Annotated in this window: 56 protein-coding genes and 2 pseudogenes (1 of these 58 cut by a window edge); 34 read left to right on the forward strand and 24 right to left on the reverse strand. The window is 70.1% G+C overall.

The genetic code is table 11. The features are described from left to right. Positions 1-344 precede the first annotated feature (344 nt). The 3 genes from ACFYXH_RS34225 (at position 345) to ACFYXH_RS34235 (ending at position 3,573) form a co-directional block, all read left to right on the forward strand. Positions 345-1,358 carry a PP2C family protein-serine/threonine phosphatase gene (locus tag ACFYXH_RS34225; protein ID WP_389571488.1) on the forward strand — a complete coding sequence of 338 codons (1,014 nt, stop codon included), beginning with the start codon at positions 345-347 and terminating at the stop codon, positions 1,356-1,358. A 292-nt stretch (positions 1,359-1,650) separates the two neighbouring features. Then, a complete protein-coding gene (locus tag ACFYXH_RS34230) occupies positions 1,651-2,991 on the forward strand; it encodes a transcriptional regulator (protein WP_389571491.1) in 1,341 nt (446 codons plus the stop codon). A gap of 51 nt (positions 2,992-3,042) precedes the next feature. Then, a complete protein-coding gene (locus ACFYXH_RS34235) occupies positions 3,043-3,573 on the forward strand; it encodes an NUDIX domain-containing protein (RefSeq protein ID WP_326648690.1) in 531 nt (176 codons plus the stop codon). A 10-nt stretch (positions 3,574-3,583) separates the two neighbouring features. Here ACFYXH_RS34235 and ACFYXH_RS34240 read toward each other — a convergent pair whose 3' ends face one another. Continuing rightward, positions 3,584-3,841, reverse strand: coding sequence for a hypothetical protein (locus tag ACFYXH_RS34240; RefSeq protein WP_385306373.1), 258 nt, complete (start codon positions 3,839-3,841; stop codon positions 3,584-3,586). Positions 3,842-4,017: 176 nt separating this feature from the next. Then, a complete protein-coding gene (locus ACFYXH_RS34245) occupies positions 4,018-4,878 on the reverse strand; it encodes a 3-hydroxybutyryl-CoA dehydrogenase (RefSeq protein WP_327322381.1) in 861 nt (286 codons plus the stop codon). Positions 4,879-5,078: 200 nt separating this feature from the next. Here ACFYXH_RS34245 and ACFYXH_RS34250 point away from each other — a divergent pair, with 200 nt between their 5' ends. Continuing rightward, positions 5,079-6,332 (forward strand): glycoside hydrolase family 10 protein, encoded by a 1,254-nt coding sequence (locus ACFYXH_RS34250; protein ID WP_389571494.1) that lies wholly within the window; start codon positions 5,079-5,081, stop codon positions 6,330-6,332. Position 6,333: 1 nt separating this feature from the next. Here ACFYXH_RS34250 and ACFYXH_RS34255 read toward each other — a convergent pair whose 3' ends face one another. After that, on the reverse strand, positions 6,334-6,525 hold the full coding sequence (locus tag ACFYXH_RS34255; RefSeq protein WP_389571497.1) for a DUF1918 domain-containing protein: 192 nt from the start codon (positions 6,523-6,525) through the stop codon (positions 6,334-6,336). Between the two features lie 72 nt (positions 6,526-6,597). Further along, on the reverse strand, positions 6,598-7,494 hold the full coding sequence (locus ACFYXH_RS34260; protein WP_389571500.1) for a DMT family transporter: 897 nt from the start codon (positions 7,492-7,494) through the stop codon (positions 6,598-6,600). Between ACFYXH_RS34260 and ACFYXH_RS34265 the strand changes: the two genes are divergently transcribed. Continuing rightward, complete coding sequence (locus tag ACFYXH_RS34265) at positions 7,493-8,992, forward strand: PLP-dependent aminotransferase family protein (RefSeq protein ID WP_389571503.1); 1,500 nt, start codon at positions 7,493-7,495, stop codon at positions 8,990-8,992. The two genes, ACFYXH_RS34260 and ACFYXH_RS34265, sit on opposite strands and share 2 nt — an antisense overlap. 22 nt (positions 8,993-9,014) lie before the next feature. Here ACFYXH_RS34265 and ACFYXH_RS34270 read toward each other — a convergent pair. Further along, positions 9,015-9,359: pseudogene (locus ACFYXH_RS34270) on the reverse strand (DUF6461 domain-containing protein); the annotation flags it as partial. Between ACFYXH_RS34270 and ACFYXH_RS34275 the strand changes: the two are divergent. The 3 genes from ACFYXH_RS34275 to ACFYXH_RS34285 are packed head-to-tail and all read left to right on the forward strand — an operon-like array spanning position 9,292 to position 10,655. Next, positions 9,292-9,723 (forward strand): GNAT family N-acetyltransferase, encoded by a 432-nt coding sequence (locus tag ACFYXH_RS34275; RefSeq protein ID WP_389571506.1) that lies wholly within the window; start codon positions 9,292-9,294, stop codon positions 9,721-9,723. The pseudogene ACFYXH_RS34270 and the gene ACFYXH_RS34275 sit on opposite strands and share 68 nt — an antisense overlap. A gap of 39 nt (positions 9,724-9,762) precedes the next feature. Beyond that, a complete protein-coding gene (locus ACFYXH_RS34280) occupies positions 9,763-10,338 on the forward strand; it encodes a histidine phosphatase family protein (RefSeq protein WP_389571509.1) in 576 nt (191 codons plus the stop codon). Between the two features lie 50 nt (positions 10,339-10,388). Further along, positions 10,389-10,655, forward strand: a complete 267-nt coding sequence (locus ACFYXH_RS34285; protein ID WP_389571513.1) for a hypothetical protein — start codon at positions 10,389-10,391, stop codon at positions 10,653-10,655. Positions 10,656-10,684: 29 nt separating this feature from the next. Here ACFYXH_RS34285 and ACFYXH_RS34290 read toward each other — a convergent pair whose 3' ends face one another. The 4 genes and pseudogenes from ACFYXH_RS34290 to ACFYXH_RS34305 form a co-directional block, all read right to left on the reverse strand. Then, positions 10,685-11,908, reverse strand: a complete 1,224-nt coding sequence (locus ACFYXH_RS34290) for an RNA polymerase sigma factor (protein ID WP_389571516.1) — start codon at positions 11,906-11,908, stop codon at positions 10,685-10,687. An 8-nt stretch (positions 11,909-11,916) separates the two neighbouring features. Next, entirely contained in the window at positions 11,917-12,273 is a 357-nt protein-coding gene (locus ACFYXH_RS34295) for a YciI family protein (protein ID WP_362679179.1), read from the reverse strand. A gap of 99 nt (positions 12,274-12,372) precedes the next feature. Next, positions 12,373-12,510, reverse strand: a pseudogene (locus ACFYXH_RS34300) (ATP-binding protein); the annotation flags it as partial. A gap of 169 nt (positions 12,511-12,679) precedes the next feature. After that, positions 12,680-13,456: a LysR family substrate-binding domain-containing protein gene (locus ACFYXH_RS34305; RefSeq protein ID WP_389571520.1), complete on the reverse strand. Its 777-nt coding sequence runs from the start codon at positions 13,454-13,456 to the stop codon at positions 12,680-12,682. Between the two features lie 58 nt (positions 13,457-13,514). On the opposite strand from ACFYXH_RS34305, the gene ACFYXH_RS34310 reads away from it, so the two are divergent. Then, positions 13,515-13,919 carry a DUF5997 family protein gene (locus ACFYXH_RS34310; protein ID WP_389571523.1) on the forward strand — a complete coding sequence of 135 codons (405 nt, stop codon included), beginning with the start codon at positions 13,515-13,517 and terminating at the stop codon, positions 13,917-13,919. 40 nt (positions 13,920-13,959) lie between these two features. On the opposite strand, the gene ACFYXH_RS34315 is transcribed toward ACFYXH_RS34310, so the two are convergent. Continuing rightward, entirely contained in the window at positions 13,960-14,469 is a 510-nt protein-coding gene (locus tag ACFYXH_RS34315; RefSeq protein WP_389571525.1) for a DUF2000 family protein, read from the reverse strand. On the opposite strand from ACFYXH_RS34315, the gene ACFYXH_RS34320 reads away from it, so the two are divergent. Then, entirely contained in the window at positions 14,468-15,322 is an 855-nt protein-coding gene (locus ACFYXH_RS34320) for an AraC family transcriptional regulator (RefSeq protein WP_389571527.1), read from the forward strand. The genes ACFYXH_RS34315 and ACFYXH_RS34320 overlap by 2 nt on opposite strands. Positions 15,323-15,394: 72 nt before the next feature. On the opposite strand, the gene ACFYXH_RS34325 is transcribed toward ACFYXH_RS34320, so the two are convergent. The 3 genes from ACFYXH_RS34325 to ACFYXH_RS34335 form a co-directional block, all read right to left on the reverse strand. Further along, positions 15,395-16,213 carry an SGNH/GDSL hydrolase family protein gene (locus ACFYXH_RS34325; RefSeq protein WP_389571529.1) on the reverse strand — a complete coding sequence of 273 codons (819 nt, stop codon included), beginning with the start codon at positions 16,211-16,213 and terminating at the stop codon, positions 15,395-15,397. After that, the gene (locus ACFYXH_RS34330) at positions 16,200-16,769 is read right to left on the reverse strand and encodes a PadR family transcriptional regulator (RefSeq protein WP_389571531.1); all 570 of its coding nucleotides are present in this window, start codon (positions 16,767-16,769) and stop codon (positions 16,200-16,202) included. The genes ACFYXH_RS34325 and ACFYXH_RS34330 overlap by 14 nt, the downstream gene beginning before the upstream one ends. Before the next feature lie 203 nt (positions 16,770-16,972). After that, the gene (locus ACFYXH_RS34335) at positions 16,973-18,085 is read right to left on the reverse strand and encodes an FAD-dependent oxidoreductase (RefSeq protein ID WP_389571534.1); all 1,113 of its coding nucleotides are present in this window, start codon (positions 18,083-18,085) and stop codon (positions 16,973-16,975) included. A gap of 129 nt (positions 18,086-18,214) precedes the next feature. Between ACFYXH_RS34335 and ACFYXH_RS34340 the strand changes: the two genes are divergently transcribed. The 5 genes from ACFYXH_RS34340 to ACFYXH_RS34360 all read left to right on the forward strand — a co-directional run bounded on the left by ACFYXH_RS34340 (position 18,215) and on the right by ACFYXH_RS34360 (position 23,341). Next, positions 18,215-18,796, forward strand: coding sequence for a TetR/AcrR family transcriptional regulator (locus ACFYXH_RS34340; RefSeq protein WP_389571537.1), 582 nt, complete (start codon positions 18,215-18,217; stop codon positions 18,794-18,796). A gap of 304 nt (positions 18,797-19,100) precedes the next feature. Next, positions 19,101-19,433: a hypothetical protein gene (locus tag ACFYXH_RS34345; RefSeq protein WP_389571539.1), complete on the forward strand. Its 333-nt coding sequence runs from the start codon at positions 19,101-19,103 to the stop codon at positions 19,431-19,433. After that, positions 19,430-20,878 (forward strand): translation initiation factor 2, encoded by a 1,449-nt coding sequence (locus ACFYXH_RS34350; RefSeq protein ID WP_389571542.1) that lies wholly within the window; start codon positions 19,430-19,432, stop codon positions 20,876-20,878. The genes ACFYXH_RS34345 and ACFYXH_RS34350 overlap by 4 nt, the downstream gene beginning before the upstream one ends. Before the next feature lie 282 nt (positions 20,879-21,160). After that, the gene (locus ACFYXH_RS34355) at positions 21,161-22,486 is read left to right on the forward strand and encodes a hypothetical protein (protein WP_389571544.1); all 1,326 of its coding nucleotides are present in this window, start codon (positions 21,161-21,163) and stop codon (positions 22,484-22,486) included. A 426-nt stretch (positions 22,487-22,912) separates the two neighbouring features. After that, complete coding sequence (locus ACFYXH_RS34360) at positions 22,913-23,341, forward strand: hypothetical protein (protein ID WP_389571547.1); 429 nt, start codon at positions 22,913-22,915, stop codon at positions 23,339-23,341. Positions 23,342-23,458: 117 nt separating this feature from the next. Here ACFYXH_RS34360 and ACFYXH_RS34365 read toward each other — a convergent pair whose 3' ends face one another. Continuing rightward, the gene (locus tag ACFYXH_RS34365; RefSeq protein ID WP_389571550.1) at positions 23,459-23,914 is read right to left on the reverse strand and encodes a DUF6215 domain-containing protein; all 456 of its coding nucleotides are present in this window, start codon (positions 23,912-23,914) and stop codon (positions 23,459-23,461) included. Positions 23,915-24,142: 228 nt separating this feature from the next. Between ACFYXH_RS34365 and argC the strand changes: the two genes are divergently transcribed. The 5 genes from argC (at position 24,143) to ACFYXH_RS34390 (ending at position 29,071) form a co-directional block, all read left to right on the forward strand. Continuing rightward, the gene (argC, locus tag ACFYXH_RS34370; RefSeq protein ID WP_389571553.1) at positions 24,143-25,171 is read left to right on the forward strand and encodes an N-acetyl-gamma-glutamyl-phosphate reductase; all 1,029 of its coding nucleotides are present in this window, start codon (positions 24,143-24,145) and stop codon (positions 25,169-25,171) included. 88 nt (positions 25,172-25,259) lie between these two features. After that, positions 25,260-26,411, forward strand: a complete 1,152-nt coding sequence (gene argJ / locus ACFYXH_RS34375; RefSeq protein WP_389571556.1) for a bifunctional glutamate N-acetyltransferase/amino-acid acetyltransferase ArgJ — start codon at positions 25,260-25,262, stop codon at positions 26,409-26,411. Beyond that, positions 26,408-27,319 carry an acetylglutamate kinase gene (gene argB, locus ACFYXH_RS34380; RefSeq protein ID WP_389571559.1) on the forward strand — a complete coding sequence of 304 codons (912 nt, stop codon included), beginning with the start codon at positions 26,408-26,410 and terminating at the stop codon, positions 27,317-27,319. Before argJ ends, argB begins: the two co-directional genes overlap by 4 nt. Then, a complete protein-coding gene (locus ACFYXH_RS34385; protein WP_389571562.1) occupies positions 27,316-28,524 on the forward strand; it encodes an acetylornithine transaminase in 1,209 nt (402 codons plus the stop codon). Before argB ends, ACFYXH_RS34385 begins: the two co-directional genes overlap by 4 nt. A gap of 10 nt (positions 28,525-28,534) precedes the next feature. Further along, a complete protein-coding gene (locus tag ACFYXH_RS34390) occupies positions 28,535-29,071 on the forward strand; it encodes an arginine repressor (RefSeq protein WP_327322363.1) in 537 nt (178 codons plus the stop codon). Positions 29,072-29,111: 40 nt separating this feature from the next. On the opposite strand, the gene ACFYXH_RS34395 is transcribed toward ACFYXH_RS34390, so the two are convergent. From ACFYXH_RS34395 to ACFYXH_RS34420, 6 genes are all read right to left on the reverse strand, one after another. Then, entirely contained in the window at positions 29,112-29,885 is a 774-nt protein-coding gene (locus ACFYXH_RS34395; protein ID WP_389571565.1) for an FAD:protein FMN transferase, read from the reverse strand. After that, positions 29,885-30,763, reverse strand: a complete 879-nt coding sequence (locus ACFYXH_RS34400; protein WP_389571959.1) for an FMN-binding protein — start codon at positions 30,761-30,763, stop codon at positions 29,885-29,887. Before ACFYXH_RS34400 ends, ACFYXH_RS34395 begins: the two co-directional genes overlap by 1 nt. A 38-nt stretch (positions 30,764-30,801) precedes the next feature. Further along, on the reverse strand, positions 30,802-32,169 hold the full coding sequence (locus tag ACFYXH_RS34405; RefSeq protein ID WP_327328236.1) for a ferredoxin reductase family protein: 1,368 nt from the start codon (positions 32,167-32,169) through the stop codon (positions 30,802-30,804). Between the two features lie 111 nt (positions 32,170-32,280). Then, positions 32,281-32,988, reverse strand: a complete 708-nt coding sequence (locus ACFYXH_RS34410; protein WP_389571570.1) for a L,D-transpeptidase — start codon at positions 32,986-32,988, stop codon at positions 32,281-32,283. A 66-nt stretch (positions 32,989-33,054) separates the two neighbouring features. After that, positions 33,055-33,639 (reverse strand): pyridoxamine 5'-phosphate oxidase family protein, encoded by a 585-nt coding sequence (locus ACFYXH_RS34415; RefSeq protein WP_389571573.1) that lies wholly within the window; start codon positions 33,637-33,639, stop codon positions 33,055-33,057. A 43-nt stretch (positions 33,640-33,682) separates the two neighbouring features. Then, positions 33,683-35,122 carry a hypothetical protein gene (locus ACFYXH_RS34420; protein ID WP_389571576.1) on the reverse strand — a complete coding sequence of 480 codons (1,440 nt, stop codon included), beginning with the start codon at positions 35,120-35,122 and terminating at the stop codon, positions 33,683-33,685. Positions 35,123-35,322: 200 nt separating this feature from the next. Here ACFYXH_RS34420 and ACFYXH_RS34425 point away from each other — a divergent pair, with 200 nt between their 5' ends. Both ACFYXH_RS34425 and argH read left to right on the forward strand, forming a co-directional pair. Beyond that, positions 35,323-36,516, forward strand: a complete 1,194-nt coding sequence (locus ACFYXH_RS34425; RefSeq protein ID WP_326648662.1) for an argininosuccinate synthase — start codon at positions 35,323-35,325, stop codon at positions 36,514-36,516. A 115-nt stretch (positions 36,517-36,631) separates the two neighbouring features. Beyond that, positions 36,632-38,059: an argininosuccinate lyase gene (gene argH / locus ACFYXH_RS34430; protein WP_389571581.1), complete on the forward strand. Its 1,428-nt coding sequence runs from the start codon at positions 36,632-36,634 to the stop codon at positions 38,057-38,059. Between the two features lie 12 nt (positions 38,060-38,071). Here argH and ACFYXH_RS34435 read toward each other — a convergent pair whose 3' ends face one another. Next, the gene (locus tag ACFYXH_RS34435; protein ID WP_389571584.1) at positions 38,072-38,581 is read right to left on the reverse strand and encodes an HAD domain-containing protein; all 510 of its coding nucleotides are present in this window, start codon (positions 38,579-38,581) and stop codon (positions 38,072-38,074) included. Positions 38,582-38,665: 84 nt separating this feature from the next. On the opposite strand from ACFYXH_RS34435, the gene ACFYXH_RS34440 reads away from it, so the two are divergent. After that, positions 38,666-39,217, forward strand: a complete 552-nt coding sequence (locus ACFYXH_RS34440) for a TetR/AcrR family transcriptional regulator (protein WP_389571587.1) — start codon at positions 38,666-38,668, stop codon at positions 39,215-39,217. Next, positions 39,214-40,758, forward strand: a complete 1,545-nt coding sequence (locus ACFYXH_RS34445; RefSeq protein WP_389571589.1) for an MFS transporter — start codon at positions 39,214-39,216, stop codon at positions 40,756-40,758. Before ACFYXH_RS34440 ends, ACFYXH_RS34445 begins: the two co-directional genes overlap by 4 nt. A 163-nt stretch (positions 40,759-40,921) precedes the next feature. Here ACFYXH_RS34445 and ACFYXH_RS34450 read toward each other — a convergent pair whose 3' ends face one another. Further along, entirely contained in the window at positions 40,922-41,638 is a 717-nt protein-coding gene (locus ACFYXH_RS34450) for a lysophospholipid acyltransferase family protein (RefSeq protein ID WP_327328235.1), read from the reverse strand. Between the two features lie 193 nt (positions 41,639-41,831). On the opposite strand from ACFYXH_RS34450, the gene ACFYXH_RS34455 reads away from it, so the two are divergent. From ACFYXH_RS34455 to ACFYXH_RS34465, 3 genes are all read left to right on the forward strand, one after another. Beyond that, the gene (locus tag ACFYXH_RS34455) at positions 41,832-42,977 is read left to right on the forward strand and encodes a glycerophosphodiester phosphodiesterase (protein ID WP_389571592.1); all 1,146 of its coding nucleotides are present in this window, start codon (positions 41,832-41,834) and stop codon (positions 42,975-42,977) included. Positions 42,978-43,063: 86 nt separating this feature from the next. Next, complete coding sequence (locus ACFYXH_RS34460; protein WP_389571595.1) at positions 43,064-43,597, forward strand: sigma-70 family RNA polymerase sigma factor; 534 nt, start codon at positions 43,064-43,066, stop codon at positions 43,595-43,597. A 36-nt stretch (positions 43,598-43,633) separates the two neighbouring features. Further along, complete coding sequence (locus ACFYXH_RS34465; protein ID WP_327322351.1) at positions 43,634-44,137, forward strand: GNAT family N-acetyltransferase; 504 nt, start codon at positions 43,634-43,636, stop codon at positions 44,135-44,137. Here the strand turns inward: ACFYXH_RS34465 and ACFYXH_RS34470 are convergent. Together ACFYXH_RS34470 and ACFYXH_RS34475 are read right to left on the reverse strand one after the other, a co-directional pair. Further along, a complete protein-coding gene (locus ACFYXH_RS34470) occupies positions 44,134-44,598 on the reverse strand; it encodes a hypothetical protein (RefSeq protein WP_389571598.1) in 465 nt (154 codons plus the stop codon). The genes ACFYXH_RS34465 and ACFYXH_RS34470 overlap by 4 nt on opposite strands. Before the next feature lie 2 nt (positions 44,599-44,600). Then, complete coding sequence (locus tag ACFYXH_RS34475; protein WP_327322349.1) at positions 44,601-44,960, reverse strand: hypothetical protein; 360 nt, start codon at positions 44,958-44,960, stop codon at positions 44,601-44,603. A gap of 70 nt (positions 44,961-45,030) precedes the next feature. Here ACFYXH_RS34475 and ACFYXH_RS34480 point away from each other — a divergent pair, with 70 nt between their 5' ends. From ACFYXH_RS34480 to cobT, 7 genes are all read left to right on the forward strand, one after another. Then, complete coding sequence (locus ACFYXH_RS34480) at positions 45,031-45,678, forward strand: HAD family hydrolase (protein ID WP_389571601.1); 648 nt, start codon at positions 45,031-45,033, stop codon at positions 45,676-45,678. A 336-nt stretch (positions 45,679-46,014) separates the two neighbouring features. Continuing rightward, a complete protein-coding gene (locus tag ACFYXH_RS34485) occupies positions 46,015-47,133 on the forward strand; it encodes a methionine ABC transporter ATP-binding protein (RefSeq protein ID WP_385306418.1) in 1,119 nt (372 codons plus the stop codon). Then, a complete protein-coding gene (locus ACFYXH_RS34490; RefSeq protein ID WP_385306419.1) occupies positions 47,130-47,798 on the forward strand; it encodes a methionine ABC transporter permease in 669 nt (222 codons plus the stop codon). The genes ACFYXH_RS34485 and ACFYXH_RS34490 overlap by 4 nt, the downstream gene beginning before the upstream one ends. 80 nt (positions 47,799-47,878) lie before the next feature. Beyond that, complete coding sequence (locus ACFYXH_RS34495) at positions 47,879-48,739, forward strand: MetQ/NlpA family ABC transporter substrate-binding protein (RefSeq protein ID WP_389571606.1); 861 nt, start codon at positions 47,879-47,881, stop codon at positions 48,737-48,739. 147 nt (positions 48,740-48,886) lie between these two features. Next, a complete protein-coding gene (locus tag ACFYXH_RS34500; RefSeq protein ID WP_389571609.1) occupies positions 48,887-49,534 on the forward strand; it encodes a GNAT family N-acetyltransferase in 648 nt (215 codons plus the stop codon). A gap of 123 nt (positions 49,535-49,657) precedes the next feature. Next, entirely contained in the window at positions 49,658-50,878 is a 1,221-nt protein-coding gene (gene cbiE / locus ACFYXH_RS34505) for a precorrin-6y C5,15-methyltransferase (decarboxylating) subunit CbiE (protein ID WP_389571612.1), read from the forward strand. 335 nt (positions 50,879-51,213) lie between these two features. After that, positions 51,214-54,457, forward strand: the 5' portion of a protein-coding gene (cobT, locus tag ACFYXH_RS34510; protein ID WP_389571614.1) for a nicotinate-nucleotide--dimethylbenzimidazole phosphoribosyltransferase. It continues 107 nt past the right edge of the window; only the first 3,244 of its 3,351 coding nucleotides appear in the window; the start codon lies at positions 51,214-51,216; the stop codon falls past the right edge of the window.

Genomic DNA, 54,457 nt, shown 5'->3' on the forward strand with positions numbered 1-54,457 from the left:
GGGCGCCCCCCCCGGCCGGCGCGGGGGGGGGGCCCCCCCCCCCGGCGGGGGGGGGGGGGCGCCGCGGCGGCGCCCCCCCCCCCCCCCCCGGGGGGGGGGCGCCCCCCCCCCCCCGGCCCCGCCCCTCACTCATTTGGGTGAGAACGTGGGGCGTTGTCCCTTCCGGGCCCGGTCGATCGACAGAATCGTCCCGGCCGTGGGGGCCTGCCTGCGTGCCGGACAGGGCCTATGAGGGGACCATCCGCATGATCCGTATCAGGTCCGGTGGAGGCCCCTTGCCTGCCTCGTGGTGGGCGAGGTCCGCGCGCGCCGACAATTCGCGGGTACGGCGACTGTTTCCTCTGATGCTTCCCGCCGTATGGGGCGCCGCTGCGCTCACCTGGAAGATCGCCTGCCCGTCCACCCAGCCGGAGAGCCTCGGACAGCGGATCGTCACCGGCGTCGTCTTCTTCGCGGTCGGCACCGGTCTTGTCCTCGGTGTCCGACACGGGCTGAACCGCGAGCTCAAACGGGTCCGCGAAATCGCCTACGCCGCCCAGCGGGTGCTGCTGCGGCCGCTGCCACCCCGCCTCGCCGGACTCACCCTCGCCGCGGGCCAGCTCTCCGTCAGCCGCGGCGCCGCGGTCGGCGGTGATCTGTACGAGGCCGTGGCCACCCCGTACGGCGTGCGTATCGTCATTGGCGACGCCCGCGGGCACGGGCTGCCCGCGATCGGGGCGGTGGCCGCGGTTCTCGGCAGCTTCCGGGAGGCCGCCTACGACGAGCCCGAACTGGGCGGTGTACTACGACGGTTGGACCGGGCGATCCATCGGCATTTGCGGGAGCGGGCACGGGGCGAGCATCCGGCGGTCGGCGGGGGAGAGCCGGACTGCCCGGCGGCGGAGGATTTCGTCACCGTACTGCTGTTGGAGATCGGGCAGGACGGTGGCGTACTGGCCCTGAACTGCGGTCATCCATGGCCCTACCGGCTCTGCCGCCGGGCCGAACCGCTCGCCTGTGCGGACCCGCTGCCACCGCTCGGTCTGTTCCCGCTGCCGGCCGAGCTGCCGGTCCGCCGGTGTGCCCGGCTGCGGTCCGGCGAGGCGCTGTTCCTGCACACGGACGGGGCGGCGGACGCCCGTGACGCGGCGGGGAGGTTCTTCGGTCTGGAGGCCGTGCTCACCGATGCCGCGCTCGCCTCGCCGGTGTCGCCCGCCGCCGTGATCGCCACCGTTCACTCGGAGTTGCTGCGTCACACCGGCGGTCGTCTCGCCGACGATGTGGCACTCCTGGTGCTGCGTAACGACCGCGCGCGGGTACCGGCGCAGTCCGGAGATGCCGCCCTGCGCCGTACCCGGCCGGAACCCTCCAATCGCTAGTCATCTGCAGCCATGTGCAGCGATCGGCAACCAAGGGATTGCCATGCGGCCGGCGCCGCCCGCCCTGCCGCGGAGTGTCGGGCAGATCAGCAGGGCAGACGACGCAATCTGGGGCCGTCGCACTGTACGAGGGGGAGCCGACGGCCCGGCCGCCTCTATGAGAGGCACCCCAGTCAACCGGTGCGGGCGACGTGGCGGCAGAGCGCGCGGGGCACAGATGCGGGCACTTGGTTCACACCCCGTGCGAATCGCCCTCTACTAGGCTGAGCCCAACGAGCCACCGGAGGGGCACATGCAGCCCAATACCCTGCTCGACGCCCTGCTCGACGAGGCGGGCATCTCCAACGCGGGCCTTGCCGCCCGGGTCAACCAGGCCGGCCGGGCAAGAGGTCTGGCACTGCGGTACGAACACACGGCCGTAGCACGCTGGTTGAAGGGCCAGCGTCCGCGCGGCCAGGTGCCCGACCTGATCTGCGAGGTGCTCGCCGGCCGGCTGCACCGGGCGATCGTCCTCGGCGACATCGGCCTCGGAGTGCCGGGCGAGTCCGTCACGCAACCGGGCTCGCCGCTCTCCGGCTTTGTGGAGCGGGCCACCGCGATGTGGCGCTCCGACGAACAGCAGCGGCGGCACATCATCGAGGCGCCCGCGGTCACCGGCACCCCCGCCGTCATGCCCGTATGGGAGTGGGAGAACCCGCCGGAGGACTCGGACGTCTCACGCTCGGGGCAGACACGCGTCAGCATGGCCGACATAAAGATGCTGCGCGCCGCCCGTGCGCACTACGAGCTGATGTACCGGAAGGCGGGCGGCATAGCCACCCGCGCCCGCATTGTCGGCTTCCTCAACGCCGAGACCGCGCCGCTGCTCCGTGGTGGCTACAGTGACGCTCTCGGCCGCCAACTGCACCGCGCGACAGGCGGTCTGGTGTCCGTGGCCGGCATCTGCGCCTACGACTCCAACGCGCACGGCCTTGCCCAGCGCTACTTCCACCAGGCGCTGCGGCTGGCAAAGGCCAGCGGGGACCGGGGACTTGGCGCGTATGTGATCGCGCTGCTGGTCAACCAGTCGCTGTTCATGGCGGAGCACCGGCAGGCGGTGGCCTTCGCGGAGGCGGCGCTGCGAGCCGCAGGACAGCAGCTCACTCCGGCGCTGGCCGCCGATCTGTACGCGATGCAGGCGAAGGCGTACGCCCATCTAGGCGACGGCAGCAGCGCCTTGCGGTGCATCCGGCGAGCGGAGCTGGAGGCGGAGCGGATCCGTCCGGGGTACGAGCCGGACGAGACCGGCTATGTCCAGCCGGGCCTGGTGAATGTCCAGGTGGCGGAGGCCCTGCTCAGCCTCGGTGATCTGACGGCGGCACGGCAGCATGCCGCGGCGGCCGTCGACACCCCGGCGCACGACCGCGGCCGGGTGCACCGGCTCGCCATGCTCAGCCAGATCGAGCTGCGCCAGGGCGAGGTGGACCGGGCGGCGCAGACGGCGGCGGAGATGGTGGAGCGGGCCAAGGGGATGGAGTCGCAGCGGATCCGGGACCGGCTGCGGGCGGTACGCGAGCATCTCGTGGCGAGCGGTTGCACCAACGCCGACGAGGCTGCCGAACTCATCGACGGGGCACTGCGCGTTCCCCTCTGACCGAGCTCCTGCTGCGATATTGCCATCTACTTGTCGGAAGGTGGCAGAAACGTGCAGTGGACGAAATTAAGCGAACAAACTGTGTATGAAAACCGCTGGTTCAGGGTCAACCTGGCCGACGTCGAGCTCCCCGACGGCCGGCACCTGGACCACTTCCTCATCCGGCTCCGCCCGGTCGCCGTCGCGACCGCGGTCAATCGGGCCAACGAAGTGCTGATGCTCTGGCGGCACCGCTTCATCACCAACAGCTGGGGCTGGGAGCTAGCCGCCGGCGTCGTCGAGGACGGCGAGGACATCGCGGCCGCGGCCGCCAGAGAGATGGAGGAGGAGACCGGCTGGCGTCCGGGCCCCCTCCAGCACCTCCTGACCGTCGAGCCGTCCAACGGCCTCACCGACGCCCGGCACCACCTCTACTGGTCCGAGGACGCGACGTACATCGGGCATCCGGAGGACGACTTCGAGTCCTCGCGCCGCGAATGGATACCGCTGAAGCTGGTACCCGACATGATCGCCCGCGGTGAGGTCCCGGCCGCCAATATGGCGGCCGGGCTGCTGATGCTTCACCATCTGCGGCTGGGCTGACGCCCGGCGGCTATCGGCCGATCGCCTGCCACACCGTTACCGCCAGCGCTCCGAGCGCGGTCAGCGCGGCAACGGCGGGCAACGGCCACCTGGACTGCTCAAGTGCCCCGACGCGCGCGGCCAGATCGGTCAGCTCCCGGTCGATCTGGCCGTTGCGCTGCGCGAGCAGCGCCAGATGCCCGTCTATCCGGGCGAGGCCGACGTCGAGGCTGCGGCGTAACTCAGCGAACTCTTCGACGACCACTAAATGATCAGGGTCGTTGGTCACGGACTGGCTCCTCCTTCGGGAAAGTTGTGCAGCGGACCCTTGACTGAGCGGAACCGAGTCAACTCTCCCTGGTCGGAGGGCGGGAGCGTGTGCGCACGGCATATGCGGGCACGCCCCGCACACTCCGTGTGAATCAGGAGTACGACCCCATCACGGGTGTGGCGAGTCCGGTCCCGTCATGAGTACGGGTAGAAACCCGAACCCGTCTTGCGGCCGAGCCGCCCCGCGTCCACCATCCGCTGCAGCAGCGGGGGAGCGGCGTACAGCGGCTCCTTGAACTCGGCGTACATCGAGTCCGCGACCGAGGCGACGGTGTCCAGGCCGATCAGATCGGAGAGCTTCAGCGGGCCCATCGGGTGGGCACAGCCGAGCTCCATGCCGTTGTCGATGTCCTCGCGGCTCGCGATGCCCGACTCGAACATCCGGATCGCGGAGAGCAGATACGGGATGAGGAGGGCGTTCACCACGAAGCCCGAACGGTCCTGGGCGCGGATCGGGTGCTTGTCCAGCACGTTCTGGACCACGGCCTCGGAGCGCTTGATCGTCTCCTCGGAGGTGGTCAGCGCCGGGATCAGCTCGACGAGCTTCTGCACCGGGGCCGGGTTGAAGAAGTGGATGCCGATGACCTGGTCCGGCCGGGAGGTCGCGACGGCGAGCTTCACCAGCGGGATGGACGAGGTGTTGGAGGCGAGGATCGCGTCCTGGCGGGTCACCACCTGGTCGAGCACCTGGAAGATCTCGGTCTTGACCTGCTCGTTCTCCACGACGGCCTCGATGACGAGATCGCGGTCGGCGAACTCCCCGAGGTCGGTGGTGAAGCTCAGCCGCTCCAGCGTCGCGTCGCGCTCCTCCTCGGTGATCTTGCCGCGTTCGGCGGCCTTCGAGAGGGAGTTGTAGAGCCGGGTGCGACCGATCTCCAGAGCCTCGCCCGTGGTCTCGGCGACCTTCACCTCGAGGCCGCTGCGGGCGCACACCTCCGCGATGCCTGCGCCCATCTGGCCGCAGCCCACCACTCCGACGCGTGCAATGTCGGCCATTGAGTCCGTCACCTCGTGCCTTTCGCTGATCCTGTGTCCGGGGTCTCCCCGGCCGGAGGCCGGGGGACGGGCCCCCCGTGTGATTCCCGGCGCCCGCCTCGACCCCACGACGTTACTCCGGATGCATGTGTGCACGACCGTCAGGGGCGGGCATGCTGTGCGGATACGGCGGCCGGCACCGAAAACGCAGGGGGCGACAAATGAGGCAGATCGGAAGAAGAGGGTTTGTCGTGACAGCGGCCGGAGTGCTGGCCGCGCTGACGACGGCCGGGGACGCGGCAGCCGCGCCGGCGGCCGGCCGGGCAGGTCGCCGCCGGCACGGGCCGAGCCGGGAATTCCGCGGCATGTGGTTAGCGAGCGTAGCCAACCGCGACTGGCCCTCCCGGCCGGGCCTCACCGCCGCCGAGCAGTGCGCGGAACTCCTCGCCCACCTCGACGCGGCCGTAGCCCGCCGGCTGAACGTCGTGGTCTTCCAGGTCAGACCGACTGCTGACGCCCTGTGGCCCTCACCGTACGAGCCCTGGTCCCAGTACCTCACCGGCGTCCAGGGACAGCACCCCGGATGGGACCCGCTCGGCACCGCCGTGCGTGAGGCCCACCGGCGCGGTCTGGAGCTGCACGCCTGGTTCAACCCGTACCGCGTCGCGAACCACACCGACCCGTCCCGGCTGGTCGCGAACCACCCGGCCCGGGTCCACCCCGACTGGGTCCTTCCGTACGGCGGGAAGCTCTACTACAACCCCGGCATCCCGGAGGTCCGCAGCTTCGTCCAGCGCGCGATGATGGACGCCGTCCACCGCTACGACATCGACGCCGTCCACTTCGACGACTACTTCTATCCGTATCCGGTCGCCGGCCAGGTCTTCGACGACGACGCCAGCTACGCCCGCTACGGCGCGGGCTTCCCGGACAAGGCCGCCTGGCGGCGCGACAACATCGACCGGCTGGTGCGCGAAATGGCCGAAAGAATCAAGAAGGCCAAGAAGAACGTCCGCTTCGGCATCAGCCCCTTCGGCGTATGGCGCAACGCCGCGACCGACCCGCTCGGCTCCGACACCCAGGCCGGCGTGCAGACCTACGACCATCTGCACGCCGATACCCGCAAGTGGGTGAAGCAGGGCTGGATCGACTACATCGCCCCCCAGATCTACTGGAACATCGGCTTCGCCGCCGCCGACTACGCCAAGCTGCTGCCCTGGTGGAACAGCGTCGTACGGGGCACGGGCGTCCATCTCTACGCCGGTGAGGCCCTCTACAAGGCGGGCGACCCCGCCCAGCCCGCACCCTGGCGGGACCCCGCTGAACTGTCCCGCCACCTCACGCTGGCGCGCGGATACACCGATGTCCGCGGCCACTGCTTCTTCTCGGCCAAAGAGGTCATGACTGATCCGGTCGGCGCGATGGCCAAAGTGGTGGCCGATCACTATCCGACCAGGGTGCGTCCCCCGGGCTGAGTCAAGGCTGTTCGTGGTGGCGCACGACGCAGTCGGGGCCCGGAGACATCAGCGCCTCGTGCCCGTCGTCGAAGCGAACGCGGTACGGAGGAGTGCCTTTGGCCCCCAGTACCTCGACGACTTCGGCCTGCTTGTCGTGCTGCCCCACGGTCCTGCCGTGCATCAGCAGTGTGTCGCCCACATTCGCTTGCATCAGGAGTGACCTCCTCGAAGGCGGTGGTCCGGTGGTGTTTCGAGTCTACGGCCGGGTGCGAGAGTTGCACCTTCAGCTGCGGGCGCGCTGGGTGACCGCGATGCACACCAGGACGGCGACCGCGGCCACCGGGGCGGCGGGCGAGAGCGGCTCGTCCAGCAGGGACACCGACCAGACCAGAGTGAGAAGCGGCTGCGCGAGCTGGAGCTGGCTGGCCTTGGCGATGCCGATCGAGGCCATGCCCCGGTACCAGACGTACAGGCCGAAGAAGGTCGAGCCGGCGGCGACCCAGATCAGCCCGATCACGCCGTGGGCCGTCAGCCGCACCGGTTCGAAGGCCAGGGCAACGGCCGATCCGGTGAGCGTCAGCGGCAGGCAGAGCATCAGCGCCCACCCGATCACCTGCCAGCCCGGCATCTCCCGGGCCAGGCGGCCGCCCTCGGTGTAACCGGCCGCGCAGACCAGCAGGGCTCCGAAGAGGTACAGATCGCCGGTCTGGAGCGCACCACCGCTCTGCTGCACGGTGAACGCGATCACCACGGCGGCCCCGGCGAGCGCCGCAAGCCAGAAGGTGCGGGACGGGCGGCGGCCGGTGCGCACGGCCGCGAAGGCGGCGGTGGTCAGCGGCAGCAGTCCCACCACCACGGCGGCGTGCGAGGTGGTGGAGGTCTGCAGGGCGAGTGTGGTCAGCAGCGGAAAGCCCACGACCACACCGCCGGCCACCACCATGAGCCCCGCCCAGTGGCGGCGGTCGGGGAGCGGCACGCGCATCGCCCGCAGAAAACCCCCCGCGACCACGGCGGCGAGCACGCTCCGTACGGCGACGAGGGACCAGGGGCCGAAGCTCTCCAGGCCCCAGACGGTGGACGGAAAGGTGAGCGAGAAGGCGAGGACGCCCAGCGCGGCCTGGAGGGTGCCGCTGCTGACCGCTATCGAGGCGGTGGGAGTAGCGCTATCCTGTGCTGTCATGCATGAGCGTAGCAGTGTGACGGAATTGGCGAATGCGCTGAAGCGTGAGCTCGACCGCTACTCGCCTGGTGGAAAGCTGCCGTCGAGTCGGGCGCTCGTGGAGCGCTTCCGGGTCTCTCCGGTGACCGTCTCGCGCGCGCTCGCCCAGCTTGCCGCCGAGGGACTGGTCGTCACCCGGCCCGGCGCCGGAGCCTTCCGGGCGCAGCCCCGTACCGACACCCCGCCGCCCCAAGACACCTCCTGGCAGGAGGTCACCCTCAGCGCCGACGCGGCCACCGAGCTGGTGCCGCGCGCCGTTGATGCCTCCGGGGTCCTGGCCACCCTCGCCGCGCCGGCGACCGGTGTCGTGGAGTTCAACGGCGGCTATCTGCATTCCAGCCTCCAACCGGAGCAGGCGATGGCCGCGGCCCTGGCGCGGGCCGGGCGGCGGCCCGGGGCCTGGGGCCGGCCGCCCACCGACGGGCTGCCCGAACTGCGTGAGTGGTTCGCCCGCGGTCTCGGCGACACCAGGGGAGCCGCCGATGTACTGATCACGGCAGGCGGCCAGTCCGCACTGACCACAGCCCTGCGCGCGCTCGCCCCGCCCGGAGCCCCCGTGCTCGTCGAATCCCCCACCTATCCGGGCATGCTGGCGATCGCACGCGCCGCCGGACTGCGGCCTGTGCCGGTCCCGATCGACGCCCGCGGCGTACGTACGGAACTGCTCGCCGCAGCCTTCCAAGCCACCGGTGCCCGGGTCTTCGTCTGCCAGCCGCTCTTCCAGAACCCGACCGGAGCGGTGCTCGCAGCCGAGCGCCGTCCTGAAGTGCTCCGCATCGCGCGCGCGGCAGGCGCCTTCGTCGTCGAGGACGACTTCGCGCGCCGCCTGGTCCACGAGGACGCGGGCCCGCTGCCCAGGCCGCTCGCCGCGGACGACCACGACGGCGTCGTCGTCCATGTCAGTTCGCTCACCAAGGCGACGTCGCCGAGCCTGCGGGTGGGGATGCTGGCCGCCCGCGGCCCCGTCCTGGAACGGCTGCGCGCCATCCAAGTCGTCGACAACTTCTTCGTACCGCGCCCGCTCCAGGAAGCAGCCCTGGAACTTGTCGGCGCACCCGCCTGGAACCGTCATCTCCGCACGGTGGCCGCGGAGTTGAAGGTGCGCAGGGACACCATGACCGCCGCCCTGCTGCGGCATCTGCCCGAACTGACCCTGCCCCACGTCCCGTCCGGCGGCTACCACCTCTGGCTGCGGCTTCCCGACGGCGCGGACGAGGCCGCACTGCTCTCCGCGGCCCTGCGCGCGGGCGTCGCCGTCGCACCCGGCCGCCCCTATTTCTGCGCCGAACCCCCTGCGGGATATGTGCGGTTGAGTTTCGCGGGCGTGGCGGGACCGGCCGAGATCGCCGAGGGCGTACGGCGGCTGCGGACCGCGTGCGACGAGGTGCTGGTGCCGGGCCGCGAGACTGTCGGCGGGCCGGTAGCGGCGCCGTCCCGCACACGAACTCCGCCGTCCTGAGGAGTTCCGGCGTCAGTAGCACCCCCGTGATCCGCTCGGCCGGCGCGAACGCGGCTTCCGTGTGCAACTCGTCGTCGCGGCCGTCTTGTCCGCAGAGGTCGAAGCCCACCTTCCGCATGGTGCCGATGAGGCTGTCGGGATCGCTGCCGTCGCGCCCGTAGGGGAACAGCGGGTCGCAGTGGAGGCGCAGTTCGCCGTCCTCGAACCAGCACGAGCATCGCAGCCGCCACCGACAACGGTCCTGCCGCGCCCGCGAAAACAGCTCGACCGAACCGCCCCGGGCCTGCGAGCCTCCCGCCATGAACGAGACGACCTTCGGCACGTACACGATCTCCACCGACCCCGCCCGCCTGGACGCCGCCCGCATCCACCATTGGCTTTCCACCGATGCCTACTGGGCGCTGGGCCGCAGCCGTGAGAAGCAGGACCTGGCCATCGCCGGTTCGCTCAACTTCGCGGCGTACGAGACGACTTCGGGTGAGCTCGTCGCGTACGCCCGTGTCGTCACCGACCACGCCACCTTCGCCTGGCTCTGCGATGTGTACGTCGACCGGGCCGCCCGCGGCAAGGGGCTCGGCACCGCGCTGGTCGCCGCCGCCCGCGATCACCTCGCCCCGTGCGGGCTGCGCCGTATCCTCCTCGCCACCGAGGATGCCCACGGCGTCTACGAGAAGATCGGCTTCCAGGCCCTCCAGCACCCCGGGAACTGGATGTCGCTCGGCCATCAGTGACCTCTTGACCTGCGCGGCTTTCGCAACCACCATCACGCCATGAGTGTCCGGATCACGCTGGTCGCTGCCGCCCGCAGCTCCGCCCTGCTCGCCGAGCGCTTCGACGACGACCGGCCGCTCGATCAGGCCGGATGGCACGAGATGCAGCTCGCCGCGCACGCCCTCGTGCCGCTGAACGTCGCCGAGCTGCGCTACTGCTCGCCGACCGCCCGCAGCCGGGCGACCGGCGACGCGCTCGGCTTCGCGCCGATCGCCCAGCCGGCACTGCGCGACTGCGACATGGGCCGCTGGCGCGGCTTCACCTTCGCGGAGGTGACCTCCAGGGAGCCGGACGCCGTCGACGCCTGGCTCGCCGACCCGCGCTCCGCGCCGCACGGCGGCGAGCCGCTGCTCGCGTTCATTTCGCGCATAGGGAGCTGGCTGGACACCAGGCCCGCCGAGGACGTCGGTGCCATCGTCGCTGTCGCCGAGCCGGCCGTCGTACGGGCGGCGCTGGTGTACGCGCTGAGGATGCCGCCCTCTGCGTACTGGAATGTGGACGTCCGCCCGCTGTCGACTGTCACCCTGACCGGCCAGGCGGGCCGTTGGAGCCTGCGCCTGGAGGCGGCCGCCTGACCGTGCCCGCACCTCCGCCCGATGCTTTTGCCCGATTTAGGATCTCCGCCATGCCGCAGACCCAGCTGCTCGCGGAAGCCGCCCGTCAGCTGGGCCAGGACCGTACAGCGACCTGGTGCCGGTGGCGGCAGAGCGAGCTGCGCCACGGGTTCCTCCGCGCCGAGCTGGCCCCGGGCGGCTGCGCGCGTCCGGCTGCTGCCGCTCGATCCCGCAGCGGCGCCACCCTCGTACCCGGCGACATCATCGCCCTGCAGGAACGGCGACCGGCCGCCGGCACCGCGGTGGTGACCGCGGGCATGCACCAAGCGGGTAGCTGACGGGGCAGTCGTCGCGCGCGGTCGAGCGGTCAGGCGCGGTTCAGCGACTCGAGACCGCGCCGCAGGAAGTCACGCTCGGCCGAATTCTCGGTGCGGGCGATCGCTGCCTCGTACGCGAGTGCCGCCTCGCTGTCGCGGCCCAGGCGCCGCAGCAGATCGGCCCGGATGGCGTGGAAGAGATGGAAGCCGCCGAGGTCGAGACTGTCGACGAGGGCCAGTCCCGCCCCCGGGCCTTCGACCTCCGCCACCGCGACGGCGCGGTTGAGGGCTACGACGGGGCTCGGGGCGAGCGCGAGCAGCTGGTCGTACAGCCGCAGGATCTGCGACCAGTCCGTGGCGGCCGCGACCGACGCGTCGCTGTGGACGGCGTTGATCGCCGCCTGGATCTGGTACGGGCCGGGCTGACCGCGCCTCAGACACTGCCGGACGAGGACCTGGCCCTCGGCGACGAGATCGTGGTCCCACAGACCGCGGTCCTGGTCGGTCAGCAGCACCAGGCCGCCGTCCCGCGTGGTGCGGGCGGCCCGGCGCGACTCGGTGAGCAGCATGAGTGCGAGCAGCCCCTTGACCTCGGGCTCGTCGGGCATGAGCTCGGCAAGGAGGCGTCCGAGCCGGATGGCCTCCGCACAGAGGTCTTCCCGCACCAGCCGCTCGCCCGAGCCGGCCGTGTAGCCCTCGTTGAAGATGAGGTAGACGACGGCCAGCACCGGCCGGAGTCGGTCCGGGAGATCGGCGTCCTTCGGGACCCGGTAGGGGATCCGAGCGTCGCGGATCTTGGCCTTGGCCCGGACGAGCCGCTGGGCCATGGTCGGCTCAGCCACCAGGAACGCACCCGCGATCTCCGCGGTGGTCAGCCCGCCCAACAGCCGAAGCGTCAGAGCGACCTGGGAGGCGGGGGCGAGCGCGGGGTGGCAGCAGGTGAAGATCAGGCGCAGCCGGTCGTCGTGCACAGGATGCTCCTCGGCCGGTTCGTCGACGTTGTGCAGCAGTGCGGCCTGGGCGTACCGGTCCTCGCGGGACGCTTCCCGGCGGATGCGGTCGATGAGCCGGTTGCGGGCCGTGGTGATGATCCAGCCGGCCGGGCTCGGCGGCAGTCCGGTGGCCGGCCACCGCTCCACCGCCGCGGCGAATGCGTCCTGGACCGCCTCCTCGGCGATCTCGATGTCGCCGAAGCGGCGGACCAGGACGGCTACCGCGCGCCCGTACTCCGTACGGAACACGCGCTCGATCTCCGCGACGGTCCCGGCAGGCATATCGGGTGTCACTCCGCGGCTTCGCCCAGGAACGGCCGTACCTCGATCGGGAGCGTGGTGGCGCGGGCGGCCTTACGGCCCCATTCGAGTGCGGAGTCCAGATCGGGCGCCTTGACGATGCACAGCCCGCCGATGTGCTCCTTGCCTTCGGCGTACGGGCCGTCGGTCATCAGGGCGTCGCCGCCCTTGACCTGGACCACGGTGGCCGTGCTCGGGTCGTGCAGCCCTCCGGCGAAGACCCATGCGTCGGCGGCCTTCAGTTCCTGATGGAAGACGTCGAGCTCCCGCCTGATCTCTTCCAGCACCTCGGGCGCGGGCTTCTCTGCGGACGACGGCTGGATCACGCTGAGAAGGTAGTGCTTCATGGCGTCTCTCCTTGGAGTTCGAGGCCGGCCCCGTGCCGGTCTCCCACCCTCTATACGAACGGCTTCCGGCCGGATCGACACGTGCGGGGCCAAAAGTGGTCAGCTGGTGGAGGCGGGGAGGCGTACGACGAGGTGCGCGCCGGGGGCGTTGTCCTCGACGTGGGTGCTGCCGTGGTGGGCGGTGACGATGTCATGGACGATGGCGAGGCCGAGTCCGCTGCCGCCGGTGTCTGTGGCGCGTGCAGTCCGGTGAGAGCGCCGTCTCCGACCGTCCCGGCACCTACGGTGCCGCCCAGGTCAAGTCGCCGCAGGCCCGGTGCACTTGCGGGACAGAACCGCAACTGGTCCCCTGGCGATCTTCGGGTCGGCGGGCCGGCGCAAAGCCCACGAATGTGCGATGCGGGGGCTACGACCGGCGGCGAGGTTTGCCGCGCTTGCCGCCCTTGGGGCCGCCGGAACCGCTCCGTGGGCTCTTGCCGGTCGAACCGGTCGACTTGCCGGCTGCGGGCTTCCGCCGTGCGCCGCCTGTAGTGGGACGCTTGGGCTTCGGTTGGGCCGGTGCCGGGGCCGGGGAGCGACCGCGTGAGCTGTTGACGGTCCGCCCGCGGACGATCCCGATGAAGTCCTCCACCAGTTCGGTGGTCTCGTCCTGTGGCCAGGAGAGCGCGATGCGCGACTCGGGGGCATCCGAGACCGGCCGATACGTGAGGTCCTTGCGGTGGTGCAGGCGGGCGAGTGACTGCGGGACGACGAGCAGCCCCACTCCTGCCGCCACCAGCTCGATGGCGTCCGCCGTCGTGGCGGGCCGTTCGTTCGCGGGCTGTCCCGGCAGACGCTCCCAGTCGAGGGAGTCGTCGAGGGGATGCAGCACGATGTCGTCGGCCAGATCCCCGACGGACACTTCGTCGACCGCGGCCACGAGGTGGTCCTTCGGGACCACGACCACCGTGGTCTCGGTGTAGAGGGGGATCGCGCTGAGGTCCGTCCGGTCGACCGGCAACCGCACGAAACCCGCGTCGGCGCCGCCGCCCCGCAACACGTCGGGTGCGTCGGCGGCGGACACCGCGACGAGGGTCAGTGGGATTTCGGGCAGTCGCTCGTTCCAGATCCGCACCCACTTGGTCGGCGTCACGCCCGGGACATAAGCGAGCCGGAATGAAGGGGGTACTTCCGAGCCTGTCACTCCGCCAGGTTACCGGTCGTGGTCGGAGGTAGCTCACACGCTCGATACTCTTGACACCATGACGTCGCACCAGACCACCCAGACAATGAAGCCCGCGACCGCGGCGAAGAAGCTGGGTGTGTACCTCCAGGCCACCCCCACCGAGTTCCAGGAGGGTGTCGTCTCGCGCAACGAGTTGAATGCGCTGCAGACCGATCCGCCCGAGTGGCTGCTGGAACTGCGACGCAACGGCCCGCATCCCCGGCCGGTGGTCGCGGCGAAGCTGGGCATCTCCATCGCGGGGCTCGCCCGTGGCGGAGTCACCGAGGCCCTCACCACCGAGCAGATCGACGCGTTGAAGAAGGACAGCCCCGAGTGGCTGCAGCGGGAACGCGCTACCCAGGCAGAGGTCCGGAAGGAAGCGGCGCGCATCAAGGAGAAGAACGCGGCGCAAGCCGATCAACCCGGCCGACCGCGTTCCTGACCGAGTACCGGTGATCGGGGTCGGGGAGATTTGAAGTCGCTCAGGGGTGCATTCGCGCGCCCTTGAGGACCTTGTCCACCGCGTTGCGGGGTCCGTAAACGGCCATCCCTACCAGATCGAGCTGGTCCTTGCGCACGGCCCGTACAGCCGCCCGGTTGTCCCGGTCGTTGCCCGTGCTGAACAGATCCGACGTGAACACGGCACTCGGTAGCGAGCGCGACAGCGCACGACCGTGCGCGGCGGTCAGCGTCTCCTTCGTCCCCTCGAAGACCAGCACGGGCTGGCGGAACATCGGCAGGTACGAGGTGTCGTCGGCGTCCGTGTACGGCTCGCCGATCACCTCGGGTGACGCTGTGCCGAGCCCGCTGACCAGGAAGGCGGTCACATTCAGCCGCTGCCAGGACTCAAGGTCGTCGCGCAGCAGGACGGCGATCTTGGTTTCGAAGCGCACAGGCACGTTCGCATCCCCGGCCGCAGTCCCGGCCCCGGCCCCAGTACCAGTCCCGGCCCCGGCCTCGGCCTCGGCCTCGGTCTCATCCTCGGTTCTCATGCTTCGAGACTCCAGGGTGCACGCCTTCTCCGTCTTGTACGTTCTTTGCGTGACGACCCGGCAGGAGATCTCCGCTTGGCGCCCGCCGGTCGCGGGTGTCGTTGAGGTCTTCCACGCCCACTTCACCGAGCACGCGTACCCCATGCACGTCCACGACGCCTGGACTTTGCTGATCGTCGACGACGGTGCGGTCCGCTACGACCTGGACCGCTACGAGCGCGGCACCCCGAGCGACACCGTGAGCCTGCTCCCACCGCAGGTCCCGCACAACGGCTCACCTGCCACCCCTCAGGGCTTTCGCAAGCGCGTGCTCTACCTCGACATGACACAGCTGGACGAGAGCTTCATCGGGCCGGCGGTGGACGGCCCGGACCTCACAGAGCCCGTCCTGCGCAGACGCGTCGGACAGTTGCACACAGCCCTCGCGAACAGGGGCGACGAGTTCGAGGCGGAGAGCCGTCTGGCCCTCATCAGCGAGCGACTGCGCCGGCATCTGCGCCCCAGGCTGGCCCTCGGCAGCGCGGGGCCCGACGGCGGCCTCGCCCAGAGCCTGCGTGACCTCCTCGACGAACGACTGCTTGAAGGCATCGCCCTGAAAGAGGCCGCGCGCCTGGTCCACGCCCACCCCACCCATCTCGTACGTGCCTTCAGCGGCGCCTTCGGCATCGCCCCGCACCAGTACATGACGTCCCGCCGCGTCGATCTGGCCCGCCGTCTGCTACTCGACGGACAGCCGCCGGGCGAGGTGGCGACCGCCGCCGGCTTCTACGACCAGTCCCACCTCACCCGGCACTTCAAGCGGGTCGTGGGCATCACCCCGGGCCGGTACGCCCGTACCGGAGCCGTCAGCTGAGCATGGGCCGCGCTTGCTGCCACCCCTGACTCCCCAGCAGTAGAAGCACACCAACGGCCCTGGCCGCAGTCCCTACGAAGATTCCCGTTGACCGGTGTCTGCCGGGGAGTCGGGCGTCGCGCTCAGGGGCAGGAGCTGGGGGCGTTTTGCGGTGCGGCCGTCGCCGGAGGACCGACCGCGCAGACGGCGTCCGAGCCAGGGGCCGAGGAATGCGGCCGCCCAGCGCAGTTCGGCTCCTGCGGCTTGCCGGCCCGCGGGGACCGTATGTGGCGGTAGGGGGAGCGTCCAAGCGTCGTCGCTTGCGGGCAGGTGGAGGGCTTGGGCAACGGCTGCGGCGATCCGCGCGTGGCCCAGGGGGCTGGCATGGAGTCGGTCCGCGGTCCACAGCCGTGGGTCGGTGGAAACGGCCTGCCGGCCGGTTTCGGCTACGGCGACCCCGTGCCGGGCGGCCGCAGCGCGGATGCGGGTGTTGAGGTCGAACACGCGGGACCTGATCGGCCGGGCAAGCGGCGCGATCTTCCCCACGTCGGGGAAGGTCACGGTCGCCACCTGAGCTCCGGCGGCCGTGAGCGCGGCGAACATCTCTTCCAGGTGCCCGGCCACCTCTGCGGCGTTGAACCGGGGCCGGAGCAGGTCGTTGACCCCGGCGACGACGGTGGCCAGGTCGGGGCGCAGGGCCAGTGCGGGCCCCAGCTGTTCAGCGCGGACCTGGCCGGCGACACGTCCTCGTACGGCCAGATTGGCGTACCGCAGCCCGGGGTTGACCGCCGCGAGGTGCTCGGCGAGCCGGTCGGCCCAGCCGCGAAGGCCGATGGTGTCGTCCCCGTCGCCCAGCCCTTCGGTCTGGCTGTCGCCCAGGGCGACGTAGCGCTGGTATTCACCGTTCAGCATGAGTCGTCCGCCTTTCCCTCAGGACCGCCGCAATCCGCAGGCACCAGTCCCGGTGGCCCTGCTCGAAGGCCAGGCCGCGCAGGCACGTCAGGTAAGGCCCGATCCGCTCGCCGCGGCGCAGGAACTCCTCCTCGTCCGCAGCGCCGCGCATCTTCCGCAGCAGCTTGCCCAGAAGCTCGATCTTGGCCTCGGCCGCGGACGCTCGCTCTTCGAGCTGCTCGATCACCGACGCGGTGCCGATGCGGTCGGCGGCCTGGACCTTGACGAGCAGATCGTCGCGGATGAACGAGGGCTTCGATGCGCCTGCGGCAAACTTCTCCAGCTCGGCGCGACCGGCGTCGGTGACCGTGAACAGGCGCTTGTTGGGCCGGGTCTCCTGGATCACCTGTCGACCCGCGACCAGCCCTTCCTTCTCCAGCTTGGTCAGCTCGGCGTACAGCTGCTGGGGCAGGGCGTGCCAGAAGTTCGCGACGCCGACATCGAACGCTTTCGCCAGCTGGTATCCGCTGTACTCACCGTCCAGCAGCGCCGCCAGCACAGCATGTCGCAAGGCCATCGGAGCAGCCCTTCCCTTCCTCGTCCGCCACCACATCATACTCAAGAAGTTGACTAGTCACATCCTTGTGTATGAGGAGGATCGTGGAGAGTGCGGAACACGTTTCCAGAGTTAGTTCAGTCAGTAGAGACTCTGGGCAGCGTTGGCTCCATGCCATGCCCGGTGGCGTTGGTGCGGCCCGGCAGAACCGGCGGACCTTTTGCTCAGGAGTCCGCCGGGGGTATGAGGTGGTCGAGTCCCTCGGCGCAGCCCTTGGCGGCCTCGGCCGAGCGCGGCAGCATGACGCTCTCGTAGGCACGGACGGCGTCGTCGACGCCGGCTTCGGTGGCAAGGGCGTGGGCGAGGTCGGCGCCGTCGAGCATGGCGAGGTTGGCACCCAGCCCGAGAGGGGGCATCAGATGTGCGGCGTCGCCCAGCAGGGTGACGCCGGGTACGTGCTCCCAGGTGTGCGGGACGGGCAGTGCGAACAGAGGCCGGTTGACGAACTCGCCGTCGTTGTACCGCAGGAGATCGAGCAGGCTCTCGTCCCAGCCCTCGTACACCGTCAGTAGGTGCTTGCGCACGGCCGCCGTGTCACCAAGGTCCAGGCCGGCGGTCATGTGCCAGTTCTCCGGGGCGCGGAACGCGATGTAGGCGCGGATGTGGCCATTGCTGTTGCGCTGGGCGAACAGGCCCTTGCTGTCGGCCTTCGCCATCATGGTGCCGTCGCCGACCAGCCGCGAGAGAGCGGCATGGCGGGTGTCGCAGTCGTCGAAGCCGATGTCGACGAAGGTGACACCGGTGTAGCCGGGCGTGGCGTCGGACAGGGCAGGGCGGACACGTGACCAGGCGCCGTCGGCGCCGACGATCAGGTCGAAGTCCTCAGTGGTGCCGTCGCTGAAGAGCAGGCGGCGCTTGCCGTCCCCGAGCAGGCCGACCCCGCTGACGGTGCGGCCCCACCGGACGGTGCCCGCCGTGAGGGATTCCAGGAGAAGACCGCGCAACTGGCCCCGGTCGATCTCCGGCCTGTCGACGTCGGCGTCGCCGGGCTCCTCATGAGACAGGACCGTGGCAGTGGCGGGGTCGAGCAGGCGCCACTCCTGGCCTTCAGGACGAGCCAGGGCGCGGAACCGGTCGAGCAGGCCCGCCGCGCGCAGCGCGACCTGTCCGGTGCCGGCATGCATGTCGAGAGTGCCGCCCTGAAGGCGGGCGTCGGCGGACGCCTCGTGTTCGAAGACGGTGACGGAGCGGCCGTGGAGCTGCAGAACACGGGCGCAGGCAAGGCCGCCGAGGCCGGCGCCGACGATCGCGACGCGGGGGTCACTGGCGGAGTTCATGGGGCTCTCCCTCGGGAGGTGGGCGAGTTGCCGGGAGGTCCGGCACGCTGCGACCAAGAAAGCACACTCACTAAATAAGTGCAATCACTACACTTTCATAGTGGGTGCACTTCGGGGTACGGTGTGCAGGTGACCGAACCGACCGGGCGCCGCGAGCGCAAGAAGGCCCTGACCCGTAGGTCCCTGGCCGACGCCGCGCTCCAGCTCTTCCTCGACCGCGGCTACGACCAGGTCGGCGTCAAGGACGTCGCCGACGCCGCCGACGTGTCGGTGACCACGTTGTTCAAGCACTTCCCCAGCAAGGAGGCGCTGGTCTTCGACCAGGACGACGACCTCGAAGCGGCACTCGTCGCCGCGGTGCGCGAACGTGCCCCCGGCCAGTCGATCCCGCAAGCCCTGCGCGAGCACGTCCTGCTGATGCAGGCCTCCGTCGCGGACCCACGATCCGCCGCGTTCATGCGCATGGTGGAGGACACCCCGGCGCTGCGCGACTACGCCCACCGCATGTGGATGCGTCACGAAGTGGCCGTGGCACGAGCCATCGCCGAGGAGGTCGGCGCCCCCGAAGCCGACGTCACCAGCGCCGCCCTTGCCCGTTTCGCGCTGGAAGCCCGGGGTCTCATTCGGCGGCACCCCGACCCGCGGCGTGCCGCCGACGAGGTCTTCGCCCTTCTCGAACACGGCTGGGCAACCGCCCACCCCGGCAACTGACCCGCTCCCCCCGGGAAGCCGACGAGGATCTCCGCGCGGCCGCCGGCGGCGCCTCAGTCGCAACCCACCAGGTCGACTGCAAACTCGCCAACCGAAACGCAACGTCTCACAACCTTGGGCGGGCGTCGGCAAGGTACCGATGGCAGGTGGGAACGTTGCCGGAAGGGCCAACTACAGGCACAGTCACGGTCGGTTAGGGTGGCGGTGAGGGTCGTGAGCTGGGCGTTGGGGACGAATCGACGCTCACGGTGCCTTATGGAACCGGGGGGATGCCGTGCAGCCGACAGCACGTTCCGTACGCGCTATGAACCGGCTCACCGAGCAGTGGGCAACTATTGGGATGGGGCACGGCGGGACCGTCCTCTCCGCCACGAGCCTGTGGCCGCTCCTCGCCTCCCTCGCACACGCTGCTGACGGACCGGCGCGCGCCGAACTGGAGGACGCAATAGGGCTGCCGGCCGCCGAGGCCGCCTTCGACCGCCCTTTCGGTTTCCCGACCGTCCACCGCACTTCGCGCCTGGTTATGGCGGCCGGGTGGGTGGCCGAGCCCGTCCCATTTTCCGAGTGCGGCGGGAACCACGATGGCGACGGCCCGGACGAAGCGCAGGACGCGGCCGGGAAGGGGGCCGTGGCATGACCGCACTGCTCGATGGCCTTGCCGTCAACCCTGCCACCCCGGCCGACCTGCTGCTGCGGCTGCTGGAACCGGAGTACGAGAGCGCCTGGTACGCGCTGGCCTCACGGCGCGCCTCCTTCCCCAAGGAGGTGACCGCCGCGATCGTCACGCACCCGCACCCCCGTGTCAGAGGGGCCCTGGCCCGCAACCCCTTCGTGGACCCCGAGGTGCGCGGGCTGCTCGTGGACGATCCTGACTGGCTCGTCCAGGCCCGCCTCGCCGGCCGCCCGGACAAGACGCGGCCCGTCCGTCCGCTCCCCGACTGGGTGATCGACCGGATGCTGACGACATACGGCAACGACTGCCTGCAGGAGTTGATGTTCTCCCGGCAGATCCCCTTCCGAGTCCAGCTCTCGTACTGCCGCCATCCCCTGGCCTCGATACGGCAGATGGCCACCAACGTCTGGACGTTCCTGTCCGTGGCCGAACGGGCGGCGCTGCTGAAGGACCCGCACCCGCAGGTACGGGCGAGTGCACAGAACAGGCTGGAGACCGACGACGCGGAGGCGATGGAGCGCAGGCTGGGTCCGCTGCCGGTGCCGCGCAATCACGGGACCGGGCTGATCCTGGTGAACTACCGCCTCTCGCGGACCGTCGTCGACTGGCTGCTGAGCGACCCCCACCCCGACAACTCGTGGGTACTCGCCCACAACTACAGCACTCCGCCGGACGTCGTCGCCGGGCTCGTCGCGCACCCCGATCCGAAGGTCAGACTGGAACTCGCCCGCCGCGGCGACCTCGCCCCCGCGCTCGTGGAGGTTCTTGCGCGTGACACTGAGCCGCGGGTGCGCACCGCGATCTCGCTGCGGCCCGAGTTGAGCGAGGACGAGCGGGCGGCGATCGACTACACGGTGGACACCGACGAGGACTTCGGACCGTGTGAACACCATGCCCAGGCGGCCCCCGACCCGGCCGCATCCGCCGTGTACGCCCGATCACGCCACCCACTGCTGCGCCGACGGGCCGCCCGTGACCCCGCGCTGCCCGCCGGGCTCGTCGCACTGCTCGCGCGGGACGACGACCTGGGCGTACGGATGCTGCTCGCCCACAACCACCCGGCGCCACCGCCGGAACTGTTGCTGCGCAGCTACCTGGAGCACCAGGGCGGGGCCCGCGACCTGCTGATCGAGCACCCGCGCTTCCCCGTCGCAGGACTGGGCGCACGCTTCGCGGATGCCGACGCACCCCGCGAGCGGCGCCTGGCCGTCCTCGACCCCGGACTCGCGCCTGAAACCGGCGACCGGCTCACCCGCGACCCGAACGCGGCGGTCCGCGCGGGGGCGGCCCGCCATCCCCGGCTGCCGGGCCGGCGGCTGCTCGCCCTCCTCGCCGACGGGGAACTGGGCGAGCACGCCGCCGCCAACCCGGCGCTGCCCGTGACCGTGATGCGCGGACTACTCACATAGCGGGCCGCTCGCAAAGCCCCGGCTCCACCGCGCGGGGGCCTCTGCAACGCTCAGTCGGGCCAACTGAACCGCATGCCAGAGGCCTTGGCGCGGCGCCGGCTCGCGGAGGCAGAGCGACTTGAACGGAGACGCCCAGGAGTGAAGCGGGACCGTCGTCGACGAATTCTCCGAGGCGCGATGTCAGTGCGATGGGATACAACACCTTTAGCCACGGGAGCCGCACCAGCGACAGGCTGGCTCTGCCGACCGGGCACTCAGTCATGCGTCTCTGGGGGGACACCAATGATCAGATCACGCGCAGTCTGGGCCGTCGCCGGAGCGGCCGCGCTCCTGCTGACCGGTACCAGCGCCGCACACGCCGCACCCGGGCAGGCCCCGAACGTGCAATGGGCGAGCAGCGTCTCGGAAGACCTCGGCACCCTTGCCGTCGGCATTAGCTCCGACAGCCCCATCACCGAGATCAAGGCCCACATCGTCTCCGCCGCCACGCAGCAGGAAGTCGCAGTCGTGAGCGGCAACAGCTTCGCGCTCTTCTCCGGTACGCCCGAGGACGGCGTCTGGCGCACGAAGGAGCCGCTGAAGCTCGGCGCCCTCGGCAGCTACACGGTCCATATCGAGGCCACGGACGCGGACGGCGACCAAACCATCCGGAACTCGGCGGGCTCCCTCGCCTACTACGTGGTCGCTCAGTTCGAAGACTTTCGTACGGATCGCACGAAGATCGACATCGATCATCGCGACGTCGCCGTCGAAGGCGTGCTGAAGGGGCGCTGGCCGGGAACCCGCGAGCTGAAGCCCCTGGCGGACCACCCGGTGGACATCGACGTGGACTACTGGACCAGCGCCACCCCCCGGACCGACGCACAGGGACGCTTCTCGGCCTCGGTGCGTTTGAGTAACGCCGCGCCGGTACAGGCCGTCTATCGCCACTCCAACGAGTACCCGGACGTCATCTACGGCGAGTCCCCGACCACGCAGATCGCCATCCAGCAGGTGGCCACCCGCTGGAGCCTCGTACGAACCACCGCCCGCAGCATCGACTACGGCGGGCAGGTGACCGTCACGGCGAAGCTGGAGCGCAGCACCGCGAAGGGCTGGGTGTCTTTCGCCGGCCAGGAGGGTGGCGTCCTGTTCGTCCCGCCGCCGGGCGGCCAATCCGAGACGGTCGGCCACTTCACCACCGCGGATGACGGCACGGTCAGCCTCACCCACACGCCCTATCAGGGCGGCCACTTCCTGCTCACCTCGCGCAGCGAGGACCCGTTCATCGCCGGGGCCTCCGCGCAGAGCGCCGAGATCAACGTCCTGCGGGCCTCACAGTTCACCGCGTTCGAGGCCACCCGCACCGGGGCCAAGCAGGTGAACGTGCAGGGGTCCATCGACTTCCCCGACGGTTGGACGCCTGCGCCCATCAACGTGCACATCCAATTCTCCCGTGACGGCAAGCACTGGACCGACGTGGCCACCACGGAGGCCAGCTGGTCCGGCAGCGGGAACGCCTTCTCGGCAGATATCACCAACAGCCGGACGGGCTACTTCCGCGCCCACTTCCGTGCCACCGACGCGTTCCAGTCGGCCACGTCGGCACCCATCCAGGTAGCCCGATAGCCAGGCGTTCACCTGCGCGTTGCCGCCCGGTCGTCACCACTGGGCGGTATCTGTGCTGGTCGGGATAGTTGAACCAGGTCGCAGGGCCGTAGTGTCTGCCCGTCGCAGGCGAAGCAGATCAGGGGGGCAGCGGTGGTGTGGACGAGGTGCGGAAAAGCGGCAGGGGCGGCGGTGGCTGCTGGGCTGTTCGTCGTCACCGGGTGTTCGGCGCAGGATTCGGTCGACGACCCGGAGGCGACGGATCCGGCACCGGCGTCCGTATCACCATCACCATCGACGTCTGGACCCCGGCCGCTGACGGCCGGGCAGTTGAAGTCCCTCTTGCTGCGGGAGGGGGATGTGCCGCAGGTTGACAGCGCGCCTGTACAGGGTCCCGTTCCCAAGTACGATCCGCGGGTTCTGGTAGCGGGCCCGGATTGCCAGGAGGTGTTCGACGCGCTCGTCGCGCACGACGCGTCCACGTCCGTGATCCAGGACTTCTGGTGGAAGAACAAGCGCTGGGGCGGCAGGACTTGGCTGGCCTCGTATGACGGCGCCGAGGCATCAGAGCAGTTCCAAAGGCTCACGGAAGGACTCAAGACCTGCAAGACGTTGGCGGGGCAGACCCCGGAGGGGAAGCTCAATTCCCGGATCACCGTGGCGAAGGCTCCCGCTTTCGGTGACGAAGCCGTCGCCTTCGACCTGAGCATGGACAGCCCGGATCACACCGTGCTGATCGACCGCCACATCTTGGTGCGTATGGGCGCCCTCACTGTGGACTTCAGCGACCGCGGCGCGCAGCGCACTCCCGGGTTCCCTCTCGACGTGGTGGTCGACAAGCAGCTCGACCGGCTCACGCAAGGACCGCGCACCTGAATCAACCACCGCTGAGGCACGGGAGAGCGACCAGCAGCGCGGCGCCGAACTCCCCGGCACGTGGCCTGACATCATCCCCGGCGGGAACGCCGGATGCCGGGGCGCTGCCAGAGGCCGTCACCCGTCGGCAGCCCACCGCGGGACCGTCGGCAGCACCTTCTCGGCGACGCGGAGCAGCGCCGCGTCGTCCGGCACCCCGCCGTCCGCGCGCCACAGGGTCACCTCGAAGGAGCCGCCGCTGTCCTTCGCGTCCTGGGCCACGGTGAGGGCGCGGGCCGGGACGCCGGGACCGCTGGCGGTGTCGCTCCCGTCGAGGCGGAAGCTGATGCTGATGGTGCGGTCCGAGTAGAGGACCGCCGGGCGGCCCAGAACCGTCCGCTGCCGCGCGCCGACCCCCAGAAGGGCGGCGGACCCGGCCACCGGAAGACGGTCGTAGGTGGCCGACAGCGTCACGGTGTAGGTCCCGAACTCGACCTGGGCCGAGGGAGTGGCGATCTCCTTGCCGCCGGCAAGCTCGACGGAGCCACCGCTGCCGCCGGCGGTCTTCGCGATCTCCCCCGGCGTGCCCAGCAATGATCATCAGGCGGACAAGGAGGTTGGCCGTCACCGCATACCAACCTCGGTCGGCGCGCCGGCCCGCCCGCTACCCTGCGTGCCACCTCAAGCGCTCACCCGGGCCAACCAAAACGCTCATGGGCCAACTGAAGCGCCCGGTCTCACCAGGTCGCCGCCCTCACCCTCCAGTCGATTGCATAAATCTGCAGCAGTGCGTATAGTCATGCCATCAATGAGGAGGACTCGATGGCGGTACGAGCAGCAGTGGCAGGAGCGAGCGGTTACGCGGGCGGAGAGCTCCTCCGGCTGCTCCTCGCCCACCCTGAGATCGAGATCGGCGCCCTCACCGGCAACTCCAACGCGGGCCAGAAGCTCGGTGGCCTGCAGCCGCATCTGCTCCCGCTCGCCGGGCGGGTGCTCGAGCCGACCACCGCCGAGGTACTCACCGGGCACCAGGTCGTCTTTCTCGCGCTCCCGCACGGTCAGTCCGCCGCCGTCGCCGAGCAGCTCGGCGACGAGGTCCTCGTCGTCGACATGGGCGCCGACTTCCGGCTGGAGGACGCGGCCGACTGGGAGACGTTCTACGGCTCGCCGCACGCCGGGACCTGGCCCTACGGCCTCCCCGAACTGCCGGGCGCCCGTGCCGCGCTGCGAGGGACCAAGCGCATCGCCGTACCCGGTTGCTATCCCACCGCCGTCACGCTCGCCCTTTTCCCGGCGTACGCGGCCTCGCTCGCCGAGCCCGAAGCGGTGATCACCGCCGCCTCCGGCACCTCCGGCGCGGGCAAGGCGCCCAAGCCGCATCTGCTCGGCTCCGAGGTGATGGGCTCGATGAGCCCCTACGGCGTCGGCGGCAGCCACCGCCACACCCCCGAGATGATCCAGAACCTGAGCGCGGCGGCCGGCGAGCGGGTCACCGTCTCCTTCACGCCCACGCTCGCGCCCATGGCCCGCGGCATTCTCGCCACGTGCAGCGCGAAGGCGAAGCCGGGCACGACGGCTCAGGACGTACGGACCGCGTACGAGAAGGCGCTCCAGGACGAGCCGTTCGTCCACCTGCTCCCCGAGGGCCAGTGGCCCGCCACCGCTTCCGTCCACGGGTCGAACGCCGTCCAGATCCAGGTCGCGTACGACGAGGCCGCCGGCCGCATCATCGCGATCAGCGCCATCGACAACCTCACCAAGGGCACCGCGGGCGGCGCGGTGCAGAGCATGAACCTCGCCCTCGGGCTCCCCGAGGACACCGGACTTTCCACGGTCGGAGTCGCTCCGTGAGCGACACACACGCAGCCGCCGGGCTGCTGACAACGACGAAAGCCGCACCGCCGTGCTGCGCGGGCGGAGAAACGAACAAGGAGATGCAGTGAGCGTCACGGCAGCCAAGGGATTCACGGCGGCGGGCATCGCCGCCGGGATCAAGGAGAACGGCAATCCGGACCTGGCCCTCGTGGTCAACAACGGTCCCCGCCGCGCCGCCGCGGGCGTCTTCACCTCCAACCGCGTCAAGGCCGCGCCCGTCCTCTGGTCCGAGCAGGTCCTCCGCGGCGGCGAGGTCACCGCCGTCGTCCTCAACTCCGGTGGCGCCAACGCCTGTACCGGCCCGCAGGGGTTCCAGGACACCCACGCGACCGCAGAGAAGGCCGCCGAGGTGCTCGGCCAGAGTGCCGGCGAGGTCGCCGTCGCCTCCACCGGGCTGATCGGTCTGCTGCTGCCGATGGACAAGATCGTCGCCGGCATCGAGAAGGCCGCCACCGAGCTCTCCGCGCACGGCGGTGAGAAGGCCGCCATCGCCATCAAGACCACCGACACCGTCCACAAGACGGCTGTGGTCACCAAGGACGGCTGGACCGTCGGCGGTATGGCCAAGGGCGCCGGCATGCTCGCCCCCGGCCTCGCCACCATGCTCGTCGTCCTCACCACCGACGCCGACCTCGAGGCCGCGACGCTCGACAAGGCGCTGCGCGACGCCACCCGGCAGACCTTCGACCGGGTCGACTCCGACGGCTGTATGTCCACCAACGACACCGTGCTGCTGCTCGCCTCCGGAGCCAGTGAGCTCACACCCCGGTACGAGGAGTTCGCCGAGGCCGTTCGGACCGTCTGCGACGATCTCGCCCGCCAGCTGATCGGTGACGCCGAGGGCGCCAGCAAGGACATCCGTATCGAGGTCATCAACGCCGCGACCGAGGACGACGCCGTCGAGGTGGGCCGCTCCATCGCCCGTAACAACCTCCTCAAGTGCGCCATCCACGGGGAGGACCCCAACTGGGGCCGGGTGCTCTCCGCCATCGGCACCACGCAGGCCGCCTTCGAGCCCGACCGGCTGAACGTCGCCATCAACGACGTCTGGGTCTGCAGGAACGGCAGTGTCGGCGAGGACCGGGACCTGGTCGACATGCGCTACCGCGAGGTGAAGATCACCGCCGACCTCTCCGCCGGGTCCGATTCCGCCGTGATCTGGGCCAACGACCTCACCGCCGACTACGTCCACGAGAACAGCGCGTACTCCTCATGAGCGCCCGTAAGCACACCGCGCTGCCGAAGGCCCAGATCCTCATCGAGGCACTGCCCTGGCTGACCCGGCACAACGGGAAGATCGTCGTCATCAAGTTCGGCGGCAACGCCATGATCGACGAGGACCTCAAGGCGGCCTTCGCGCAGGATGTCGTCTTCCTGCGCCACGCCGGCCTCAAGCCGGTCGTGGTCCACGGCGGCGGTCCGCAGATCAGCGCCCAGCTCGACAAGCACGGCCTGGTCAGCGAGTTCAAGGCGGGCCTGAGGGTCACTACCCCCGAGGCCATGGACGTCGTACGGATGGTGCTGGCCGGTCAGGTCCAGCGTGAGCTCGTCGGGCTGCTCAACCAGCACGGCCCACTCGCCGTCGGGATGACCGGTGAGGATGCCCACACCATCACCGCCACCAAGCACCAGCCGCAGATCGACGGCGAGTTGGTCGACATCGGCCGCGTCGGTGAGATCACCAAGATCGACACGGGCGCCATCGAGGCGCTCCTGCAGGACGGCCGTATCCCGGTCATCTCCTCCATCGCGCGCTCCGCCGACGACAACCATGTCTACAACGTCAACGCCGACACCGCCGCGGCCGCGCTCGCCGCCGCGCTGGGCGCCGAGACACTGATGGTCCTCACCGATGTCGAGGGCCTCTACGAGGACTGGCCGAACAGCGACGAAGTGATCAGCAGGCTCACCGCCACCCAGCTGGAGAAGCTGCTGCCCGACCTCTCCAGCGGCATGGTCCCCAAGATGGAGGGCTGTCTGCACGCCGTACGCAACGGGGTCAACACCGCGCGCGTGATCGACGGCCGGGTCCAGCACTCGATCCTGCTGGAGATCTTCACCGACGAGGGCATCGGCACGATGGTCGTGCCCGACGGACAGCTACCGCTAGAGGGGGAGTCATGAGCAACGAGGAGCTCACACAGCGCTGGCAGGGCGTGATGACGGACAACTACGGCACGCCGAAGCTGTCCCTCGTACGCGGCGAGGGAGCCAAGGTCTGGGACGCGGACGGCACCGAGTACACCGACTTCGTCGGTGGCATCGCCGTGAACGCGCTCGGCCACGCCCACCCCGCCGTCGTCGACGCCGTCTCCCGGCAGATCGCCTCCCTCGGCCATGTCTCCAACCTCTACGTCGCCGAGCCCCCCGTCGCACTCGCCGAGCGGCTGATCCAGCTCTTCGGCCGCCCCGGCCGCGTCTTCTTCTGCAACTCCGGCGCGGAGGCCAACGAAGCCGCCTTCAAGATCGGCCGGTTGACGGGCCGCACGCACATGGTCGCCACCGACGGCGGCTTCCACGGCCGCACGATGGGCTCCCTCGCCCTCACCGGCCAGCCGGGCAAGCGGGAGCCGTTCCTGCCGCTGCCGGGAGATGTCACACACGTCCCGTACGGCGATGCCGAGGCGCTGCGGGCCGTGGTCACCGAAGAGACCGCGCTGGTCGTCATCGAGCCGATCCAGGGCGAGAACGGCGTGGTCGTCCCGCCCAAGGGCTATCTGGAGGCAGCCCGGGAAATCACCCGGGCCACCGGCACGCTGCTCGTCCTCGACGAGGTCCAGACGGGTATCGGGCGGACCGGCCACTGGTTCGAGTACCAGGCACACCAGGGCGTGGAGCCCGATGTCGTCACGCTCGCCAAGGGTCTCGGCGGCGGGCTCCCGATCGGCGCGACCGTCGTCTTCGGCCAGGCCGCGGACCTGCTCCGGCCCGGCCAGCACGGCACGACGTTCGGCGGCAATCCGGTCGCCTGCGCGGCCGGACTCGCCGTGCTCGACACCCTCGCGGCCGACGGAGTTCTCGACGAGGTGAAGCGCCTCGGCGAGAAGCTGCGCGACGGAATCGAGGGCGCCGACGGCAAGCACAGCCACCCGCTGGTCTCCCACGTCCGTGGCGAGGGCCTGCTGCTGGGTATCGTGCTCACCGAGCCCCTCGCACCGCAGGTGCAGCAGGCAGCTCAGGATGCCGGTTTCCTGGTGAACGCTCCCGCTCCCGATGTCGTGCGGCTCATGCCGCCACTGATCATCGGTGACGCGGAAGTCGACGCGTTCCTCCAGGCGCTTCCGGGCATCCTCGACGGTGCGTACGGGGAAGGACGATCCGGGGAATGAGACGACGACGATGACCGAGGCGCAGGACACCGAGCACGGCGGGCCCGCCGTACCGCAGACCCGCACGGCCCGCCACCGCCGGATCGTGGACATCCTCAACCGGCAGCCGGTGCGGTCGCAGAGCCAGCTGGCGAAGCTCCTGGCGGACAACGGACTGAGCGTCACCCAGGCGACGCTCTCCCGCGACCTCGACGAGCTCGGCGCGGTGAAGCTCCGCAACACCGGCGGTGAGCTGATCTACGCGGTGCCCAGCGAGGGTGGCTTCCGCACCCCGCAGGCCCCGCTCGGCGAGTCGGCCAAGGAGGAGCGCATGCGGCGCCTCTCGGCCGAACTGCTCATCTCCGCCGAGGCCTCCGCCAACCTCGTGGTGCTGCGTACGCCTCCGGGCGCGGCCCAGTTCCTCGCCTCGGCCATCGACCAGGCCGAACTGCACGACATTCTCGGCACGATCGCGGGCGACGACACACTGATGCTGATCAGCCGTGACCCGAACGGCGGCCAGGCGCTCGCGGACCATCTGCTGCGCCTGGCCCAGAACGACCGCTGAGGCCGCCGGCGGTCCGGTCGTCAGGCCGGCGGTCCGGTCGTCAGGCCGTCAACTTCGCCGTGTGGCGAGCGAATCCGCTGGTCCGCCAGGTGCTGCCGTCGGCATTGACCGCAAAGCCCTCGGTATTGGGCAGCTCCTCCAGCCAGTCGCGGGCCCGCCCGCCCATGGCGTACGCGGCAGTCGCCCGGGCGTCCGCGTGGGTCAGCCCCGGGCAGACGACGGTCATCGACGCCATCGCCTTGGCGGGTGGCCGGCGGGTGTGCGGGTCGAGAATGTGGCAGCCGCGCTCGGCCGGGCCCGATGTGGCGACGGCGAGACCCTCGTCGGCCTCGATCACCGTGACGAGCTCGCCCGGGTGCAGCGGGTCACTGACGCCCACCCGCCAGGGGCCGCCGTACAGCTGGATGTCGCCGCCTCCGTTGAGGCAGACCGAATCCGCACCGGACGAGGCGAGCATGCGGACCGCGCACTCCACCGCCCAGCCCTTGACCAGACCGGTCGGATCGAGCTCGCCGGCGTAGCGGGCGGTGAACCAGCCGTCGCTCTCCCGCTCCGCGTCCGCGCACAGCTCGAGCACTTCGGCGACCTCGGTGACACAGTCCCCGAGAGAGAGTTCGCCGCGGGCGAGTCGGCTGAGCTGGCTGCCCCGACGGTACGTCGAGAAGATCTCGTCCACGCGGTGCAGACCGGCCACGGCGGCGGCGAGTCCGGCGCGCACCCTGGGAGAGTCGCTGCCGGTGGCGATACGGATGTCGAACGAGAAGACCGTGCCCATGGAGTGCTCGACATGGCGCAGGCGCTCCCCGGCGGGCATCACAGACCTGCCTTGTCGAGTGCGCTCTGCAGGGACTTGATATAGCCCTGGCTGGTGTAGCTGGCCCCGGAGACCGCGTCGATCTGCGCGCTCTGCGCCGTGACCGCTGCCTGGTTCAGCCTGGGCACAGCGTTGGCGGCGATCTGCCGGCTGTTGGCGTCAGCGCTGGGCGCCTTGACGGCGTCGGCCGCGGTGACCTTGCCGCCGCTGACCGTGATCCGGACCTGCACGGGGCCGTACTGGGTGTCGGCCACGTCGCCGAGGACGGTTTTCGTCGACTGTGCGCCACCGGAGCCCGAGCCCGAGCCCGAGCCGGAGCCCGAGGCCGCACCGGAGCCCGAGTCCCCTCCGGGCTGCGTCCCTGCTCCGGGTTGTGCACCGGCCTGCGCGCCGGAGTCTTCGCTGCCGGAATCCCCGGCGCCGGAGCCCGCCGCCGCCCCTGCAGTCCCCGCAGTCCCGGCCTTGTCGAGTGCGCTCTGCAGGGACTTGATGTAGCCCTGGCTGGTGTAGCTGGCCCCGGAGACGGCGTCGATCTGCGCGCTCTGTGCCGTCATCACGGCCTGGTTGAGCTTGGGGATCGCGTCGGCGGCGACCTGTCGGCTCCTGGGGTCGGCGCTGGGCGCCTTCACCGCCTGTGCCCCGGTGATTCTGCCGCCGCTGAGCGTGAGCTGGACCTGGACGTCGCCGTACTGCGTGCCGGCGACGTCACCGAGCACCGTCTGTCCCCCCGCGGCCCCGGCCCCGTTCCCGGCGGACGCCGAGCCGGCGGGAGGCACCTGAGCCCCGGCCTGCGACGAGGCCCCGGCCACGGTGTTGCCCGGTTGCTTCAGTGCGAGCAGCAGGACGACACCTGACACGGTGGCGGCGGCGCCGATCATGATCCGGCGAAGCGGATGTTTCCTCTTCAAGGACGGCCTCACATCTCGAAGGACTCGTGGTGGATCCGGCGGGACGGCACTCCTGCTTCGCGCAGTGCCTGGTACGACTCCTCGGCAAGACCGGGCGGCCCGCAGAGATAGACGTCGTGCTCGTCGATGTCGGGCAGCACCTCCGTCAGCCGCTCGGCGGTGATCTCGGGCCGGGCACCGTCGGGACCGTTCACCGCGTACATCAGCTGTGCGTCCCGGCGCTGAGCGATCTGCTCAAGCTCGTTCCAGAGCGCCAGGTCCTGCCTCTTGCTGGCCCGGTAGAGCAGCGTCAGGTCGCCCGGGCCGCCGGGCAGCGTCTCGAACAGCGCGCGCAGCGGGGTGATCCCGGCGCCGCCCGCGATCAGCAGCACCTTGTTGCGGCTCCGGCGGCCGGCGGTCATGGCTCCGTAGGGGCCTTCTGCCCAGATCCGCGTCCCCGGCTCCAGCCGGGAGAGAGCCGTGCTGTGCTTCCCGACCGCCTTGACGGTGATACGCATCAGGGTGGGGCGGGGCGGGGCGGAGAGCGAGTACGGATTGGCGCTCCAGCGCAGCCCCTTGGTGAGGAACCGCCAGCGGAAGAACTGACCCGCCTCGGCACCGAGCCGGTGCAGCCGCCGCCCGGTGATCAGCACGGAGACCACACCGGGTGCCTCGTCCACGGTCGACTCGACCCGCATCCGGTGCCAGAGATTGAGCCGGACGGGCGACAGGACGCGGTACCAGAGCAGCAGCGCGCCGACCGCTCCGTACAGCACGTACCAGACGGTGCGCACCATCGGGTTCGCCACGAACTCGGCACCCGTCGCCAGCTGGTGCCAGAAGGTCAGATACACCGCGACATAGGTGAGAAGGTGCAGGTAGTACCACGTCTCGTACGACATCCGTCGGCGTACGGCCCCGGCCGAGACGAAGCCGATGAGCAGCAGGAGCCCGGTGCCGATCGCCGCCTTGATCATTTCGGGGAAGTCGACGACGACGGTGACGGTCTGCTCCACGAGGCCGGTGCGGGCCTGGACGGCGTACCCCCAGACGGTCAGCACGACATGCGCGACGATCAGACTGATCGCGTAGCGGCCGCTCATCGCGTGCCAGCGGGTCACCCGGTCGGAACCCACCCGCCGTTCCAGCGCCGGGACGCGTGCCATCAGCAGCACCACCAGCGCGATCATGTATCCGCCCAGCAGACCGGTGATCCTTCCGGCACCGATCAGCCACTCGGCGGTGGTCATATGCACCACCGCGGTGTTCTGCCACCACAGGGACAGCACGGCCACCGCCCCTGCCCAGGCGACGGCCAGCAGCGCCACCGCCGGGTCACGCTGGGGCCGGATCGCCCGCATGGTCTGGCGTCTTGCGGCCCGACCGCTCTGCAACATCGCCACGACTGCTCCTCGGCTGTACCTCTTCGCGTACGGGGATACGCATACGAGGCGCGTGGAGTTCAACTCGAGGGGCGGTTGTGCAATCCGTGACGTGGCCGAGCCCGGTCAGTAGCGCGTGACGGCCGTGCGTCCCGAAGCGGTGCCGATGGCGATGTGCGGGTCGCGGTGCTGGTCGGCCCAGGCCAGGATCCGGCGCATGGCCGCGTCCGGCACCGACACACAACCGGCCGTCGCGCCACGCCCGTTGACATGGAGGAAGATGCCGGCGCCCCGACCGCGCACCGGACGGTCGTAGTTGAAGCCGATGACCAGGGCCCGGGCGTACTGCGTCGCGTACGCGACCAGATGCTCGGACTCGGCAGCCCGGCAGTCGGCGGGCAGCCCCTCCACCCAGCGGTTGTACGCGCGGGATCCGTTGTCCTGGCACCACCAGGACTTCGCCGTCACCCGGCGGTAGGGGTAGTCGGTCGAGGCGACAGCGGCCCTGGTCCCGAAGGCGTACGGCAGGCGGTACAGCCCGGTCGGGGTGGTGAAGGTGCTCTGTTTCCGGCTACCGCCCTCGACCAGGCCCTTCGCGCCGAACCGCGCCGCGGCCGAGCCCACCGTCACCCACCGCCCGTCGCGGCGCCGGTCCCACCAGGTGACCTTGCCCGTGGTGGAGCCGGCGCTCGGGGCCTCGGCGGTGATCAGCTGGGTGCCGCTGCCCGTGTCGGCCATCCGTTCGGGGAGCGTGGCCGCGCGGCCGGGGACGGCCGCGACCGTACCGGCGGCGAGTAGAAGGAGAACGGAGCCAAGTGCGAGTCCGGGGCGCATGGTTCATGACCGTACGCGCGGCACGGGGGGTGCGCCGCCCGGACTGCGCCGTCCGGCCCACTGGATTCATGGGGTCGGAGGAAGCGGCAGCGGAAGCCCTGGAAGCCCGTCCATGCTGGTGGCGATGTCCGACTTCTTCTCGAAATAGGCGCTGAGTGACGCATCGTCTTCGCGCGAGAACCGTTGACCGTGCATCTCGCGGTCACGGTCGTACGTCATGTACGGCACGGCGAACCCGCAGCTATTCCGGACGACTTCGGCTCGTACGACGATCATGGCACGGAGCCCATGCGAGGTGGTGTCGATGTCCGGGAAGCGCGTGAGCAGCTCCTCCCAGCGCGGGTCGTCGCGGAAAACGGGCTCGCCGCGGCCGTGCACCCGGACGATGTTCGGCGGCCCCTGGAAGGCGCACCACATCAGGGTGATGCGGCCGTTCTCACGGAGATGGGCGATGGTCTCGTTGTGGCTCCCGGCGAAGTCGAGGTAGGCCACGGTCCGGTCGTCGATGACGGCGAAAGAGCCCATCAGACCCTTGGGGGAGAGGTTGACCGTGCCGTCGCCGGAGAGGGGCGCGGTCGCGATGAAGAAGAGGGGCTGTGCCTCGATGAAGGTGCGCAGTCGGCCGTCTATCCGTTCATAGAGCGTTCCCATGCCATGGATTATTGGCGATCGGGGGCGTCCGCCGCGTTCGATTTCACTCGGTGATCCCCAACTCCTGCCGCAACCGTGTCAGTACGTAGTCGCTGAACAGGTGCGTGCAGCGGTTCAGGAGCGCGGCCACCTCGGCGTCGCCGCGCGGCACGCCGGTCGGCGGCACCGCCCACAGCTGGATCGCCGGACCGGCCAGCGCCTTCAGTCTGGGGTCCTCGTCCGTCAGCAGTTGTACTGCCGCCCGGAGTTGGGCGACGCCGCCCTGGGCACGCAGCAGCCGGAAGGCCGCCTTCCTGGTGTGGACGGGGCGGTCCGCGGTGAGCCGCAGCGTCAACCATGCCTCGGGCAGCCGGTCCGCGGACGGGAGCAGGGCAGTGGCAGCCTCGCGAGCCACGGACGGCGAAGGGTCGTCCAGCAGCGGCAGCAGCAGTTCGGCGTCGGCCCGGTCGAGCAGGCGCAGACCGGCGACCGCACCGGCGCGGACCGCCCCGGACGGGTGACCGAGCAGCAGCACCAGCAGTGCGGCGTCCGTGCGCGTGCCGCACTCGGCCAGTCCCAGCGGCGCGGCGGGCGGTAGATCCCGGGTCGAGGGGTCGGCGCACAGCGCACGGTAGAGCGGCAGCGGATCGGTGCCGTGCTGCCGCAGCACCCAGCGCGCACAGGCGCGTACCAGGCCGGATCGGTCGGCGAGGAAGGGCTGGGCCTGCGCCGGACACCCCGCCCGGCGCAGCGCGGTGACCCCCGCGGAGCGCACCCGTGGCTGGCGGGAGCCAAGCAGGGGGCTCAACACCTCGTCGTACGCACCGTCGCGCACGGCGGCGATGGCCGCCTCGGCACAGACGTCCTGGATGACGACATCGTCGTCACCGGCGGCGGCACGGGCGAGCCGCAGCGGGGAGAGCAGCCGCTCCTGGACCGCGAGTCGATGAGCGAATCGGCGCGTGGCGCGGTCCTCGCTCGCCAGCAGTGCTTCGACATTTGCCCGCCTCCCCTGGCGAAGGGTCCGGTCCAGCAGGTCGCGGGCGAAGGCGCCGTGGCCGCGCCGGGCCACCCGGAGCACCAGGGCGGCAAGGGTGACCAGGTCCGGCCCGCTGACCTTGGGCAGCGCGTCCGCAAGCAGTGGCCGGGCCCTCTCACGCACCGGCGCGGCCCAGTCCGCGCAGCGGATCACGACCAGTGGCAGCAGCTCGGGGAAGTCCGCGACCCGGTCGATCACGGCTTCGCGGATCCGGCCGTCGAGGTGGCACAGCGCGAGGATGAGCTCGTTCTTGCTGAGCGGAGCATGGCCTCGGCTTATCACCTGGAGCCCCTCGTTCCGGTCCCACGCGATGCGGCGGCCGTCGATCCGGGCGCGGGAGGGCAGCAGGATCGGTTGCGGCTGCGCACGCTCGCGTATTCCGATGTCGAGGGCTGTCCATGCGGTGGCGTCGGCCGTGTCGATGACCGTGTGGACCGGCTCGCCGTCCATGAGTCTGCCGGCCATCGCCCACCTGGTCTGAAAGTCCCTGATCACTGCCGCTCCCCCGGTCGTGCCTGTGAAGCGCCGATCGTAGGCGCGGTGCATGGCCGGGCGCCGCCCAATATGTGCACGCCCATATGTGCACGCCCACGGAGCGCGTTGACAAAACATACGGAGGACTGCATAGTTATACCCATCACCGAATGCATCGTAAGGAGAAACCAGTGACCGAGCGCGTCGTACTCGCCTACTCGGGCGGTCTGGACACCTCCGTCGCCATCGGCTGGATCGCCGAGGAGACGGGCGCCGAGGTCATCGCCGTTGCCGTGGACGTCGGCCAGGGCGGCGAGGACCTGGACGTCATCCGCAAGCGCGCGCTCGCCTGCGGTGCCGTCGAGGCCGAGGTGGCCGACGCCAAGGACGAATTCGCCGACGAGTACTGCCTCCCGGCGATCAAGGCCAACGCTCTCTACATGGACCGCTACCCGTTGGTCTCCGCCCTCTCCCGGCCGACGATCGTCAAGCACCTCGTCGCCGCCGCCAAGAAGCACAACGCCGGTATCGTCGCCCACGGCTGCACCGGCAAGGGCAATGACCAGGTGCGGTTCGAGGCCGGTATCTCCGCGCTCGGTCCCGATCTGAAGTGCATCGCCCCGGTCCGTGACTACGCCATGACCCGGGACAAGGCGATCGCCTTCTGCGAGGAGAAGCAGCTCCCCATCGCGACCACCAAGAAGTCGCCGTACTCCATCGACCAGAACGTCTTCGGGCGGGCCGTCGAGACCGGCTTCCTGGAGGACATCTGGAACGGGCCGATCGAGGACATCTACGAGTACACCTCGAACCCGGCCGTGCAGCGCGAGGCCGATGAGGTCGTCATCTCCTTCAAGGAGGGCGTCCCGGTCGCCATCGACGGCAAGCCCGTCACCGTCCTTCAGGCGATCCAGCAGCTCAACGAGCGGGCCGGCGCGCAGGGCATCGGCCGGATCGACATGGTCGAGGACCGGCTGGTCGGCATCAAATCCCGTGAGGTGTACGAGGCTCCGGGCGCGATCGCGCTGATCACCGCCCACCAGGAGCTGGAGAACGTCACGGTCGAGCGCGAGCTGGCCCGCTACAAGCGGCAGGTCGAGCAGCGCTGGGGCGAGATGGTCTACGACGGCCTGTGGTTCTCCCCGCTCAAGCGCGCCCTGGACGGCTTCATCAACGAGGCCAACCAGCACGTCACCGGTGACATCCGGATGACTCTGCAGGGCGGTCGCGCTGTCGTTACCGGCCGGAAGTCCGAGGAGTCGCTGTATGACTTCAATCTGGCGACGTACGACTCGGGCGACACGTTCGACCAGTCGAAGGCGCAGGGCTTCATCGAGATCTTCGGCCTGTCGTCGAAGATCGCGGCGCGGCGCGACCTCGCCTGATTCGATACGCGTACGACAGCCGCCTCCCCGTTCCTCCGCGGCGGGGCGGGGGTCCCCCCAGGCCCGCAGGGCCCAGGGGGAGGGCGCACATCCACCCTCTTGAGGAGCTTCAGCTGTGAGCAGCAACAACGGTGACGTACGGCTCTGGGGCGGCCGTTTCGCCGACGGTCCGGCCGAGGCGCTGGCGAAGCTGTCGGCGTCGGTCCACTTCGACTGGCGGCTCGCGCCGTACGACATCGCGGGCTCCCGCGCCCACGCGCGTGTGCTCCACAAGGCCGGCCTGCTCACCGAGGACGAGCTGACGCGGATGCTGGCCGGCCTCGACCGGCTCGAAGCCGATGTCGCCGACGGCTCCTTCGTCGGCACGATCGCCGACGAGGACGTCCACACCGCGCTGGAGCGCGGTCTCCTGGAGCGCCTCGGCCCGGACCTCGGCGGCAAGCTGCGGGCAGGACGGTCCAGGAACGACCAGGTCGCGACGCTCTTCCGGATGTATCTGCGGGACCACGCCCGGATCATCGGCGGCTTGATCGCCGAGCTTCAGGACGCGCTGGTCGGCCTGGCCGAGGCGCACCCGGACGTCGCCATGCCGGGCCGTACGCATCTCCAGCACGCCCAGCCCGTGCTCTTCGCCCACCATGTCCTCGCCCATGTCCAGTCCCTCTCGCGGGACGCGGAGCGGCTGCGGCAGTGGGACGAGCGCACGGCGGTCTCTCCGTACGGATCGGGCGCCCTGGCCGGATCGTCACTGGGTCTCGACCCGGAGGCGGTCGCCGCGGACCTCGGCTTCGAACACGGCTCGTCCGCGAACTCCATCGACGGCACGGCCTCCCGTGACTTCGTCGCCGAGTTCGCCTTCATCACCGCGATGATCGGCGTGAACCTCTCCCGGATCGCGGAGGAGGTCATCATCTGGAACACGAAGGAGTTCTCCTTCGTGACCCTGCACGACGCCTTCTCGACCGGGTCGTCGATCATGCCGCAGAAGAAGAACCCGGACATTGCGGAGCTGGCGCGCGGCAAGTCCGGCCGGCTCATCGGAAATCTGACCGGTCTGCTGGCGACGCTGAAGGCGCTGCCGCTCGCGTACAACCGCGACCTCCAGGAGGACAAGGAGCCGGTCTTCGACTCCTGCGACCAGCTCGAGGTCCTGCTCCCGGCCTTCACCGGGATGATGGCGACGCTGACGGTCAACCGGGAGCGGATGGAGGAGCTGGCCCCGGCCGGTTTCTCGCTCGCGACGGACATCGCGGAGTGGCTCGTGAAGCAGGGCGTGCCGTTCCGGGTGGCGCACGAGGTCGCCGGCGAATGCGTCAAGGAGTGCGAGGCGCACGGCATCGAACTGGACCAGCTCACCGACGCCCAGTTCGCGAAGATCTCCGAGCACCTCACGCCCGAGGTGCGCACGGTCCTCAACGTCCAGGGCGCGCTGGCTTCCCGGAGCGGCCGCGGCGGCACGGCCCCTTCGGCAGTCGCCGTCCAACTGGCCGAGGTCAAGGCTGACTTGACCGTGCAGCACGCCTGGGCCACGGCGAAGAAGTAGAAGAAGTAGGCGTCACCGCAGCGCCGCCGCCCAGTCCGCGAGCGCGTCGAAGTCCGGCCGGAGCAGTCCGACCCTGTCGTCGACGCGCAGCAACAGGGCGGCGGCCAGGCGCCGTTGTTCCACCCACTCATGGTCCATGGCCGTGATCTCGTCGTCGATCCAGGCGAACGGCCGCCCCGCCGCGTACTCCAGGATGTACTGCGTCTTCCAGAAGGTCCCGCGAGGGGCCTTTCCGTGCATCTCGGGCCAGTCGATGTACGGCAGTTCGGGCAGCCCGAGATGCGGCCCGATCCACTCATTGGCCTCACCCTTCCAGGTCGTGGCCCAGACGAGTTCGTACCACTCGGCCAGAGCCAGCAGCTCGACCCCGTGCTCCGGGTTGAGCCAGACGCGCAGCGGCTTGGTCTCCGTCCAGCCCGAGGGCCGCATCCGGTGGGTGACGTAACCCTCCGGTCTGCGTTGGGCTTGTGCCGCATACGGATTGAGCGGCCCGTCGACGTCGATCAGCAGCAGTGGCTTCATCCGCACACGATCCCCTTTGTGCCGCCGGGGCGGCAGCGAATATTTAATGAGACATTGATGTCTCATGTGGGCTATGGTTGTCTCATGACAGTCGACCGCGAACAGGTTCTGCGCACCGCCGCCGCCCTGCTCTCCCGTAAAGCGACCGCGACCATGGACGAGGTCGCCCGGGCCGCGGGCATCGGGCGGGCCACCCTGCACCGGCATTTCGCCGGGCGGCACTCTCTCGTCAAGGCCCTCGAAGACCTCGGCATCCATGAGTTCGAGGCGGCTCTCGACGCCGCCAGGCTCGACGACGGCACGGCCGAGGACGCGCTGCGGCGGCTCATCGCCGAATTGGAGTCCGCCGCCCCGCTGCTCGCCTTCCTCGTCACCGAGAACCAGCTCTTCGAGGGCGACCAGGTGAACGAGGGCTGGAACCGCCTCGACGCTCGTGTCTCGGCGCTCTTCCGGCGCGGGCAGGAGCAGGGCGAGTTCCGTATCGACCTCACGCCTGCCTGGCTGACCGAGGCCCTCTACGGGCTCGTCGGTGCCGGCGCCTGGTCGGTGCAGGAGGGGCGGGTCGCTGCCAAGGACTTCCAGTACATGATCGTCGAGTTGTTGCTCGGCGGCGCACGACGGAGCGTGAGGGAATGACCAGTACCGACCGGCAGGCTACGGAGAGCGAAGCGATACGCAGTCCCGGCCGGTGGCTCGCGCTCGCCGTCCTCGTTCTTGCCGTGCTGCTCGTCGCCGTCGACGCGACCGTGCTCGGCCTCGCGACGCCGTTCCTCAGCGAGGACCTGCAGCCCTCCGGTACCCAGCTGCTCTGGATCGGCGACGTCTACTCGTTCGTCATCGCCGGTCTGCTCGTCTCGATGGGCAGCCTCGGTGACCGTATCGGCCGCAAGAAGCTGCTGCTGATCGGCGCGGTCGCGTTCGGTGCGGTCTCCGTGCTCAACGCATACGCCACGAGCCCGGAGTTGATGATTCTCGCACGCGCCCTGCTCGGTGTCGCGGGCGCCACCCTGATGCCGTCCACGCTCGCGCTGATCCGCAATATCTTCCACGACCCCAAGGAGCGCAGCCTCGCGGTCGGCGTCTGGGGCGCGGCTGCCTCCGCGGGCGCCGCGGTCGGACCTGTCGTCGGCGGCTTCCTGCTGGAGAACTTCTGGTGGGGCTCGGTCTTCCTGATCAACCTGCCCGTGATGGCGGTGCTGGTCCTGGTCGGCGTCAAACTGCTGCCGGAGTCCCGCGACCCCAACCCCGGCCCCTGGGACCTGATCAGTGTCGGCCTCTCGCTGATCGGCATGGTCAGCGTCGTCTACGCCGTCAAGGAGGCGGCGGTGCACGGCTTCCGCTGGGACAACGCGGCGGCCGCGATCATCGGACTGGCCGCTCTGTACTGGTTCGCCCGGCGGCAGCTGACGCTCGACTCGCCGCTGCTGGACATGCGGCTCTTCCACCACCGCGGCTTCTCCGGTGCGGTCCTCGCCGATCTGCTGACCATTCTCGGCCTGTCCGGACTGGTCTTCTTCCTTTCGCAGTTCCTGCAACTGGTGCAGATGCGCTCGCCGTTGGAGGCGGGACTGATCGAACTGCCCGCCGCGATCGGCGCGGTGGGCGCGGGTCTGCTGGCCGGCCATCTCGCCCGCAGAGCCTCCGTACGCAGCGTGGTGGCCGGCGGACTGACAGCGGTCGGACTCGCACTCGCGGCCTGTACGGCGGTCAGCGCGTCCACCGGAGTGCTGGCGCTCGGTATCGCGCTGTTCATCGGCGGTGTCGGAGCGGGTCTCGCCTTCACCGTGACCGCGGACGTCATCCTCTCCAGCGTGCCCAAGGAGCAGGCGGGCGCGGCTTCCGCGGTGTCGGAGACTGCATACGAGCTGGGCGCGGCGCTCGGCATCGCGCTGCTCGGATCCATCGTGACCGGTATGTACCGCGGCTTCACCGCTCCGCCGGGCGTCCCCGCCGAGGCGGCCGCTTCGGCGCACGACTCACTCGGCGGCGCGGTCGAGTCGGCCAAGGACCTGCCGCAGGATCAGGGCGCGGCGATGCTGTCGGCAGCGCAGGACGCCTTCACCGACGGCTTCCAGTCGGCGGGGGCGATCGGCGCGGCCGTACTCTTCGCGACGGCCGTCGCGGCGTGGTTCATGCTGCGCGGCCAGAAGCTCGAGGAAGGCCTCGAGCACCCGTAAGCACCCGTAAGGCACCGAACGGCAGTACGTTCCTGAGCGCCGCAAAGCCTCGAATATCCGTCAGGCCCCCAGCGGCCACAAGGGTGAGTGACGACGAAAGAAGGGCCGGACCCGCGTGGGCCCGGCCCTTCTCACAACTTCGCGTCACCCCGGAGCGACTGGCTCAGGCCGCCTTCGCCTTCGTCGCGTACATGTCCACGTACTCCTGGCCCGACAGCTCCATGACCTCGGTCATCACCGAGTCGGTCACCGCGCGCAGTACATAGCGGTCGCGGTCCATGCCGTCGTAGCGCGAGAACTCCATCGGCTCGCCGAAGCGGACCGTCACGCGGCCCGGCCGCGGCAGGCCGGCGCCGCCCGGCTGCAGCTTGTCGGTGCCGATCATCGCGAACGGAACCACGGGCGCGCCGGTCATCAGCGTGAGCCGCGCGATGCCCGTACGGCCCCGGTAGAGCCGCCCGTCGGGGGAGCGGGTGCCCTCCGGGTAGATGCCGAACATCCTGCCCTCCTCCAGCACCCGGCGGCCGGTCATCAGCGCGGCGACACCGCCGTTGGCGCCGTCGCGGTCCACCGGGATCATGCCGCTGCCCGTGAAGAACCAGGCCATCAGCCGGCCCTTGACGCCCTTGCCCGTCACGTACTCGTCCTTGCCGATGAAGTGGACCGGACGGGCGCAGACCAGCGGAAGGATCATCGAGTCGATGAATGTGAGGTGGTTTCCGGCGAGAATGACCGGCCCCGTCCCCGGGATGTTCTCGGCACCTTCCACACGTGGGCGGAACATCAGGCGCAGGATCGGTCCTAGCACTGCCTTGATGAGCGACAAGCGGGACAACGGGTCCTCCGTGTCATGTGCGGGTGTCGTGGGGGCGGACGGTATGGCGGCGAAGTCTGTGCAGGTGAGGACGATACTCGTGGGTCACACCTGATCGCACATCGGGTTCATCGATCGGATACACAGTGTTGACGTGTGTTTCCACTGCGTTCGTCCAGGCTCTGCCGTATGGAAGGCGTAGCTGCCTACCATCGGGCATCGCTTGACAGGTGCGGGACATCACAACGGAGGAACGTCGATGACACAGGGTGCGGACGGAAGTCCCGGGCGTCGGACCGTACTGGGAGCGGCGGTGCTCGGCACGGCCGCCCTCGGGCTCGCCTCCACGGCGGCACGGGCCGACGAGCGCGACAGCGGACATGGTTCGTACAGGGACCTGCCCTCCCCGACGGTGATCGCCCACCGTGGCGCCAGTGGCTACCGGCCCGAGCACACTCTCGGCTCCTACCAGCTGGCCCTCGACATGGGCGCGCATGTCATCGAGCAGGACCTGGTGCCGACCAAGGACGGCCACCTCGTATGCCGTCACGAGAACGACATCACCGGTACGACGGATGTCGCGGCCCACCCGGAGTTCGCGTCCCGCAAAACCACCAAGTCCATCGACGGCGTCAGCCTCACCGGCTGGTTCACCGAGGACTTCACGCTCGCCGAGCTGAAGACGCTGCGCGCCAAGGAGCGGATCCCCGCCAACCGCCAGGAGAACACCCTCTACGACGGCCGCTGGGGGATACCCACCTTCGAGGAGGTGCTGCGCTGGGCCGAGAAGGAGGGCCGCCGGCGTGGCCGTCCCGTCTGGCTCCATGTCGAGACCAAGCACCCCACCTACTTCCGGGGGATCGGACTCGGTCTCGAGGAGCGACTTGCCAGGCTGCTGCGCCGGTACGGACGCGACCGCCGCAACTCGCCCGTGTTTCTCCAGTCGTTCGAGCCGAGCAGCATCCAGCGGCTGGCCGGGCTTGTCGACTCGCCGCGCGTCGTCCTGCTGTCGGCCGCGAACACCCGCCCCTGGGACTTCGTCCAGGCGGGCGACCCGCGCACGGTCGCCGATCTCGTCAAGCCCGAGGGCCTGAAGTGGATCGCGTCGTACGCGCAGGGCATGGGCCCGACCCTCGACCTGATCATCCCGAAGGACGCGAACGGCAAGCTGGGCACGCAGACGACACTGGTGCGGGACGCGCACGCCAAGGGCCTGATCCTGCACCCGTACACGATGCGCAACGAGAACACCTTCCTGCCCGCCGACTTCCGGCGCGGCACCGACCCGAACGCCTACGGCGACGCCTTCGGCGCCTTCAAGGTCTACTTCGAGACCGGCATCGACGGGATCTTCACCGACAACTCGGACACGGGTCTGCTGGCCGCCGCCGACTTCCGCGGCTGACGCACAGACGACACCCGACCTGCCCGAACGGGTGACTGTGCCGTCTCGCGGCAACCGCCGCCGCGCGACGGCACGTCCCGCCGGACATGACGCCTCTCGAAGACACCCCCGCCCATGTGGTCCGCGCGCTGCGCCCGCTGGTGAGCGCCGAGGCCACGGCCGAGGCGCCGGGCACCGCGTTGGAGGCCGGCGACCTCGAACAGGCCGTCTGGGTGCGGCTGCTCGAGCGGCTCGACCGTGACGGGCCGCCGCCGGACGCCGCCCGCTGGGTCAGGTCCGCCGTACGAGCGGAAGCGCGCCGCGCCCGGCGGACGGCCGCCCGTGAACTCCCGTACGGCCAGGAACCATCGGCCGATCCGGCCGGCAGTCCCGAACGCACCGTGCTCCGGGCCGAGCGGCGCCTCTCGCTGCGGGCTGCCGTCGCGCGGACGCCCGGGAACTGCCCGCGGCTGCTCACCGCGATGCTGTCCCCGGACGACCCGACCTACCGGGAAATCGCAGGGGCGTTGGGAATCTCACAGGGCAGTCTGGGGCCGATGCGTTCCCGCTGCCTGGGATGCCTGCGCAGAATGCTGACGGCAGAGGTTGGCGCTCCTGAACGCGGGGGAAAGGAGCGGTAGACAACCGGCGGACAGGTGAGCGGGAGGCATGCACACATGGGCATGAGCGTGACCATCTCAGCGGCAGCGGCGCAGGACGCGGAGCACATCCTGAAGCTGCAGTATCTGTGCTACCAGACCGAGGCCGAACTCTACGGCGACTACGGAATCGAGCCCCTCACCCAGTCCCTCGAGAGTCTGCGGGCCGAAATAGCGCAGGGCCATGCCCTGGTGGCCCGGCTGGGTGACGAGGTGGTGGCTTCCGTACGCGGCAGGGTCGACGAGGGCGGGACGGCCCGCATCGCCAAGCTCATCGTCCATCCAAGGATGCAGCGCCACGGCCTGGGCGGACGGCTGCTGGACGCGATCGAGGAGCGCTTCGCCGGGGAGCCGGCCGCCAAGCGGTTGCAGCTCTTCACCGGCCATCGCAGCGAGAGCAATCTGCGGTTGTACCGCAGCCGCGGCTATGTCCAGGTGTCCAGTGAGCAGGTCGGCCCGCGGCTCACACTCGTCACACTGGAGAAGGAGTCCGAGGCGCGCGCGTATGTCGCCAGCGCCTAGCCGTCCTGGCCGTCGGGCTGCGCCGCGTCCGTACGGGACCGGCGCAGCCAGAGCATTCCGGTGACCGGCAGCAGGACCGGGATGAAGATGTAGCCCATGCCGTACTTCGACCAGACCGTCGCGTCCGGGAAGGCGGACGGCTCCACCACGGTCCAGGTCCCGACGATCAGTACGCCCGCGAGCTCGGCGGCGCAGCACACCAGCGCCGCCCTGCGGGCCGTCTCTCCGCCGCGGACGAGGGTGTACGTGATGAACGCGTACACCACGGCCGCGACGGCGGAGAGCGTATGGGCGAGCGGCGCCGAGTCGTAGTCGGTGAGGATCTGGTAGACCGAGCGCGACACCGCGCCCACCGACATCACGCCGTACAGCCAGACCAGCAGCACTCCAGGTCCCTGGACCAGCTTGGTCCGCTGCTTCGTCTGCTGCGCCTGCTTCGCTCCGGTGACGGGCTCGGCCATCGTCAGCCTCCCCAGATGTCGTAGAGCCGTACTTCGAGCACTGCCAGTACCACCGCGCCGGCCGCGACGGTCGCCGAGCCCCAGCGGGTCCGCTCGGCCAGCGACAGGAAGCCCGCCGCCGGTACCGCGGCGAACGAGCCGATCAGATACGCGATGAAGATCGCGGTGCCCTCCTGCGCCTTCTCGCCGCCCGCCAGCTGCACGACCCCGACCACCAGTTGCGCGAGCGCCAGCACCGACACCACGGCCATGCCGATGAAGTGCCAGTCCTTGGTGGGCTGGTCGCGGTAGGCGGCGAAGCCGCACCAGGCGGCGAGGGCGAGCGCGGTCACGGCGACCGCGACCGTCAGGGCGTCAAGCATGGACCCGAGAGTATTACGGGCCAAAAGGCCCGATGCGCGCGGCCCCGTGCGCCCCGTATGGTCGACGACCATGAAGATCCACGCCGAAGCCCTGCTGTTCGACAACGACGGAACGCTCGTCTCCTCGATGGAGTCCGTCAACCGCTGCTGGACCCTCTGGGCGCAGGAGTACGGAATCACGGCGGAGGACTTCGCCCGCGTCGAACTGCACGGCCGCCCCGCCGTGGAGATAGCCGCCGATCTGCTGCCCGCGGACATGGTGCCCGAGGCCCTGGCCCGTATCGAACAGCTCGAGGTCGAGGACGTGGCCGGCGGAGTCGTCCTGCTGCCCGGCACCGCCGAGCTGCTCGCGCAGTTGCCCGCGGACCGCTGGGCCGTGGTCACCTCCGCGACCCGGCGGCTTGCCGAGGCCAGGCTCGAAGAGGTCGGCATCCGGCCCAAGCACCTGATCGCCGCCGACGACATCAAGCGCGGCAAGCCCGACCCGGAGCCCTACCTGCTCGGGGCGCGCCGACTCGGCGTGGATCCGGCGCGCTGTGTCGTCTTCGAGGACGCGCCGGCGGGGCTGACCGCGGGGCGCGCGGCCGGTATGCGGACCGTGGGCTTGGCCACAACACACCAGCGTTCCGAGCTCGTCGCCGATGTCGTCGTGCGTGACCTCTCGGCCGTGTCCGTGCAGGCCACCGGAGGGGGAGTGGAGATCACCGCGGCGGAATGAGCCAGTCCAAATGCTGTATCAAGGATGTCCGCTATTCGGACAACCGGGATCGCTCGACAGGCATGTCTGCTTTACTTGCCGACATGACCAGGACGAGCAGCCGCACCCTTGCGACCGAGGCGATCACGACGCCCGGTGCTCGTTGTATGTGTCGAATGTGCGCCAACTGAGGGCCCCTGCCTGAGCCTCGCGCCCCCGAAGCGAGACCGACAGCCGCGCCGAATCCGATCTTCCGCCTGGAACGCATCGGACCGAGCCTGCCCCCGCGCACGCATTGCTTCCCGGCCACAAGCCGAATCAGCCGTACTGCGCCTGACTGTCCAACCCGAATGCCCCGTGCCCGGCGGACACCGCGCCGCGCACTCGACAGTGACGGAAACCCCTGTGATCACCACTACGGGCCTTACCAAGGTCTACCAGTCGCGAGGCCGCGAGGTCACCGCCCTGGACGGCGTCGACCTGCACGTCCGTGAAGGCGAGGTCTTCGGAGTCATCGGCCAGAGCGGCGCCGGCAAGTCCTCGCTCATCCGCTGCGTGAATCTGCTGGAGCGCCCCACCGCCGGCACCGTGACCGTCGCCGGCCAGGACCTCACCGCGCTGGCCGGACGCGGCCGCCGCGCCGGCAAGGAACTGCGCGAGGCGCGCAGCCGTATCGGCATGGTCTTCCAGCACTTCAACCTGCTGTCCTCGCGCACCGTCAAGGACAACATCGAACTGCCCCTGGAGATCCTCGGGATCTCCGGCGCCGAGCGCTCCCGCAAGGCACTCGAGCTGCTCGATCTGGTGGGCCTCGCCGACAAGGCGAAGGCGTACCCCGGACAGCTCTCCGGCGGCCAGAAGCAGCGCGTCGGCATCGCCCGCGCACTCGCCGGCGACCCGAAGGTGCTGCTCTCCGACGAGGCGACCAGCGCACTCGACCCCGAGACCACCCGCTCGATCCTGCAGCTGCTGCGGGACCTCAACCGGCAGCTCGGACTGACTGTGCTGCTCATCACGCACGAGATGGACGTCGTCAAGACGATCTGCGACTCGGCCGCCCTGATGAAGAAGGGGAAGATCATCGAATCCGGAACGGTGAGTGAACTGCTCGCGACGCCCGGCTCCGAGCTGGCCCAGGAGCTCTTCCCGGTCGGCGGCGAAGCCTCCGGACCCGAGAGCACGGTCATCGACGTCACTTTCCACGGCGAGGCCGCCACTCAGCCGGTGATTTCCCAGCTCTCGCGTACGTACAACATCGACATCTCGATCCTCGGCGCCGCGATGGACACCGTCGCAGGCAAGCAGATCGGCCGGATGCGTATCGAACTGCCCGGCCGCTACGAGGAGAACGTCGTCCCGGTCGGCTTCCTGCGCGAGCAGGGCCTGCAGGTCGATGTCGTCGACCCCGACGCCCCCGCCGAATCGGTGACTCTCCCTGCGCAGGCCTCCGCCCTGGTCAAGGAAGGTGCCAAGTGAACTGGTCGGAGATGCAGCCGCTGCTGAGCCAGGGCACCGTCGACACCCTCTACATGGTGCTGTGGTCCACCCTCGTCACCGTCGCCGGCGGACTGCCGCTCGGCGTGCTGCTCGTCCTCACCGACAAGGGCGGACTGCTGCAGAACACCCCGGTGAACAAGGTCGTCGGCGTGATTGTGAACATCGGCCGCTCGCTGCCCTTCATCATTCTGCTGATCGCGCTGATCCCCTTCACCACCCTGGTCGTCGGCACCTTCATCGGCCCCACCGCGATGATCGTGCCGCTCGCCGTCGGCGCCATTCCGTTCTTCGCCCGGCTCGTCGAGACGGCGATCCGCGAGGTCGACCACGGTCTGGTCGAGGCCGTCCAGGCGATGGGCGGATCCATTCCGACGATCGTCCGCAAGGTGCTGCTGCCGCAGGCGCTGCCGTCGCTCGTCTCCGCCGTCACCACCACCGTGATCGTGCTCGTCGGCTACTCGGCGATGGCCGGCGCGGTCGGCGGCGAGGGTCTTGGCTCCAAGGCCGTGACCTACGGATTCCAGCGCTTCGAGACCCAGTTCATGCTCATCACGGTCGTCATCCTGATCGCCCTGGTGACGGTCGTACAGCTCATCGGTGACGGGGTCGTACGACTCCTGGCGCGCCGTGGCCGTACCGCCTGACCCATCCCCAGACCTCACTCCAAGAAGCCCGCACTCCTTGTCCGGGCAACGTTCCGCACCACCAGAAAGAGGCACTTTTCGTGCGTAAGAACATCAAGTTCACCGCGGCTGCCGCCGCCACCGCCGCCCTCGCTCTCGGCCTCACCGCCTGCGGCACCGCCTCCGACCCGGGCGCGAAGTCCGGCTCCGGAGCCAAGGCCGACGAGTCCAAGGCGCTGGTCGTCGCCGCGTCCCCGACGCCGCACGCCGACATCCTCAACTTCGTCAAGGACAAGCTGGCGAAGAAGGCCGGACTCAACCTCGAGGTCAAGGAGTTCACGGACTACGTCCTGCCGAACACCGCCACCGAGAGCGGACAGGTCGACGCCAACTTCTTCCAGCACAAGCCGTACCTCGACGACTTCAACAAGAAGAACAAGACCCACATCGTTCCGGTCGTCAACGTTCACCTGGAGCCGCTGGGCCTCTACTCCAAGAAGGTCAAGGACCTCAAGGAGATCAAGTCCGGGCAGACCGTTGCCGTACCGAACGACACCACCAACGAGGGCCGCGCGCTCAAGCTCCTCGCGGACAATGGTCTGATCACCCTCAAGTCCGGTGTCGGCTCGGGCGCCAAGCTCTCCGACATCCAGGACAAGAAGGGCCTGGAGTTCAAGGAGATCGAGGCCGCCACGCTGCCCCGCGCCCTGAACGATGTCGACGCCGCGGTCATCAACGGCAATTACGCCATCGAGGCCGACCTCAAGCCCGCCAAGAACTCCCTTGCGCTGGAGAAGGCGGAGGGCAACCCCTACGCCAACTTCCTCGCCGTCAAGGAGGGCAATGAGAAGGACGCCCGCGTGCAGAAGCTCGCGAAGCTCCTCAACTCCCCCGAGGTGAAGAAGTTCATCGAGGACACGTACGCCGGCTCGGTCGTCCCGGCCTTCGGCGCCGTCAAGTAACGCCCGCAGCAAGCCCTTTGGACGAGGCCCCGCGCACCGCGACAGGTGGGCGGGGCCTCGTGGTACTCATCACCCGGCCATGCACATCCGCCACCCGATGCTGCATGCTGTGCCTTTACGGCTACGGCCCTTACGACGGTCTTCGGCATGGAGCTGCGCATGACTACCACCTTCCCGGACGTGTCCATCAGCACGGAGCGGTTGGTGCTGCGCCCCTTCGAAGAAGCCGACATCCCGGCGCACACCGAGATGATGAACGACGAGCTGGTCACCGCCTGGACCTCGGTTCCGCACCCGTACACGGCGGCGGACGCCGAGGATTGGGTGCGCAGGATCGCTCCTGCAGAGCGCACCGAAGGACGCGGCATAGTCCTGGCCGTCACGGAGTTCCTCACCCAGCGGCTCGTGGGAACCATTCATCTGCAGAACACCAACTGGCGCACACTCGCCACCGAGGTCGCCTACGTGACCGCCCCCTGGGCGCGCGGCGAGGGCTACGCCACCGAATCGGTGCTGGCCGTCGCCCAGTGGCTCTTCCGCGTCCAGCAGTTCGAGCGCATCGAGCTGCGCACGGCCGCCGACAACACCGCGTCCCAGCAGGTCGCGCAGAAGATCGGCTGCATCAGTGAGGGAGTGCTGCGGAACGCCTGGATAGCGCGTACGCAGACGGAGGACGGCGGCTGGGCCGATATCCGCACCGATCTGATCGTCTGGAGTCTGCTGCCCGAGGACCTCGAGGCCGTCCCGGACCGGATGGCGGACGCGGGCTACGCCTCCTTCACCGACTGGAACTGACGGCTTCATCGACTGGAACTGACGCAGCTGTCACAGCCGATCACCGCCCGCTCCGGGTAGTCTCGCCATGCCCGCCCCTGCGGGGCTGCCCCGACCTGCGACAACACCAGGAGACTGACGACGATGGCCGACCGCGTCACGGTGATCGGCTGGGACGGTTCGCCCCTCACCGCAGCGGCCAGGTCCGCCCTCTCCGCCGCCACTTTGGTGGCCGGAGCCGCGCACCATCTGGCGCTGCCCGAGGTGCCGCGGGGCGCCGAGCGCATCCGGCTCGGCAGCGTCGACCTCGCCGCCCGCCGGATCGCCGGCCACCGCGGCAGCGCCGTCGTCCTCGCCGACGGCGACCCGGGCTTCTTCGGGGTCGTACGCACCCTGCGCGCGCCGGAGCACGGCCTCGAGGTCGAGGTCGTCCCCGCGGTCTCCTCCGTGGCCACCGCCTTCGCCCGGGCCGGAATGCCGTGGGACGACGCACAGATCGTCGTCGCCCACCGCCGTACGCTGCGCCGCGCCGTCAATGTGTGCCGGGCGCACTCCAAAGTGGCTGTCCTCACCTCCCCGGGCGCCGGTCCCGCGGAACTCGCCCTGCTCCTCGAAGGCGTCCACCGCACCTTCGTCATCTGCGAGGAACTCGGCACCGACCGTGAGCAGGTCACCGTCCTCACCTCCGACAAGGCGGCCGACCACGTCTGGCGCGACCCCAATGTCGTCATCGTCATCGGCGGAGCCGCGAGCGCGGCCGTGCCGGGCAGCGGCTGGATCGCCGGCCGCGACCCCGGCTATCCGCCGGCGGCACGGGGCTGGGCGCTGCCTCCGGAGCCCGGGGCCGGTGCCATCGGTGAGGGCGAGTCGGTGCAGCTGCGCGCCGCGCAGCTGGCCCGTCTGGGACCGCGTATCGGCGACCTGGTGTGGGACATCGGCTCCGGCAGCGGTGCTCTCGCGGCCGAGGCAGCCCGCTTCGGAGCCGCGGTGATCGCCGTCGACGCCGACCGGGCCGCCTGCGACCGTACCGCCGCCACGGCACGGCGCTCCGGAGTCCAGCTCCAGGTCGTCCAGGGCCGTGCGCCGCATGTGCTGGAGCGGCTGCCCGAGCCCGATGTCGTACGGATCGGGGGCGGGGGAGTGCCGGTGGTGACCGCCTGTACCGACCGGCGGCCGCAGCGCATCGTGTCCCATGCCTCGACCCGGGACGAGGCCGAGGCGATCGGCGCGGCACTGGCGGCCGGTGGCTACGCTGTCGAGTGCGCCCTTCTGCAGTCCGTCGAACTGGACACCGTGGCATGGGCGGAGCGGGAGCGCTCCGTCGTCTTTCTGCTCTCCGGCCGCCAGCCTGACCGCGCCCCGTGACCCCGCCGCCGCACCGCGCGATGTAGGCTGGCCGATCGTTGTACCGCGCCCGGCCGTTCGTCGCTTCGTTCGTCAATGTCCGGAAAAGGGGGTCCCTTTGGCTCCTGTATGTGGTACGTCGGAACCGGGGGAAGCGCAACGTGGCGCAGCCCACATCGGACCGTGGCGGATCTCCCTGCCGCGGCGGCGAAACGGCCGCGAGAATGCTTGGTGTCCGTGGGCCGAACGTGCCGCGCGGCGCTCACGCTCGTTCTTGTTGACGGGCGTCAGGTGTGCCGTGGTCGGGTGCCCCGGGCGATGGGCGAAGGAGCACAAGCGATGGGCGAGGGGTACGCATGACTGACACCGGCCAGGTCCCGGGCGAGGGGCTGCCGGAGAACGCAGGCATGGTGGAGCAGCCGGGTATCCCCGCTGCTGGCGCGTACACCTTCCTGGGCCCCTCCGAGAACGGTCCCGAAGAGGACGATCTGCTGCTGATGCCGGGTGCGCAGGGCGCGTGGAGCGACCCGCAGCCGGGCGCAGCGCCGGTGCCGCCGGGCATGGGGGCGCAGGGGCCGGTGGCTCAGGCGCCGGTCGCGCAGATGCCGATGGCTCCGGCACCCGGGCACGTTGTGGGTGGGCTCGCGCCTGTGGCTGTGCCCGTGGATCAGACGCCGATGCCTGAGCATATGGCTGTCGGGCAGCCGGTTTTTGAGCATCAGGGCTTTGAGCAGCAGGTTTCCGAGCACCTGGGTTCCGAGCAGTATGTCGAGGTGCCCGCGCCGGTGCAGATGCCTGCGGGTCAGGAGTTCGTCGCTCAGGAGTTCGTGGGTCAGGAGTTCGCCGCTCAGGATTTCGTGGCTCAGGAATTTGTGGCGCCGGAACTTGCGGAGCCCGCGGCGATGGCGGAGCCGGTCGTTCCGGCCTTCGCGGAGGAACAGCCCGTCCCCGCGGCCGAGCCCTTCGTCCCGGTCGCGCCGGTCGCACAGGTTCCGCCGCTGTCCGAGCCGGGCGCGCACGAGGCCGGTGGCCGTGACTCCGGTTCGGTCGACCTCAATGGCGTACGCATCCCGCCCACCTCCGCCACGCCGACTCCGCCGCCCGCGCGACGGCCGCTCCACATGGGCCCGCCGGTGCCCGACACCTCGGGCGGCGTGGTGCGCTCACTCGCCGACCGCGGACCGGCGGGTGCAACGCCGCCGCACGCCGTGTCCGTGCCCAACCCTGGGTCGCCCACGACGGGCGTGGAGTACCTCGACATCCCGCGCGACGGGTCGGCAATGCTGCCGGGGCCGCAGCTGGGCGAGATCCCCCCGCAGGCCGGAGCCCCTTGGGACCCTCAGCCTCCGCAGCCCCAAATGCCCTCTGCCGTCCCAGCAGAAACGGTCGTCCCGGAGCCTGCTCCGGTTGTCACCGAGGCCGAGGCTGTTCCGGCACCGGTCCCGGACCCTGTTCCGGCACCCGTCCCGGACCCTGCCCCGGTCGCCGAGCCGGAGCCGGAGTCGACGCCCGTCGGACAGTTCGTCCCCGTCGACGGATCGCTCCCCACCACGCCCCACCTGGCGCCCACGCCGGTCGACGTGCTTGTGCAGCCGGAGATGGTGCAGCAGGAGCCCGCGCCCGCGCCCGCGCCCGCGCCCGAGCCCGAGCCCGAGCCGGAGGTCGAACCGGCGGCCGAGCCCGTGCCTGTGCAGGAAGCGGAAGCCGAAGTGGTACCGGTACCGGTACCGGTACCGGTACCCGTACCGGAGCCGCAAGCCGTGGCGAAGGTGCCGGCGCCGCGTGACGGTGGCTGGGACGTGCCCCAGGAAGTGTCTGTGGAGACCGCTGCCCAGCCGGCTCCCGTGATCGAGCCCGAGCCCGAGCCGGCTCCCGAGGTGATCGAGGTGATCGACGTGGCTGAGGTCGTCGAGGCCGAGGAGCCCGCGCCCGCACCCGAGCCGGAGCCGGTCCCCGCAGCGGCCGCTGCCGGGACCGCGCCCGCACCCGGCTATGACGACGCCGAGCGCGAAGCCGTACTTCGTGTGATGCGCGAGCGCCGGGACATCCGCAACGGCTTCCGTTCCGACCCCATCCCGCACGAGGTGCTGCTGCGTGTGCTCGAGGCCGCGCACACAGCCCCCAGCGTCGGCCACTCGCAGCCCTGGGACTTCGTCGTCATCCGCTCGGCCGAGACCCGGCGGACGATGCACGAACTGGCGCAGCGCCAGCGGGAGGCGTACGCCAAGTCCCTGCCGAAGGGCCGGGCCAAGCAGTTCAAGGAACTGAAGATCGAGGCGATCCTCGACACCCCGGTGAACATCGTGGTCACCGCCGACCCGACGCGCGGCGGCCGCCACACCCTCGGCCGGCACACCCAGCCGCAGATGGCCCCGTACTCCTCGGCCCTCGCCGTCGAGAATCTCTGGCTCGCAGCCCGGGCCGAAGGTCTCGGCGTCGGCTGGGTCAGCTTCTTCGACGAGCGCGAGATGGTGCGCGCGCTGGGTCTGCCGGAGCACCTCGAAGTCGTGGCGTACCTCTGTGTCGGTTACGTCGACGAGTTCCCGGAGGAGCCCGAGCTGATGCAGGCGGGCTGGTCCAAGCGCCGGCCGCTGTCCTGGGTCGTGCACGAGGAGACGTACGGCCGCCGTGCCCTGCCCGGCGAGGAGCCGCACGATCTGCTCCAGGAGACCGTCTCCAACATTCGTCCGCTGGACGCGAAGGCGCTCGGCGAGGCGTGGGAGCGGCAGAAGCGGATGACCAAGCCGGCCGGAGCGCTCGGCATGCTGGAGATCATCTCCGCCCAGCTGAGCGGCCTGTCCCGGATGTGCCCGCCGCCGATCCCCGAGCCCGCGGCGGTCGCGATCTTCGCGGGTGACCACGGGGTGCATGCGCAGGGGGTCACCGCCTGGCCGCAGGAGGTGACGGCCCAGATGGTCGCCAACTTCCTTGGCGGCGGGGCGGTGTGCAACGCATTCGCCAACCAGGTCGGCGCCGAGGTCTGCGTCATCGACGTGGGTGTGGCCGGGGACCTTCCCGCCACGCCGGGTCTGCTGCCGCGCAAGGTCAGGCCGGGTACGGCCGACTTCACGACCGGTCTCGCGCTGAGCCGCGAGGAGGTCCTCTCGGCGGTCGAGGTCGGTATCGAGACGGCGCGGGACTTGGTGGCCGCGGGGAACAAGGCGCTGCTCACCGGTGAGATGGGCATCGCCAACACGACGGTCTCGGCGGCGCTGATCTCCGTGTACACGGAGATCGACCCGGGCGAGATCACGGGGCGCGGTACCGGCATCAACGACGAGATGCACGCGCGCAAGGTCGACGTCGTGCGCCGCGCGCTGGAACTGCACGCGCCGGACCCGGCGGACCCGATCGGCGTGCTGTCGGCAGTCGGCGGCCTGGAGCACGCGGCGCTGGTCGGCTTCATCCTGGGCGGCGCGTCGCTGCGTACGCCGGTAGTGCTGGACGGAGTCTCGGCGGGCGCGGCGGCACTCGTGGCCCGTGCGATCGCGCCCGAGGCCCTGGCGGCCTGCATCGCGGGCCACCGCAGCGCAGAGCCGGGCCACGTGGCGGCCCTCAACAAACTGGGCCTGCGCCCTCTGGTGGACCTGGACCTTCGCC

Origin of the sequence: Streptomyces sp. NPDC002730 (genome assembly GCF_042888805.1) — a bacterium.
GTDB lineage: Bacteria > Actinomycetota > Actinomycetes > Streptomycetales > Streptomycetaceae > Streptomyces.

Coding starts and splice junctions, on each gene's coding strand:
- ACFYXH_RS34355 (WP_389571544.1), top strand. CDS start 21,161: ATGATCAGATCACGCGCAGTCTGGGCCGTCGCCGGAGCGGCCGCGCTC.
- ACFYXH_RS34455 (WP_389571592.1), top strand. CDS start 41,832: ATGACACAGGGTGCGGACGGAAGTCCCGGGCGTCGGACCGTACTGGGA.
- cbiE (WP_389571612.1), top strand. CDS start 49,658: ATGGCCGACCGCGTCACGGTGATCGGCTGGGACGGTTCGCCCCTCACC.
- ACFYXH_RS34405 (WP_327328236.1), bottom strand. CDS start 32,169: ATGTTGCAGAGCGGTCGGGCCGCAAGACGCCAGACCATGCGGGCGATC.
- ACFYXH_RS34480 (WP_389571601.1), top strand. CDS start 45,031: ATGAAGATCCACGCCGAAGCCCTGCTGTTCGACAACGACGGAACGCTC.
- ACFYXH_RS34265 (WP_389571503.1), top strand. CDS start 7,493: ATGCATGAGCGTAGCAGTGTGACGGAATTGGCGAATGCGCTGAAGCGT.
- ACFYXH_RS34475 (WP_327322349.1), bottom strand. CDS start 44,960: ATGCTTGACGCCCTGACGGTCGCGGTCGCCGTGACCGCGCTCGCCCTC.
- argC (WP_389571553.1), top strand. CDS start 24,143: ATGGCGGTACGAGCAGCAGTGGCAGGAGCGAGCGGTTACGCGGGCGGA.
- ACFYXH_RS34465 (WP_327322351.1), top strand. CDS start 43,634: ATGGGCATGAGCGTGACCATCTCAGCGGCAGCGGCGCAGGACGCGGAG.
- ACFYXH_RS34260 (WP_389571500.1), bottom strand. CDS start 7,494: ATGACAGCACAGGATAGCGCTACTCCCACCGCCTCGATAGCGGTCAGC.
- argB (WP_389571559.1), top strand. CDS start 26,408: ATGAGCGCCCGTAAGCACACCGCGCTGCCGAAGGCCCAGATCCTCATC.
- ACFYXH_RS34350 (WP_389571542.1), top strand. CDS start 19,430: ATGACCGCACTGCTCGATGGCCTTGCCGTCAACCCTGCCACCCCGGCC.
- ACFYXH_RS34420 (WP_389571576.1), bottom strand. CDS start 35,122: ATGGCCGGCAGACTCATGGACGGCGAGCCGGTCCACACGGTCATCGAC.
- ACFYXH_RS34410 (WP_389571570.1), bottom strand. CDS start 32,988: ATGCGCCCCGGACTCGCACTTGGCTCCGTTCTCCTTCTACTCGCCGCC.
- ACFYXH_RS34295 (WP_362679179.1), bottom strand. CDS start 12,273: ATGAAGCACTACCTTCTCAGCGTGATCCAGCCGTCGTCCGCAGAGAAG.
- ACFYXH_RS34275 (WP_389571506.1), top strand. CDS start 9,292: ATGAACGAGACGACCTTCGGCACGTACACGATCTCCACCGACCCCGCC.
- ACFYXH_RS34445 (WP_389571589.1), top strand. CDS start 39,214: ATGACCAGTACCGACCGGCAGGCTACGGAGAGCGAAGCGATACGCAGT.
- ACFYXH_RS34415 (WP_389571573.1), bottom strand. CDS start 33,639: ATGGGAACGCTCTATGAACGGATAGACGGCCGACTGCGCACCTTCATC.
- ACFYXH_RS34255 (WP_389571497.1), bottom strand. CDS start 6,525: ATGCAAGCGAATGTGGGCGACACACTGCTGATGCACGGCAGGACCGTG.
- ACFYXH_RS34290 (WP_389571516.1), bottom strand. CDS start 11,908: ATGCCTGCCGGGACCGTCGCGGAGATCGAGCGCGTGTTCCGTACGGAG.
- ACFYXH_RS34315 (WP_389571525.1), bottom strand. CDS start 14,469: ATGAGAACCGAGGATGAGACCGAGGCCGAGGCCGAGGCCGGGGCCGGG.
- ACFYXH_RS34335 (WP_389571534.1), bottom strand. CDS start 18,085: ATGAACTCCGCCAGTGACCCCCGCGTCGCGATCGTCGGCGCCGGCCTC.
- ACFYXH_RS34225 (WP_389571488.1), top strand. CDS start 345: ATGCTTCCCGCCGTATGGGGCGCCGCTGCGCTCACCTGGAAGATCGCC.
- ACFYXH_RS34310 (WP_389571523.1), top strand. CDS start 13,515: ATGACGTCGCACCAGACCACCCAGACAATGAAGCCCGCGACCGCGGCG.
- ACFYXH_RS34460 (WP_389571595.1), top strand. CDS start 43,064: ATGACGCCTCTCGAAGACACCCCCGCCCATGTGGTCCGCGCGCTGCGC.
- ACFYXH_RS34390 (WP_327322363.1), top strand. CDS start 28,535: ATGACCGAGGCGCAGGACACCGAGCACGGCGGGCCCGCCGTACCGCAG.
- ACFYXH_RS34400 (WP_389571959.1), bottom strand. CDS start 30,763: ATGATCGGCGCCGCCGCCACCGTGTCAGGTGTCGTCCTGCTGCTCGCA.
- ACFYXH_RS34500 (WP_389571609.1), top strand. CDS start 48,887: ATGGAGCTGCGCATGACTACCACCTTCCCGGACGTGTCCATCAGCACG.
- ACFYXH_RS34230 (WP_389571491.1), top strand. CDS start 1,651: ATGCAGCCCAATACCCTGCTCGACGCCCTGCTCGACGAGGCGGGCATC.
- ACFYXH_RS34245 (WP_327322381.1), bottom strand. CDS start 4,878: ATGGCCGACATTGCACGCGTCGGAGTGGTGGGCTGCGGCCAGATGGGC.
- ACFYXH_RS34395 (WP_389571565.1), bottom strand. CDS start 29,885: ATGCCCGCCGGGGAGCGCCTGCGCCATGTCGAGCACTCCATGGGCACG.
- ACFYXH_RS34385 (WP_389571562.1), top strand. CDS start 27,316: ATGAGCAACGAGGAGCTCACACAGCGCTGGCAGGGCGTGATGACGGAC.
- ACFYXH_RS34280 (WP_389571509.1), top strand. CDS start 9,763: ATGAGTGTCCGGATCACGCTGGTCGCTGCCGCCCGCAGCTCCGCCCTG.
- ACFYXH_RS34250 (WP_389571494.1), top strand. CDS start 5,079: ATGAGGCAGATCGGAAGAAGAGGGTTTGTCGTGACAGCGGCCGGAGTG.
- ACFYXH_RS34440 (WP_389571587.1), top strand. CDS start 38,666: ATGACAGTCGACCGCGAACAGGTTCTGCGCACCGCCGCCGCCCTGCTC.
- ACFYXH_RS34325 (WP_389571529.1), bottom strand. CDS start 16,213: ATGCTGAACGGTGAATACCAGCGCTACGTCGCCCTGGGCGACAGCCAG.
- ACFYXH_RS34435 (WP_389571584.1), bottom strand. CDS start 38,581: ATGAAGCCACTGCTGCTGATCGACGTCGACGGGCCGCTCAATCCGTAT.
- ACFYXH_RS34330 (WP_389571531.1), bottom strand. CDS start 16,769: ATGGCCTTGCGACATGCTGTGCTGGCGGCGCTGCTGGACGGTGAGTAC.
- ACFYXH_RS34320 (WP_389571527.1), top strand. CDS start 14,468: ATGCTTCGAGACTCCAGGGTGCACGCCTTCTCCGTCTTGTACGTTCTT.
- ACFYXH_RS34285 (WP_389571513.1), top strand. CDS start 10,389: ATGCCGCAGACCCAGCTGCTCGCGGAAGCCGCCCGTCAGCTGGGCCAG.
- ACFYXH_RS34345 (WP_389571539.1), top strand. CDS start 19,101: ATGAACCGGCTCACCGAGCAGTGGGCAACTATTGGGATGGGGCACGGC.
- ACFYXH_RS34470 (WP_389571598.1), bottom strand. CDS start 44,598: ATGGCCGAGCCCGTCACCGGAGCGAAGCAGGCGCAGCAGACGAAGCAG.